The sequence below is a fragment of the Streptomyces sp. NPDC048461 genome (assembly GCF_055587105.1).
The window spans coordinates 1-54576 of record NZ_JBVJGW010000010.1; the positions used below are offsets into that span (position 1 = coordinate 1).

The following is a 54576-nucleotide window of genomic DNA, read 5'->3' on the forward strand; positions in this document are numbered from 1 at the left end:
AGGGTCGCCCGTGTACCGGATGTACACGGGCGATCCCGACAACGCGGCGAGCGTGCGTGCCGGACACCGCACGGCAGGAACGACTTCGCCGACACCCCCTAGCGCACCCAGCCCGTGAAGCTCTGTCCGATGCTGCGGGCCCGCTCCGGCGCGCGCGGCGCGCCGCCGCCGTCGACCGCGGCCGACACGGCCCTGACCAGCCACGCGTTGACCGACAGGCCCTCGCGGCCCGCCGCCTCCTCGGCGCGCGCCTTGAGGTGGGAGGGCAGACGCAGGTTGACGCGCGCAGTGCCGCCCTCGTCACCCTCGACGGGAGCCTGGGCCTTGAGCGGCTCGGCGGGTACCGCCGCGTCCGCGGGGCTGCCGCCCGAGGGCGGCAGCGTCACGACGAAGTCGGGGTCGAGCCCGCGCAGCCGTACGTCGACCGAGCCGGGGGCGAGCTCGCGGGTGATCTCGTTCATCGCGTCGGAAAGCACGTTGAGCATGGTCAGCCGGGCGGCCGACTCCAGCGGGGCGGTGAGCCGGTCGGCCAGGGCGCGGGCGTCCTCCCCGCCGGCCTCGGCGGCCACCGCGAGTTCACGGCGGAGGGTGTCGACATACGGGGTCAGGTCCATGGCGCCATCATGGCACCACAATGGCGCCGCACGCAAGCGTGAGTGAGCCACCTTGTGCTCACACCTCGCGGAAACCTCTTTGACCTGCATAAACACAAAGGGGCTAACAGGAATGGCGGTGCCGCCGCGCACGGACACACCCCGATCGACACCACTCCTGGCGCCATGTGGCACCACTTGGCGCCACCTGACGTCGCGTGGCACCACACGATTCCACCCCGGCGCCAGAGCCTTCCGAAGCGCTGACGCCGCGCCGGCCCTTCGATCGGCGCCCCCATAGGTCGGTCATCGACATATGTCGGTGACCGAGCTATCGTGATCGTCGTGAACAGTCAACCTCTGCGCGAGCCGACCCTGCTCATCCTCACCGCGATCGCCGATGCCCCGAGGCACGGATACGCGATCGCCCAGGAGGTCGAGAAGATCTCGGAAGGACGTACGAAGATGCGCACCGGCACCCTGTACGGGGCCTTGGAACGCCTGCTCGAACAGGAACTCATCGCCGTCCACGAGGAGGAGGTCGTCGACGGGCGCAGGCGTCGCAGCTACGCGCTGGCCCCCCGCGGCCGTGAGGTCCTGGCCGCCGACGCGGCCCGTCTCGCGCGCACCGCCCAAGAGGCGACCCGCCGTCTGGCACTCGGCGGCTCCGGCACGGCGGTGACGGCGTGAACGCCCTGCTGAAGCTCTATCCGGCCGTCTACCGGCGCGAGTTCGGCGACGAGATAGCCGACGCCTATCGCGAGGCCACCGACGGCGCGAGCAGGCCCGCCCGGATGCGCGAGGCCGCCGACATCGCCGGGCACGCCCTGCGCATGCGGCTCGGGCTCGGTTCCGCGGGGCGCACCGGACGGCTCCTCGCGGCCCTGGCGCCGTTCGCCGTCGTCGCGGTCGGCCTGAACGCGATGTACCTGACCAGGCTGACGGTCTCCGCCTTCCGCGTCGCCGACGGATTCGGCCAGACCGGCCTCGTGGTCCTGACGGGGGCCGGCAGCATCGCGGTTCTCCTGGGCGCGGTGCTGGCCCTGACCGGCCGCTGGGCGGTGGGGACCTGGACCGTGCTCGCGGGCATCACGGCGAGCCTCGCCCTGCAGGTCCTCCGGCCGGGTCTGGGGCTGGAGTTCGCGCTGTTCTTCACGGGGCCGGCCCTGCTCCTGGCCCTGGTGGCCGTGCTCTGTCCGCCCGACGTACGCCCGGACCCGCGCCCGCACGCGGCGGCGACCCTCCCCGCCGCCCTGGCGGGGGCGGCGGCCCTGACCCTGGCGCCCACGCTCTGGCCACTGCCGCACCCGCAGAACCTGCTGTACTTCGCCGCACCGACGGCCGCCGGTCTCCTGCTGGCCGGCCGGCAGGCGTTCACGCGGCTGCGAACGGCTCCCGCCGTTCTCCTGGCGAGCCTGCCCTTCGCCGCAATCGGCCTGTTCACCGGGGCGCTGGAGGTGGTGGCCCTGCCCCTCGCGTTCGGCCTGACGGCGGCGGCGACGGTGAGCATCCGGCGCCGGCGCCGCGGAGGAGCGCCCTTCCCCACGGCCTGAACCCCGTACGGGCAGCCCGTCAGCCCGTCGAAGGGCGGTGAGCCGTACGGCAGGTGGCGGTGGTCTCCCGCCGGCGGGTGGCGTGGAGGCTGCCGAGCAGGGCGAGGCCCTGGGCGCTGGGGCTCCCCGGTTCGGCCTGGTAGATCACCAGTTGCTGGCCGGGGGCCCCGCGCACGTCGAAGGACTGGAAGGTGAGCGAGAGGGGCCCGGCGTCGGGGTGGAGGATCTCCTTGGCGTCGAAGGTCTTCCCCCGGACGGTGTGCGAGGACCAGAACGCGCGGAACTCGTGGCTCCGTTCGGAGAGGGAGGAGACCACGTCGTGCAGGCGCGGGTAGTGCGGGTCGAGCCCGGTGGCGTGGCGCAGCGCGGCCACCACGGCCTCCGCCGCCCGGTCCCAGTGCGCGAAGAACCTGCGCGCGGCAGGATCGAGGAAGATCATCCGGGCGAGGTTGTCCGCCCGTTCGAACGGCGAGAACAGGGCGTCGGCCAGGGGGTTCGCCGCGAGGAGGTCGGTCGCCGGGTTCAGGACGAACGCCGGCGTGTCCGTCCAGCCGTCCAGGAGGTGCCGCAGGGGCGCGCGGGCGGACTCCCCCGGAGCCGGCCGGTCGCCGCCCGGCACCGTGCCCGCCAGCCGGTAGAGGTGCGCGCGCGCCTCCTCGTCCAGCCGCAGCGCGGCACTGAGCGCGTCGAGGACCTGGGCCGAGGGCCCGCGCTCACGTCCCTGTTCCAGGCGGGCGTAGTAGTCGCTGTTCATGCCGACGAGCACGGCGACCTCCTCCCGCCGCAGCCCGGCCACCCGTCGGACTCCGTGGGAGACGAGCCCCACGTCGGCGGGCAGCAGGCGAGCGCGGTGGGAACGCAGGAAGTCCCCGAGGTCGTTGTCGGTCATGCCGCAAGGCTAGGGCTCCCCGGGCGCCCGTGCCGGGGTGCGCCGTACCCGGGCACGGCCCGGACGAGGGGCTCGCTCCCGGCCGGCGTCCCGCGCCTGTAACGCGCGCGGGGCGCCGGACGTTGTTCCCCTTATGGACGAGACCCTGGACCTGCTCGACGTATTCCTCGACGGCGTGACGGAGCCGCGCCTGAAGCTGATCAGCGCGGACGAGGCACGGGCCCTGATGGTGCTCCTCGGGCTGCTCGACGACGCCGAACAGCCCGAGGAGGTCCGCCGGGCCGCCGGCGACCTGCGGTACCGGCTCGCCTCCCGCCTCGCCTGACGCCCCGTCCGGCGCCTCGTCCGGCGCCTCGTCCGCCGCCGGGGCCGGGGCAGGGGCCGGGGTTCACTTCGACTGGTAGACGCCGAACACGTCGAGCACCAGGTCCGCGTCCTGGTCGCTCTGGTTCCAGAAGGTGACGACGCCGTGCTCCCCGTCGCTCGCCTGCACCAGGTTCGGGACGGTCGTGCCGGTCGTCCAGTTCAGGGTGGAGGAGCCGGGGCGCGGCCCCGACGGCGCGGCGGGCGCGCCCTCCGCCGGCAGCGGGTAGGGGCTCGGCGCGACCGAGAGGTGTCCGGCGCCGGCGGTCTCGGTGACGGTGGTGTTCAGCACGTAGGCCTCGACGCCCGTCGCGGCCTCGGGCGTGAACCCCTGTGTGATGTACTCCCGCGCCACGAACCGGCCGCCGGCCCAGCCGTAGGCCTCCTCGCGGGTGTCGAGCGTCCTGAACGGGGTGAAGGGCAGGAAGGCGGCCTTGCTGTCCTTGCTGTAGTAGCCGACGACGTCGACGACCACGTGGGCCGGCATCCACGACCCGTTGAAGACCTTGATCGTGCCGTCGGCGGCCACCGGGACGATCACCGCGTTGGCCACCGTCTGACCGGGCACGAAGTTCAGGTTCGACGAGGTCGGGACCGGACCGGAGCCGGAGAAGGCGGTCAGGTGGCCCGGAGCCTCCGGTTCGGTCACCGTGACGTTCAGCGCCACGGCCGTGACGCCCTGGGGCACTCCCCGCAGTCCGCCGATCCGGGTCTCGAACGCCGTGCGCGCGGCGAGCTTGCCCCGGGCGGCGCCGAGCCCCTCACGGGTGTCCACGAAACGGGCGGGCGTCATCGAGGTGTAGCCGCCGGCCGAGGCACGGGTGAAGTAGCCGGTGACGTCGGCGATCAGGTCGACCGGCTGCGGGCCGCCGTTGTAGAGCTCCACGTACCCGTCCTCGCCGACCGGCACGATCACCAGGTTCGGAACGGACCGGTTGGCCGTGTAGTTCAGGTTCGACGTCCCGGGGCGGTCGTAGCCCGCTCCGGGCCAGGCGGTCACGTACCCGCTGTCGGCGGTCTCCGTGACCGTGACGTTGAGGGCGACCGCGGTGACGCCCGCCGGGACGGCGGCGTTGCCCGCCACCTTCACCCGCGCGGAGCCCTGACCGGGGACCTTGGCCGCGGGCGCACCGGTTCCGTTGCGGGTGTCGAGGAGGCGGGTCGGCGTGTGCGGGGTGAAGTCGGAGCCGGGGGTGAGGAAGGCACCCCCGTTGGCGGCCTGGACGGCGTTGACCGAGTCGGTCACGGTCACCTTCACCTGGTACTCGCCGGACTTGTCGTAGGTGTGCGAGTGGTGCAGCTCGGCGTTGCCCTGGGCGGTGACCGTGTCGGTCTTGCCGTCGCCCCAGTCGATGACGACGCCGAGCGCGAAGTCGGCGCTCGTGATCAGGGTGGTGAGCTCGATCCCGTGCGCGGTGTAGCTGGTGCCGCTGACGTCCACCGCGAGAGCCGCGTTGGCCCCCGGGTCCGGCGCGGCCTGCGCGCTCTGCGGCGCGGCGGTCCTGGCGTTCGCCTCGGTGCTCGTCTTGGCGTTCGCCTCGGTGTTCGTCTTGGTGTTCGCCGTGCCGCTTTCCCCGGCGGCGGGCAGGGCGGTACGGATCGTGCGGTCGGCCGGGCTGTGGAAGCCCTCGGAGGTGGATGCCCGGGCTATGGCGTCGGCGACGCCGGCCGCGACGGGCACGGGATCCGCCGCCTGCGCGGTGCCCGGGACGATGCCGAGACCGGCCGCCACGAGGGCAGCGGTCATTACGAGTCGGTGGTTGCGCACCGGCCCCCCAATGGTGGTGATGGGTGAAGAAGGGCCACCGTACGAAGGGTTCCGGCCAAGGGTCACGGGGTTCCTGGCGCATTCACTCCATAGGGGCCAAGGCTTTACCGTCTGTACGGTTTGTGATCGAGAAACGCGCGTCGGATAACGGCGGGTACCGGCCCTCGACCATTCGAACGCTTCCGCATATCCGGAACGCCGCAGCCATGGAGCCTCCTCCGCCCCATACCCCGCACACCCCGCCCACCTGCGGCTTTAAGCCGCCACTTAGAGGGTTGCCGGTCCGGGATCGCGCCTGCCAGTGTGTGCTGCGGCAAAGGAGCGGTGTTCCTGACACTGCGAGGCGGCTCACTTTCCGAGCCGTTCGACATGAGCGGAGTGTGGCGAAAATGAAGTTCTTACGTACCGGCGGCATGCGGCGATGGCTGGCGGTGGCCGCCGTCGGCTCCGCCGCGGTGATGAGCACGATCACCCCTGCGAACGCCGGTGGCACCGGCGGAGCCGAAGAGGCCGGGACGCAGACCGCGGCCTCACCGTGCGGGTACTTCGCGGGCAGGGAGATCGCGTTCTACAACCACTGCGGCCCCACCACCATCAAGATCAAGCTCGACATCGTCCGCGGCAGGGACAAGGTCATCTGCGTGGGGCCCAAGGAAACCCGGCTCGGCCTCAAGAGCCAGATCCGGGACGCGAGCTACGTCGGCGGCGCCGGCTGTTCCATCTCGTAGCCGGCTGAGGGGTCCGGCTGCTCGATGACGAGGTGGCCGCTCAGCGGCCAAGAAGGCTCAAGGATCCGGCGATTGGCCGGATCCTTGAGCCTTTTCCAGTCGACTTTGTTCCGCTGTGATGAGCAATGCGACGAAAAGCGTGCGGTGCGCCCGGCCGGGGAAGGCTGGGCGGTGCGCGGACCTGCTCCAGCGCTCGGGCAGGGGGCCGTGCCGGTGTTACGCATTCACTTCACATCGGAAGATCTCACGCGGATCCGTGTGGCGGCGACGATCGGAGCCGCTGCGGAGACCTACTACAGCCTGGAACTCCTGCGGGAGAACCGGGACCTTCCCCACTTCCGCCCCTGGCGGTCGGCGGTCAGGAACCGGATGGGGGCGGACACGGGACCGCTGACGTCCTTGCTCCCGGTGCGCGGCCCGGGGGTCGACCTGCTGGCCCTGATGGGTGACGTGCCCTGTCTGGACCACGCCGTGGACAACCTGCTGCACGCTCCGGTCTCCCGGTTGCGACGCGAGCTCACGGGCCTCGACTTCCGTCCCGGGCACCTGCCGTGGGCCAGACGGCTGTCCGAGGGGGACCGCGAGGCGCGCCGCGAGCTCGCGGACGCCGTGCGCGCCTGCCACCGGCTGACCGTGGAGCCCTACTGGCACCAGGGGCGGTCCGAGCTCGTCGCCCTGACGTCCCGCTACGCGAACCTGGTGCTGGAGGGAGGGACCGACCTGCTGTTGCGCTCCCTCTGCCCTCCCCTGGTCCGCTGGCGTCCGCCCGTCCTGGAAGCTCCGTACCCGCGCCGGGTGGAGGTGCACCTGCGGGGCCGCGGGCTGGTCATCACGCCCACGGTCTTCTCACCGCCCTGCGTGAGCCTGCTGTGGGACCCGCTCGACACCGCCCAGCCGCCCCGGTTGACCGTTCCGGCCCTTCGCGGGCCGCTGACCGGCAGCGGACCGGCCGAGCCGGGCAGAACCCCCGGCCGGAACCTGGAGTCGCTGCTCGGCCGCACGCGGGCGGCGGCACTGCGCGTGACCGCGGACGGCAGTACCACTACGGAGCTGGCCCGCCGCCTCGGCGTCTCGGGCGCAGCCGCGAGCCAGCACGCGACGGTGCTCCGGAACGCGGAGCTGATCACCACCACCCGCCGGGGCGGATCGGTGCGCCACCTCATCACCCCGCTGGGTCTCGCCCTGTTGAGGACCGGGACCATGACCGCTCCGGAGCCGTGAGCCGGACCCCGACGTGCGCGGCCGGCCCGTCCACGCCGCGCTGCGCTCAGTGCGGTGCCGGGTTCGGGTCCAGGGCGTTGCCGATGCCGCATCCGCCTTCTCCGGGCATCCGCTGGACCCGGGGCGGTACCCACACCTCGGTGGCGCCGGGGCCCACGCGGGCCAGCAGGCAGTCCTGCGCGTCGAATCCGTTGCCGCGCACCGACAGCACGACTCCGACCCGGCCGCCCTCCGCCTTGACCTCGGTACGGACGGCCGGTTGCAGGTTCAGGGCGGCCAGCGCACGGCGCACCTCGGCCTCGTCCGCCCGGCCGCCCTCCGGCACCCGGGGAAGCGTCGCGCGGAGCTCTTCGTACGGCAGCAGCCGGGGCGGTTCGGGGGGCGGGGCGAAGGTGAGCGGAGGCCCGTCCGGGCAGTCCACGTCGCGGGGATCCTCACCCCACTCCGACGCGGGCGACACCCGTACCGCGAAACAGCGCCGCACGGCGACCTCCCGAGGGGCGATCCACCCCTCGTACGCCGAGCCGGACGTCCGGACGACCACGTCGATGCCGTCCCCGTCATGGGTCGAAGTGCCCTTCACGCGCAGCACCTCCACCCCGTCGATGCCGGAGGCGGAACGCCCGACGTCCTCCGCCGTGCGCGGATTCTGGCCGTAGAGCCGCTCGCCCGCCTTTCGGGCCACCTCGCGTGCGGTGTCCGTCGCCTCGCTCTCGGGAGACTGCATGACCCCGCAGCCGACGGCGAACAGCAACAGCGGTGCGAGGAGGGAGAGTCGGCGCATGGCTCCACCCTTCCGTCGCCCCGCACGGCGGCCAACCGCTCCCGTACCCGGACCGGCATGGGCGATCGTACTCACCTGCGGGCGCACCCCGCGTTGTTCGAGAAACGCCGACCGGCGGAACCCGGGACCGGTGAGGGAGCTCCCGGGGCCCGGTGCCCGCCCCGGTTCGAACGGCGGGGCGATCCTCCCACCTCCGCCTTCGTCCGCGAAAGTCCGGTGACGCCGCTCAGGGCCGACAGGCGCCCGTGCCGGCGCCGCCGTGGCAGCATGAACCGGTGACCGACCCTCAGCCGTACACCGGTACCGAGTTCCTGGAGCCGAGCAGCCTCCGGCTCGTGGAGACCGCGACACCCTGGGTGTCCCCGGAGGACCTGCTCGCCATGAACCGCATCTGGGACGCGGAGGTCGCGAGGAGTCCGCACCTCTTCGACGGGCCGCTCGTCGCCTGCGTCGGGCTGGAGTGGCGGCAGCGGGAACTGGTCCTGTCGTGGGCGAGGGCAACCTACCGCCACCGTGCCCTGCGTCGCCTCCGCGACTTCAGCGGGTGGAGGCCGTCGTCCGTGTTCGTGACGGTTCTCCAGCCGACGGACACGGGCGAACTCGTGGTGGGGCGCGGTTCGGCAACCACCGCCGCGCCCGGCCGCTGGCAGCTGCCGGGCGGCTCCGCCGAGCCTCCGGCGGCCGACGAGCCGCTCGATCTGCCGGCACTGCAGCGGCATGCCGCACGGGAGGCGCTCGAGGAGATCGGTGTCCACATCGCGCCGGAGCGCCTCTCCTCGTGGGCCGTCACACGGGGTAGGAACGGGAACATCGGCTTCCATTTCCTGGCCCCTCCCCGTTCGGCCGCCTGGTTGCGGGAGCGGTTCGCGGCGTTGCTGTCGGCCGAGAAGGCGTCGGGCCACGAGCCCGAGCTGGACCGGATCGCCCTCCTCGGGTCCCGGACCGGGCTCGCCGAGTTCGCCGGGCCGCACGCGGACTATCTGCGGGCGGTCACCCTCCGGTACGCGGAGCAGTGAGGACATCCCGCTCCGGCACGGCGTCCCAGCCCGTTGCGGACCGGCCGTGACACCTCGCGCGTCCGGTCGTTGAACGGGGTGGTCAGCGAAGTGGACCACCGGGCCCCGGGATGCACGTCCCGGGGCCTCGTCCTGTTCGCGGGGCGTGCACGATCCGGCTGCGGCCGACCGGAAGCGGTCTGAGTAGGAAACGCAGGCGCGGCTGAGTAGGGCGGCCGAGGTGCCGCAGGCGGGAGGCCGGTTCACTGGCCCCATGAACGAGACGAACCGCGCCCGGACGCCGGACTCTCCCGCACGGCGCACGAAGCCGTGCCAATGGTGCGGCCGCCCCGTACCGCAGCCCTTGCCCGTGCTGCGCAAGCTGCACTGCAACACCGGCCACTGGATCCGCGACGTACGCGCCAACTTCTGGCGCAGGCTGTGGGACAACCTCTGACCCGACAGCGGCGGAAGCGAGTTCGACGACACCCCCTACGGGTGCCGCGCGGGCTCGGTGCCCGGGTGTCGGGCGGGCTCGCGCGTGCGGGGCGTGTCGGGCGGGTCGCCGGGGGCGCTTCGCCTACGGTGTGACCCAAGATCGTTGCCTCGCGTTCGAGCGAGTGAGGACCCCTCCGAGATGAACCGTACGAGCGATCCGCGCCCGCCGGAGCAGCAGCTACCGGCCCCCGTGCGGGCCGAGAGCCGCTGGCCGATGGCCGCGGCCGTCATCGTCTCCGCCGTACTGACGCTGCTCCTGCCCGACGACTTGCGCCTCGGTCCCCGGTGGGCGCTCCCCCTCGCCGAAGGGCTGCTCCTGGTGGCGCTGGTGTCGGCCGATCCCGTACGGATCAGCCGTCGGTCGGGGGCCCTGCGCGGCGTGTCGGTCGCCCTCGTCGGCGTGCTGGTGGCGGGCGCCGTCTGGTCGACCGTCCGGCTGATCGACGACCTCATCCACGGCGGTACCGAGACCAACTCCGCCACCGCCCTCCTGCTGGCCGGGGGCAGCGTCTGGGCCTCCACCGTCCTCGCGTTCTCCCTGCTGTACTTCGAGCTCGACAACGGCGGGCCGGCCGTCCGGGCCCACCACATGCCGCCCACCCCCGCGCTCGCCTTTCCCCAGCAGCTCACCCCCGAGCTCAACGCGCCCAACTGGCGCCCCCGCTACATCGACTACCTCTACCTCGGCTTCACCAACTCCACCGCGCTGAGCCCCACCGACGTCATGCCGCTCGCTCCCTGGGCCAAGATCGTCATGACGTTGCAGTCCGTCATCTCCCTGGTGATCCTGGGCCTCGTCATCGCGCGCGCCGTCAACGTCCTCGCCTGACCGATCCGGGGATGCGGAACGCGGAACGCGGACGCACGGGGCGGGACGTCACGTGCCAGACTGCTCCGCATGACCGCTGCCGTCTCCTCCCCCGAGCTCCGGATCACCGTCCGTCCGATGGCGGAGCCGGACATCGACTCCGTGTCCGCGGTACGCGTCAGCGGATGGCGGCACGCGTACGCCGGGCTGATGCCGCAGGAGTACCTGGACGGCCTCAGCGTTCCCGAGATCGCCGCGTGGCAGCGCGCCCGCTTCGCCGACCCGGCCTCGACCGCCACCGATCTGGTGGCCGAGGACGGTGCCGGCCACGTCGTGGGCTGGGCCTGCTTCGGACCGGTCCGGGCCGATGGACTGCCGCCGGGAGAAGGCGAGTTGTTTGCGCTGTACGCCCGCCCCGACCTGATAGGCACCGGCATCGGCCGGGCTCTGATGGCCGAGGTGCTCCTGCGCACCGCCGCCTGGCCGGCGCTGCGCCTGTGGGTCGTGGAGGGCAACGCGCCCGCCCGGCGCTTCTACGAGCGTGCCGGGTTCGCCCCCGACGGGGCAGTCGCCACCGACAACGTGGGCGGCTCACCCGTCCGCGAAGTCCGCTATCACCGGCCCCGCAGGTAGGAAGGACAAGCCGTGAACCACCCCTCCCTCCCCACCACCGAAGCCGCCGTCGCCGCCGTGCGCGCCATCGCGGCCGAGTACGGCCTGGCGGTGTCGGTCACCGAGGACATCGGAGCGGACATGACCTCGCGCCGCGCGGCCGCCGACCTGTTCTCGGTCTTCGACCCCGACGGGTCGCTGCCGCACGAGGCGTACGTGGAGCTGGCCGGCGTCCCGTCGGTGAGCATCCGGATCTTCCCCGAGGACGACGCGCACATCACCGTCGACGGGATCGAGTTCCTCGACGTCCCCCGGGACTCCGTGCCCGCGTTCCTCCGCTCGGTGTACGGCGGACTGGCCTGGGTGAAGGGGCGGTTCTTCCCCCCGGGGCAGTGGCTCGTCGTGCCCCTGCCCGGCGACGAGACGTACCGGGAGCCGGCGGGCATCGCCCTCACCCCCTGGCTCGCCCGCATCGTACGCACCTGACACCACTCGGCCGCCCGCAGTCGCGGCGCCGCTACGGCGGGGACATCCGCTTCACTCTGACTGGAGGTCATCCGAGTGTTCCCCGTACGGATGCTTGCCGGTGCGTCGTCGGCTCTGGCGGTCCTCGCCCTCTCCGGTTGCACCTCCCACTGGGGCTGCACCGACAGCACGGCGGAGCGCGGTCAGGCCGGTGTCGGCGTGCAGGTCCTCGACACGTCCGGGCGGCCCCTCGGCGTCACCGCCGAGACCGTTGACTGGCGCCTGGAGCCTCACCCGCAAGTGCCCTCCCAAGGAAACCAGGTCCACTTCCACTACCGCTTCGACGGCGCCGAGGGGGGAGCCGGGCCCGCGGTGGACGCCTGCGCGGTCGACGAGGAGCGCGTCGCGTTGATGTGCAAGACGATCCATGCGTCCGATGCGTGGCCCGAGCCGGACGGTGGCCGCACGGGCGACGACTGGCTCACCGTCGAAGACCCCGGACGGGTCGCCGGAGTGCTCTTCATCCCCAATGACCAGTCCCACGACAGACGATCGTGCGCGCAGGACGGCAAGGACGGTGGCGGGCTGCACCCTCCGGCACATGCCGGCGTGGGGGACCGGCTGTGAGCGGGCATGCGGCCGGCCAGACGGTGGCGGGGGCTTCGGCGGCCCGGCAACCGGCAGGCTTCGCCGGTCGGTCGGTCCGCAGTCGTCCGTGAGGTGTCAGGGCCGGCCGGAGTCCGCGGCCGTTCCCGTACGGCTCGGTTCGGGTGCCACCTCCCGCAGTTCCGCGAGGAGTTCGCTCTGGCCGACCAGCAGCTCGGTCAGGATGCGGCGGGCCGCGCGCAGCAGTTCGGCGACGTCACCGCCCGCCAGGGCGTAGCTGACGGTCGACCCGTCGCGGATGGAGACGACGATGCCGGAGCGGCGCAGGACGCCCAGCTGCTGGGAGAGGTTGGACGGTTCTATGTCGATCTCGGCGAGGAGGTCGCGCACGGGCATGGGTCCGCTCTGCAGGAGCTCCAGTACGCGGATGCGGACGGGGTGCCCGAGCATCCGGAAGAACTCGGCCTTCGCCTGGTACAGGGGGACCTGCATTCCCACGCATGCTCCTGCTGTTGAGGGGTCGAAGGGGGGAGACGGCGGGACGGCCGGGTGGCGGCACGGCTGCCGTTCTCCACCCTTCCGTCCGGCGGGCCCACGCGCGCCGCGTATGCGCGGTTTCGGATATGCCGAGTTGAAGACTTCTTCAACTCATGGGCATGCGTGGGCCCGGGAACACGGCGGTCAGACCTCCAGGTTGGCTTCGATGCGCTTGAGCTGGTGCCGCGCCATGGCCAGGTTGGAGTTGGACTTGTCGAGGACCACGTACAGGAACAGGCCGTTGCTGCCGCGCCCCTTCAGCAGCCGGATCAGGTGGTACTGGGTGCCGAGGGTGATGAGCAGGTCCTCGATGTCGTCCTGCAGGCCCAGCATCTCCATGGTCCGGACCTTGGCCCGGATCACGTCGGTGTTGCCGGCCGCGGCGACCGACAGATCGAGATCCTTCCCCCCGCCGAGCGTGCCCAGCGCCATTCCACTGCTGTAGTCCACCAGGGCGACCCCCAGCGCGCCCTCGATCGAGGTCATCGTCTCCTTCAGGGAAACTTCCACATTCGCCATCGACGCCCACTCCCTCACTTCTCCGTCGACGCCCGGCACCCGCGTCGCCCGCCCGCTCCGGCACCGGACCGTTTGCGCTCACCACGCTAGTGATCGCGTCCCCGACGCCGGGAGGAAAACCGGGCCTTTGGCGTGATTTCCACCCGGCCCGGGACGCCTCCGGGGGTTCCGTCGCTGACCCGGCCCTTTGCGGCGTTCCAAACCTGTGCGGGGGTGCCGTCCACGGGCGGCCGAAAAGGAGCGCTGCCACCCGGGACGAACCCGACCGGCGTACCGGTGCCGAACGTCGGGCGTCGGGCGTCGGGCGTCGGGCGTCGGGCGTCGGGCGTCGGGCGTCGGGCGTCAACGGCGTCCGGCGCTGCGCGCGCACCGGACCACGGGACCGGTCAGGGGCGGTTCAGGCCCCACGTCTGCAGGGCGTAGGCGCGGCCCTTCTCCTCGCCCGTGATCAGCGGGACGTCGAGCAGACCGAAGCCCGCCTTGGTGGCCACGGAGACGCTGGCCGCGTTCTCCGCCTCCAGCTCCAGGATCACCTGCTCCGCGTCCAGCTCCTCGAAGGCGTACGCGGCCATCACCCGGACCGCCCGCACCGCCAGCGCCCGGCCGCGGTGCGCCGGGCCGACCGCGTATCCGAGCTCGGTGCCCTCGGGGGCGCGGCGCAGCATGACCTCGCCGAGCGGCGCGCCGCCGTCGACGGTGATGGCGAGCAGGACGGCCGTGCCCTCCGCGCGCAGCTGCCGGGCCCGCTCCAGCCGCGCTCGGGCGGCCGCTGCGTCGAAGGGCGAGACGATCGGCGTCCAGTGCGCGATGTCGGGGTGGTCGAACAGCTCCGGCATCGCGGCCAGGTCGGCTTCCGTCCAGTCGCGGAGGACGAGCCCCTCCCCCGCGAGTTCGATCCGCTCGGGGAAGGACGGCGTGGTGCTGCTCATGGTGGGGCCTCCCTGGCCTGGTCAGGACCAGGCAGGATATCCGGGGGCCCAGGCGCCGGGTCGGGCAGGTCGTACGGGCAACGGTCCGTCACTCCCCCTGCTTGACGCACAGGACGGTCTCCCCGAGGGGGTGGGTGCGCCACAGGGCGGGATCGGTCAGGTGGCGCGTCACCTCGGCGGACGGGCCGAGGATCAGGTTGCCGGCCAGCAGCGTTCCGCCGGGCCTCAGCAGCCGGTGGAGGTCGCGGACGATGTCCGCGGTCGGGGTGAAGCCATCGAAGAACGCCAGGTCGTAGCCGCCGGTGTCGAGTCCGGGCAGGATGCTCTCCGCCGCGCCGTGCAGTACGGCCACCGTCCGCCGTATCCGCGCCGGTCGATCTCGGCGCGGGCGAGTCGGACGTGGTCGGGGTCCGCCTCGATCGTGTCCACCCGGGCGTGCGGTACGGCCTGCGCCATCGACAGGGCCGTGTAGCCGAGCGCCGTGCCCACCTCCACGATCCGCCGCGCCCCGACGGCCGCCGCCACCGTCGCCGGGAGCGATCCCTCCCCGTACGCGTACGCCCCGCAGCCGTGCGGGCGCCGGTGCCGGCGGGTGGCTTCCTGCAGGTCGGCGAACGCATCGGGCACGTCGATCGGGTTGCGCACCGCGGCGACGGTGGCGACGGCCACGCCGCGGAGTCGGTTCCAACGGCTCGTCATGTCGGGCTCCGCTCTCCGTGGCTTCCGGCCCTCGCCGGGTCTCCCGTACGGTGACACTTGAAGCAGACTTCAAGTCAAGGCGGTGAGCCCCGACCGTGACGCCGGAACAGGGACCGGGACCGGGACCCGGACCCGGACCCGGACCCGGATCGGAACTCGACATCGCGGAGGTCGCCCGGACCACGGGTGTCGCGCCGTCGGCCCTGCGGTACTACGAGCGCCTCGGGCTCCTCGCGTCGTCGGGCCGCAACGGGCTGCGACGGACGTACCGGCCGGAGGCGGTGGACCGCGTTGCGCTGATCGTCAACGCGCAGGCGACCGGCTTCACGCTCGCCGAGCTGAAGGCGGTACTCGACGCGCCGCCCGCCGAGGTGCACGCGCGCCTGGCGGCCAAGGTGGCCGAGATCGACGAGCGGATCGAGGCGATGCGGCAGGCCCGGGCGCGCCTCGGGCACGCGCTGACCTGCCGCCACCCGTCGCTGCTGGACTGCCCCACCTTCCGTTCCGGCCTGCGCGACCTCCTCCCGGAGTCCTGACCGGCACCGCGCGGAACCGCCCCCGCCCCTCGCCCCTCGGGGCAGCCCGGTCTCCGCTGCCGCCGGCGCAACCGGTTTCCGCGACGGGCGGCTCCCACCGGCCACTTCCGGCCAACCTCCGCACGAGGCGGGTGCCGATCGCGGCACCGTACGCCCCGACGCCCGCCTTCCCGCGTCTGGGCCCCGGCCGGCACCCAGGTCGTCCAGATCCGGCTGCTCCACCTCCCCTCCTGCGCTGTACTCACTTCCTCCGCTCCATACGACTGAGAGCAAGTGCGTTGAGATACAAGCGCGTTGAACTCTCCGTCGCCCGAGTGCCGTTTCCTGACGCCCCCAGCCGGAGGACCTTCTCGTGCATCCCACACCCGCCCCTTCACACCCCCGCACCGGCACGCCCGTCACCGTCGCCCTCCCCGCCACCCACGACAACGGATCGTCCCGGCCGGCTGCGGGGCGGGGCGAATGAGCCAGGACACCGAGCACCCGGAGCAGTCCGACACGCAGGCCGTGTCGGACTCCGAGCGGTTGCTCTTCGGCGGGGAACTGGCCTACGACATCGGCTGGGAGCGCCACGAGGGCGCCTGGCTCAGGCTGGGCCTGTGGGACATGGCGAAGGGCATGCCGCGGATGGTCGGTACCGGGGTGCGGCTCGCGCACCGCGCCGACGCCCGCTCGCTTCGCGTGGTCCTCGGCGCCGAGCTCGGCCGTGGCATCGCCCAGGCCGTCGGGCTGGTCGCGGTGAACGGCGTGCTGGGCCACATCCTGTCCGGCGGCACGACCAACGAGCGGCTGGCCCGCGCGGTTCCCGCGCTCATCGTGGTCGCGGTGACGGCGTTGACGGGGTCGCTGCTGCGGTCCGCGTCGACGGCGGCGACCGGTGCCCTGGAGCCGAAGGTCCAGCGGGTGGCGACCGAGCGGTACCTGGGGCTGGTGCACCGGGTGGAGCTGGCTGCGATCGAGGACGACGAGTTCCACCGCCTGCTGGACGCCGCCCGGTACGGAGCCGATTCCGCGCGCCGGATGATCCGGTACTGCACCAACACCCTGAACTCGGCGATCTCGCTGGTCGCCGCGGCCGGCGTGCTCACCGTTCTGCACCCCGGGCTCTTGCCGCTCCTCGTCCTGATGACCCTGCCGAGCGCGTGGAGTTCCCTGACGATCTCCAAGCAGCGCTACATCTCGTTCCACACCTTCGTGCAGCACGCACGCGCCGGTCATCTGCTCGGCCAGCTCCTGACGCAGCAGGAGGCGGCCGCCGAGGTCCGCGTGCACGAGGTCGGCCCGTTCCTTCTCGGTCACTTCCGGAGCATGGCCGAGACGAGCGAGCGCGAGCAGACCCGTCTGGCCCGCAACGCCGCCCGGATCGGCCTGAGGGCCGACGGCGCCGGGGGGATCGCGACGCTCCTCACGTACGGGGCGCTCGGGCTGCTGTTGTGGAGCGGGAGGATGGACTTCGCCGTCGCAGGGACCGCGGTCCTCGCGATCCGGACCGGAGTCTCCAGCCTCGACAGCCTCGTGCTGCAGATCACCGACCTGCACCAGGAATCGCTGTTCGTCGCCGACTACGAGCGCCTGTGCACCGAGGCAGGGGTACGCGCCATCCCGGCCGGCGGCGCACCGCTGCCGGAGCGCCTGCGGGAGGTCCGCTTCGAGAAGGTCACGTTCACCTACCCGGGCAGCGCCGGCGAACCGGTGGAACCGACCCTGCGCGAGGTGTCCCTGGCCTTCCCCATGGGCAAGGTCGTCGCCCTCGTCGGCGAGAACGGCTCCGGCAAGTCCACCCTGATCAAGCTCCTGTCCGGCCTGTACCTCCCGGACGAGGGCGGCGGCACGATCTGGTGGGACGACGTCGACGCGGCCACCGCGGACCGGGGTCAGATCTTCGCGCGCGTCGCCCTGATGAGCCAGTCGTTCTACCACTGGCCGTTCACGTTCCGCGTCAACGTCGGCATCGGCCGGCCCACGCGTCCGATCGACGACGGGGCGGTGCGGACCGCGGCCGCCTACTCAGGCGCCGACGGCGTCCTCGCCGAACTGCCCCGCGGGCTCGGCACCCTGCTGGCGCGCGGCTACCGCGGAGGGCACCAGATCTCCGGCGGACAGTGGCAGAAGATCGGAATCAGCCGGGCGAAGTACAAGGACGCCGAGATCCTGGTGGTCGACGAGCCGACCAGCGCCCTCGACGCGGTCGCGGAGCAGAAGGTCTTCGACCAGATCCGGGCCCTCGCCGCGACCGGCCAGACGATCGTGCTGATCACGCACCGGCTGCACTCCGTACGGCACGCCGACGTCATCCACGTGCTGAAGGACGGGCGGGTCGCCGAGTCCGGCACCTTCGCCGAGCTGATGGACGAGGACGGCGGCACCGGCGACTTCCGCGCCGCGTACACGGTGCAGGCCTCCGCGTTCGCCGAGAGCCTCCCCGGGCAGCGCGACCGAGCGGCGGACCCGCGGGCGCAGGACCGTACCTGAGCCGGACGCTCCGGGTCCTCCCCGGCGGCGCCGGGCCCGGCTGACCGCCCGTTCAGCGCGGCGGGCCCGCCCGGCCCGCGGGCGCCGGGGACCCCGGGGCGGGGCTCACTGGCCCACCCTTCCGTCCACGCACTCGCGCAGCAGGTCGGCGTGTCCGCAGTGACGGGCGTACTCCTCGATCCTGTGCACCATCAGGTCCCGGACGGCGATGCCGTCCTTGCGCAGCCGCTCGCCCGGATCCGGGTGCTCGGCGAGCGCGGCGTCGGTCGCGGCCTGCTCCCGGGCCAGTGCGGCGAACGCCGCGTCGACTTCGGCCTGTTCGCCGACGGCTCCGTCGAAGTCCGCGTCGCGCCTGCCGTAGAGCTTCGGCACGGGGTCGGCGTCGTCGATCCAGTTCCGCCAGTCGCGTTCCACCTCGACGAGGTGCCGTACCAGCCCGAGGAGTGACATCGTCGACGGCGGGACCGAGCGGCGGGCGAGCTGTTCGGCGTCCAGGCCCTCGCACTTCATCCGCAGGGTCATGCGGTAGTCGGCCAGGTAGCCCCGCAGGGTCGCGAGTTCGCCCTCGGGGCCGGGCCCCTCGTTGTTGCGGGGGTCGTCGTCCGGGTTCGCCCACATGTCGGGGTAGACGGTCGCCTGGCTCCATCGTGCTGGTTGATCGTTCATGCGTGCCATGTTCGTCCGTGCGGACCGGACGCGCCACGGGATATGACCGGGTCCGGCCGGAGCGCCGCGCCGGGCTTCAGGGACGGGAGACGAACCGGTCCTCCTGCGCCCAGGCGCGCCGGGCCGTGCGGGTGGTCCGCCGCAGGGGCGACAGCGCGTACCCGGCCATCGCGTATCCGGCGCCGGACGACAGGAGGGCGAGGGCCGCCAGGGCCGGCAGCGAGAACGACACGATCGAGTCGCGGGTCCGCTGCCGCTGGTGGGTCAGGCAGGCGTCCAGTACGTCGTCCACCCGTCCCGCGTCGGTGCCGGAAACCGGTTGCAGGCAGGCGCTGTTCCGTACGACGACCGAGGTACCGGCCTCCAGGTCGAGGACCGGTTCGCGTCCCTCGTTCAGCGCTTGCACCGCGAACACGGAGACGACGGCGAGCAGGACCGTCCCGGCCATCATGAACACGCCGCCGTACAGGCAGGTGAGGCGCAGCCGGGTCACCGCTCGCCGGTCCGGCGAAGGCCGCTCGTCCAGGAGTGTCGCGGCTGCCGTCGCCGCACCGGGGCGGGCGGTCGCCGAGGGGCCGCCGAGGGCGACACCGCGGGTGGTGGCCTTGCGGACTCGGATGGGCATCGGTAGGTCCCTCTGACGATGTGACGACCCTCCACTGTCGCCTGACCACCCGTAAGCGGCACGTCAGCTCGGGACACCTCGGGGAGTTTTTGGGGGTGATCAGGGCATTTGTCCGCGTGTCCGCGGGCGGACAGCGGGGGCACCGCGCGTCGCTGCCTACCGTGGCCCGATGAACGCACCTACAGCGCCACTGACCGCCGGGTACGGGATCCGCTGCGCACGGCCGACGGAATCCGGCGCCGTCGCCGCACTGCTCGCCCGTGCCTTCGCCGACGACCCGGTGATGGGTTGGATGTTCCCCGACCCGTCCGACCGGGAGCGCAGGACCGCCCGCTTCTTCAGCCTGCTCCAGCGGCAGCAGCGTCCCCGGGCCGGCGGCGTCCGGGTGGCCGCCACCGCGGAGGGACAGCTGCTGGCGGCCGCACTGTGGTCGGGGCCCGGCCGGTGGAAGCCCTCGGCGGTACGGGAGCTGGCGGCCCTGCCGCGCTACGCGCGCGTCTTCGGGACGGACGGGCTGCGGCGGGCCGCCGACGTGGAGAACTCCCTCCAGGAGGCTCATCCGCGGGCGCCGCACTGGTACCTGCCGTCCCTGGGCACCGACCCCGCGTTCCAGGGCGTCGGAGCGGGTTCGGCGCTCGTGCGCCAGCAGACCGCCCAGTGCGACCGCCTCGGCCGGCCCGCGTACCTGGAGTCCAGCAAGCCGTCGAACGTCCCCTTCTACGAGCGGCTCGGCTTCCGGGTCACCGGCGAGCTGCGGCTGCCCGACGGCGGTCCGACCCTCTGGGCGATGTGGCGCGACCCCGCCGGCGATGTCGCTCCCGAGCCGGAATCCCGCTCCGGCGCGGACTCCGGCGACGGCTCCGGCGACGGCTCCGGCCCCGGTGGATCCGCCCGTCAGGACAGCTGACCCTGTGTCCCGCGGTCCGCGTCGTCCGCGTGCGCCTCGGTGACCGCCAGCGCCGCGGCCATGACGGACAGCTGCGGGTTGACCTCGGGGCAGCTCGGGAGCACGGAACCGTCGGCGACCAGGACGCCCCGTACGCCACGCAGGCGCCCCCGGGCGTCGGCCGGCGCGGTCTGCGGGTCGGCCCCTGCCGCGACGGTGCCGGTGGGGTGGAAGGCGGAGAGGTGCAGGTGGCGAGCAGTCACCCCGCCGAGCAGCGCGTCGAGCTCGCCGACGGACCGGGCCCGTGGTGCCGAAGGGATCCCCGTGAGCACCTCGACGGCTCCCGCCGCGAAGAGGAGCCGGCCCATGGCCCGTACCGCCGCCATGAGCCGGCCCGCGTCGCGGCGGTCCAGGTCGTAGCGCAGCAGGGTGCGGCCGCGCCCCAGGACGCGGCCCGAGGGCCGGTCGGCGATCATGGCGCCGAGGGTGGCCAGGTGGCCCGCGCCCTCCAGTTCCGCGCGCAGCTCCCGTCCGACCCCGGGGAGTACGAAGCTGCCCATGCCCGGGGGTGTGGCGGTCGCTTCGATGAGGATGCCCTGGTCGTGCCACTGCTCCACTCCGGCGCTCTGCAGTACGCCCTCCCAGGCGGTGACCTCCTCGGTGAACCGGCCGGCCACGCTGGTGGCGGGATGGACGCTCAGGTTCCGGCCGGTGCGGGGGTGTCGCCCCAGCCCCGAGCGGCGCAGCAGCTGCGGCGACTGCAGGGCGCCCGCGGCGACGACGACGCACGGACTGAGGATCTCGAACTCGGTGCCGTCCTCGCGCCGGACGAGGACGCCGGCGGCGCGGGGCGTCCCGCCGCCGGGCGGGTCCGGCTCGGTGAGGATCCGCAGGACGCGGGCCCCGGTGACGATGCGGGCTCCGGCCGCGCACGCGTCGGGCAGCACCGACAGCTGGACGCTCTGCTTCGCCCCCGTGGGACAGCCGACCACGCACTGGCAGGAGCCCTTGCAGCCCGGCGCGTTGCGGCGCAGCGGGGACGCGGTCCAGCCGAGCCGCTCGGCGCCCGCGAGGGCGAGGCGGCCGTTGCGGCCCAGTACGTCCATCGGCTGGGTGGCCACCCGCAGCGTGCGCTCGACGTCGTCGAGGTACGGGCCGAAGCCGTCGGCGAGGTGGAATCCGAACGCCGAGCTCCAGCGGTCGAGGACGTGGCCGGGAGTGCGGTAGCAGGTACCGGAGTTGACGACGGTGGTGCCGCCCACGGCCCGCCCGACCGGAACGACCAGGGGCGGGCTGCCGACGGCCACCGTCGCGCCGCCGTCGCGGTACAGCTCCCCGAAGCGGTCCAGCGGGGTCCGGCGGCCGAACGACGCCGTCGAGTTGTGGCGGCCCTCTTCGAGGACGACCACGCTCAGTCCGGCGCGGGCGAGGGTCCGCGCGGCCATGGCGCCACCGGCGCCGGAGCCGACCACCACCGCGTCAGCCGTGGCCCGCGCGGGCCAGTGCGGGGCGGGGGTGCAGTCCAGCGGCGGATCGTCCGGCGGCGCGAAGGGCAGGCTCCGCGCTCCGTGGTGGAGCATGCGTTCGGTCCCGGCCGCGAGCAGCACGGGCACTTTGAGCACGTCCAGCAGGGGCAGCAGAGCGGGCCGCGAGGCCAGCGCGGCCATCACCGACTCGCGCGCGTCGGCGTCGAGGCCGGCGAGTCGGCGGCCCGTGCGCGCCAGGGCGTAGCCGTCGACCGCGGCGGCGGCCGTACGGAGACCCGCTCGGGCCGGGGCGGGCATGGCGGCCAGGACGGCCTCGAGCCGGCCGGGTACGCGGGCGGTCCAGGCCGCCGAGCGGTCGTCGGCGAGGAGGGCGGCGACGAGTCCGGCGTAGGGGCCGTGTGCGGTGGGGGTGGCATCGGTCGGTCGGGACATCGCGCGCCTTTCGGTGACGGCCGGGAGAGGGCGGAGTGGGCCGGTGGCGGAGGAGGCCGGTGGCGGACCGGAGTCCCCGGCGCCAAGGCCGGGGCGCGGGCACGGCCCGCCGCGGACGCAGCGGTCCGGCGGTTCGGGCGTCAGTGCTCGCCGACCTCCGCGTGGGCCGTCCCCAGCAGGCGCCACGTGGCTTCCGGGCGCCAGTGCCCCCACCAGCGCTCTAGGCGCACCACCGCGTCCGCCCGCTCGCTGTTGCGGCAGACGGCCGGTGTGCCGTCCGGGTCGGTGTAGTCCAGGGTGAGGGTGCGTTCGGCGGGCTGGGTGACCTCGACGTGGATGCGGCGCAGGCCGGCGCGGCCCGACACGGTCCATACCGGGAGTCCCAGGCGGGCCCGGAAGCGGCCCGCGCCCGCCCAGCCGACGGCGGAGCGCTCGGCGCGCCGGGGCCAGGTGCGGCCCGAGCGGCGCAGCCGCAGGAACACCAGCGGGGGCAGCCGCCGCAGTCCCGGGCGCGTGGAGACCGCGGCGACGACCTCCAGGACGTCTCCCCGGCCGAGGTCCGCGTGGAGCCAGCCCCAGCGCTCCGCGTTGCCGTGTCCGTAGATCCGGGCGGAGGCTCCCCTGGCGTCGCGCAGGACCAGCTTCCGGTCGCCGTGGGTGACCTGCCCGTCGTACGAGGCGCCGGCCGCGGGCAGCATCTGGGCGGCGGGGAGCAGCGGGCGGCGCCAGGACCAGCGCGGGAAGGTGTAGAGGGGGGTGTCGTCCGGGCGTTCGGCGAGGTCCCAGGTGAGGGCGCCGGCCGATCCGGTGATCCTGCCGGGGCCCGCGACGACGCCGGCGGCGGCGTAGCCCCCGGCCGGGCGTTCCCACGGTTCCGGTCCGAAGCGGGCGTGCTCCACGGGGCCGTCCGGGGGGAAGACGGCTGCCCAGCCGTGGGCGAAGGCCGGGGATCCGTCGGCGGGGGCGGTCAGTTCGTGGTGCACCCACACGCCGGTGCCGGTCGCCGGGTCGGTGAGCGTGGTGTACCAGACCTCGGTCCGTCCCGGCTCGCCCTTCCAGCGGGGGGCCGCGTGCCGGGCGGCGTCGTCCTGTCGGGGGAAGCGGAAACTGCCCAGGAACGGCGCGAGTCGCGTCGCGAGGGGGAACCGCAGCACGCCTTCGCCGGCCGGCCGTCCGTCGGCGCGCAGCACGTACGGCAGGACCGTCATCGAGGTGAGGGGGTGTCGGAGTCCGACCGACTTCCATCCGTCGAGTTCCACACGGCGGCCGTCCAGGGTGAACGCGAGCCGGTAGCGGATCCGGCGGCGGGCCAGGGGCGAGATCTCCATCTCGCCTTCCGCGGCGGGGTCGTCGGCGCGTCCGGCGATCCGGACCCGGCCGGTCAGCCGGGCCGGTGTGGTGCGCCGGGGATCGAGTACGCGTGCGGCTTCGGCCCGCAGGTCGAGGCGGACGGCCCGGTCGTGCTCCTCGCCCGCGAGCCGGACGGATCCGAGCAGCGTTTCCGTGAAGACGGTGCCGCGGCCACTCACCGGGTCCCCCCGAGCGCGTCGAGCATGATCCGTTCGGTCGCGGCCAGGTAGGCGTCCGCCGCCGTGTGCGCCGCCCGCTCGTCGTGGGCGGCCACCGCCTCCACGACGGGCCGCAGCCGTTCGTGGGCGGCCACCGCGTCGGCGAACGGCGCCACCAGGGCGCCGCGCAACGGCAGGTAGGCGTTGAAGAGGGTGTTGGTGAGGAGTACGTAGACACGGTTGCCGGTGGCCCGCGCGAGGCCGCGGTGCACCTCGACGTCGGCGAGCTGGGCGTCCTCGCCGCCCGCGGCCCCCCGTAGCGCGGCCAGGAGCCCGTGCAGCTCGGCGACCTGGGCGTCGGTCGCCTTCGCCGCGGCCCGGGAGGCGATCAGGGCGCCGATGCTGCGGCGCACTTCGAAGACCTCTCGCACCCAGTCGGGGCTGTGCCGGATCAGGGACGGCAGCAGGTCGGCCCCGCCGAGGCGTGCGTAGTCGCGGACCCTGGTGCCGACTCCGTGCCTGGTCTCCAGGAACCCGGCCTGGACGAGCCGCCCGAAGGCGTGCTTGAGGGTGGTGCGGGTGACGCCGTAGCCGTCCGAGAGCTCACGCTCGGGCGGCAGGTAACTTCCGGCCCGGTGGCGGCCGTTGAGGATGTCCTCGCGGAGCCGGTCCTCCAGTACGTCGACGATCGTCTCTCGTGGCAGCGCTTCCACGCCCGGCCTCCCCAGCAGTGGTCCAGTGGCTCAGCCACTGAACCACTGCTCGGCGAGGAGCGTCAAGGGTGCGCGGTCACCCGAATCAGCCCCATCCACCGTTCCCCAGGCGTCAGTTGACAAGTCACCGGCCGTGCCCGACCCTTTCACTACTTACCTAGTGAAAGGGTGGTGTTGTCGTGCTGGAATACCGGATCGACCGGCGCAGCGGCATCGCCACGTACCTCCAGATCGTCCAGCAGACCAAGCAGGCCCTGCGCCTGGGCCTGCTGGAGCCCGGCGACAAACTGCCGACCGCGCGCGAGGTCGTGGAGGCCACGGCCATCAATCCGAACACCGTCCTCAAGGCCTACCGCGAACTGGAGCGCGAAGGGCTCGTCGAGGCGAAGCGCGGCATGGGCACCTTCATCCGGAGGTCCCTGGGCGGCTCGCCCGCCGACTCCCCGCTGCGCGACGAACTCGCCGACTGGGCACGGCGCGCCCGGAACGCGGGGATGGAACGGGACGACGCCGCCGCGCTCTTCACATCCGTACTGGAACAGCACTTCGAGGGGGACGGCGACGCATGACGGAAACCGTGATCGAGGCGGAAGGCCTCGGCCTGCGCTACGGGCGCCGGGGCGCCTGGGCCTTGCGCGATGTCTCCCTGCGGCTGCCCGCGGGGCGGGTGTGCGCGCTCGTCGGACCCAACGGAGCAGGAAAATCTAGCCTGTTGTCCCTCGCGGCGGGGCTGGTCCGCCCGACCGAGGGCGTCATCCGCGCCCCGTCGCGCGAAACGCTCGCGTACGTGGCCCAGGACAAGCCGCTCTACCCGCAGCTCACCGTCGGCGAGACCCTGCGCATGGGCCGCGAGCTCAACCCGGCCCGCTGGAACGCGGCGACCGCGGAGCGGATCGCCGCACGCGGGACGCTCGACCCGGACTCCCGGGTCCGTACGCTCTCCGGCGGCCAGCGCACGCGGCTCGCCCTGGCGCTGGCCCTCGGCAAACGCCCCGGACTGCTCCTGCTGGACGAGCCGATGGCCGACCTCGACCCGCTCGCCCGACACCAGCTGATGGGCGTGCTGATGGCCGACGCCGCCGAGAACGGCACCTCCGTGGTGATGTCCTCGCACATCCTCACCGAGCTGGAGGGCGCCTGCGACCACCTGCTCCTCGTCGACGGCGGCCGGGTCCGCCTCTCCGGCCCCGTCGACGAGGTCGTCTCCGCGCACCGGCTGCTCACCGGTCCCGCCGCCGCCTCCGCCGATCTCGCGCCGCACACCGTCGTCGAGGCCCGGACCACGGGCCGCCGACTCGTCGCGCTCGTGCGACCGCGGGGACCCGTCGACACCCGGACCTGGCAGACCGCCGAACCGTCCCTGGAGGAACTCCTGCTCGCCCACCTGCGCTCCCCCGACGCCCCGGCGTTCGCCGCCGACGACTCCCGCACGGCCGAGGGGGTACGGGCATGAGCGCGCTCGCCCCGAAGGGCCCGTACTGGCTCGCGGTGCGGCAGCACCGGCTCGTGCTCCGGACGGTGGCCGTCGCCCTGACCGCCGGCCTCGTCGCCGTGGTCGCCCTGCGCCTGTGGGCCAACGACCCCGACTCCCCCGACCCGTACCTCTCGATCCCGAACCACGGCTACCGCCTGCTGCGTCTGTGCATGCAGTACGCGGGTACCGGCCTGCTGTTCCTGGCCCCGCTGGTCGGGGCGTTCGTGGCCGGGCCGATGCTGGCGCGCGAGATGGAGAGCGGCACCTGGCGGCTCGCCCTGACCCAGTCGACCACGCCGAGGGCCTGGCTCGGCTCCAAGGTCCTGGTGGCCGTGGTGGTCGCGGTGGTCGGCTCGGCCGTCCTGGTCGGGATCTACCGCCTCGGCTGGGCGCGGGTGTCCGGCACGTACCAGCTGCACTGGGCCGACCGGGGAGCGTACGAGGCCTCCGGCCCGGTGCTCGTCGCCTCCTGCCTGCTCGGCGTGGCCGTCGGCGCGCTCGTGGGCCAGCTGATCCGGCGCACCCTCGCCGCGATGGCCGTCACCGGGCTCGCCACGGGCCTCGCGCTCCTGGGCCTCGGCGCCGTGCGGTGGTCACTCCTGCCCGTGGAGACCGCCACCGCACCGATCGGCGGCAACATCGCCGTGCTGCCGCCGTCCGCCTTCATGACGGACACGGGACTGCTCACGGCCGCGGGCGAGCGCCTGCCCGAGTACACCTGCTTCGAGCGGACCCACGACCTGGGTGACTGCCCGGCGGACCTCGGCGTCACCGCGTGGTACGCCGACTTCCACCCGGCCTCCCACTACTGGCCGACGCAGTTCCTGGAGTCCGGCATCCTGCTGGCCCTGGCGGCCGGCGCCCTCTACGCGGCCTTCCGCCTCCTGCGCACCCGGCACGGCTGACGCCGCACACCCCGTCCCCGGACTGCCGCGCGAAGGCCGGGCCGGCCGTCCGGCCGTCCGGCCGGACGCCGAAGCCCACCGCCGTGACCTGGCAGCTTAAGGCCTCACGGGTCCCCGCGGGGGCAACGCCGGGATACTCGGCGGCGGGATCCGCACGCGTCCTACAGTGCCGACGAACGCCCCCTCCGGTGGGGGCGCGGCACTGGGACGTGTGATGGACAGGGATCTGGTCCGCGAGTCGGCCTCGGCAGGACGGGTGGTGCTGTGGGAGGAGTCGGCGCGCGACGGCGCACAGGCCAAGACGCTCATGGGGGCCGGCCTGCGGGTGCGGTTGGCACGGGAACAAGGGCGGATCTTCGGTGCGGACGGGCCGCGCCACGTGGTGTTCGCCGCCGGCTTCCCGGCCGTGTGCGCGGAGGAGTTCGACGCCGTGAGGCGGGTGGCCGTGGAGGCCGAGGGCGCGGTGAGCGTGGCGGCCGTGTGCCGCGGTACCCGGGACGACGTACGGCAGGCCGTCGCCTCGGTCCGGGGGACCGCGCACGCCCGGGTGATGGTGGTGGTGCCCGCTTCGGAGGCCATGGCCGGGGTAATGACCCACACCGGGGCCGCCGACGCGCTCGCCGCGGGTACGGCCCTGGTCAAGGAGGCCCGGGACCTGGACGACGGGGTCGCCGTGGACGTCTGCCTCGCGGACGCCTCGCGCGCCGACCACGGCTTGACGGGGCGGTACGCGGCGGAGATGACCGCCGCCGGAGCGGGGGTGGTCGTCCTGGCCGACACGGTCGGGGACCAACTGCCGCAGGAAGCGCGGCGGATGTTCCTGGAGGTCGGCTCGGCCGCCGGCCCGGACACGGTGCTCGCCTCCCACCTCCACAACGACCTCGGGCTGGGCCTCGCCAACTCGCTGGAGGCGCTGCGGGCGGGGGTGCGGGTCCTGTCCAGCTCCTGGCTGGGCATCGCCGAGCGCAGCGGCATGGTCGCCACCGAGCAGTTGCTGTTCCTCCTGGCCTACCGGCCGGACCGGACCCGGCAGTTGCTGGGCGAGGGCCCGCACGGGCCGTCAGGTGCGGCTGACGGTCCCTGGTGGACCACGCCCGACCTCAGGCGGCTGCCGGAGATCGCCCGGATGGTCTCGGCCGGTACGGGGGTGCCGCTGAGCGTGAACACGCCGGTCGTCGGGACGGGCGTGGGCACCATCTCCACCGGTACCCCCTTCGTGCACCCCGCGTTGTTCCAGCCGTTCGACCCCGAACGGATCCTGGGCATCGAGCCGCAGGTGGTCCTGACCCAGCTGGCCAGCGCACGCGTGGTCACCGCCGTCGCCGCGCGGCTCGGGTACGCGCTCGACGCGGCGCAGGCCCGTGCGGCGATGGGCTGGGTGAAGGGCGTCGCCTTCCGGACCGGCCGCGCCGTGGTCGACGAGGCCGCCTTCGGCGCCTACCTCGACGGGCTGCTGCAGCCGGCGGCGGGTGCGCGGTGAACGCCGGTACCGGCCTCGTCGGCGCGGACGCCGCCCGGCTGGCCCTGGAGCGCGGGGCGGCGGTGGTCCTGCCGAATCCGGCGCCGCTGACGTACGTGGTCGCCGGGACGGATCCGGGCGGGGTCAACACCGCGAAGGGCAGACCCGCGGACCAGCCCGTCGCCCTGTGGGCCCACGACCGGGGCACCTTCGCCGAGCTGGCGCGCGGGGCGGACCTGGACACGGCAGGCGTGCGGCTGGCCGGAAGGCTGCTGGAGGAGGAGCGGGTCACCCTCCTCGTCCCGCTCCGCCCGGGCGGAGCCCGCCCGGACTGGCTCGCTCCCGCGAGCAAGGACGGCTGGGCGCTGCTGTTCGGCGCCCGCTGGCCCCCGCTCCTGCCGGTACTGGAACCGTTCCCCGTTCTGTACGTGTCCAGCGCCAACCGCACCGGCCACCCGCCGGCCGGCTCCGCCGGAGCCGCGAGGGAGATGTTCCCGCGGACCCCCGTCCTCGACGGGGGAACGGGGCCGGGCCGGAGGGCCACCACCACCCTGCGCCTGGCTCCGGACGGCGGGCTCTCCCTCCACCGCCACGGCGGCCAGGACCACCCCTATCCGACGGAGCAGGCCTACCTCGGCGCACTCCGCGCCCGCTTGGGGGCTGACCAGGCATGACCGGGCCACCCGAGCGGCGCGGGGAGCCGCGGTAGCCGGATCAGGGAACGCTCGACAGGCGGGATGTCCATTTCCGTCCTAGTTTGTCATCGTCACCGATTCCCAGACGTGAGGAGCACGACATGGCTGACAAGGGCGGCATGGACAAGATCAAGGGCAAGGCGAAGGAAGCGGCCGGCAAGGCCACCGGCAGTGACCGGATGAAGGCCGAGGGGAAGATGGACCAGGCGAAGGGCAAGGCGAAGGAAGCCGTCGCCGACGCCAAGGACCACCTGCGGGACAAGCGCGACGACCGCTGAACCCGGTTCCGGCAAGGGCCCGCCTCCACGAGGCGGGCCCTTCCGGCGCGTCAGGACCGCCGCACCCTCCGCAGGTCAGGCGGGTGACGGGCGGCGCGCCCGGTCAGCGCCACGCCCCGGACGGTGCGTGCGCACAGGTCCGCGAAGGACCGCATCAGAACGGGGTCCCGCCGCGTGGCACGGCGTGCGTCGTGCGTCGTGCGTCGTGCGTCGTGCGTCGTGCGTCGTGCGTCGTGCGTCGCACCAGGCTCCCCGAACACTTGTCCCGGGATGCACCCTCGGTATGCTCCCCGCCGCCGCGGGCGGGGCGGAACGGCCCCGCGGGGCCGGGCCCGGCCCGGGTCTTCGCAACCCGATCCACTGAGCGATCGAACGCCCGCTCCCCTCCGCGACGAGCCAGGACCGTGATGAAGAGGGGCTGGCCGGAGCGATGATTTCCGCCGGGACCGCCAGTCTCTCCTTCTGACCGTACGCACGCCGAGGAGACACCATGACCGAGCTCGTGACCCACACCCTGGACACCACCGGTGCCACCGTCCGCTACGACGTCCGCGGCGGACGTCCGGACGGCGGCGGCTCCGCCCTCTTCCTGATCGGCTCGCCCATGGACGCGAGCGGGTTCCTCACGCTGGCCTCGCACTTCACCGACCGGACCGTCGTCACCTACGACCCCCGCGGGACCGGCCGCAGCGTCCGTACGGACGGCGCGGCCGAGTCGATGCCCGAGGAGCACGCCGACGACCTGCGGCGGGTCATCGAAGCGCTCGGTTCGGGCCCCGTGGACGTGTTCGCCAGCAGCGGCGGCGCCGTCAACGCGCTCGACCTGGTGGCGCGGCATCCGGAACTCGTCCGTACCCTCGTCGCGCACGAGCCGCCGACGGCGCAGGTCCTGCCGGACCGCGAGGCGGCGCTGGAGGTCTGCGCGGACATCCACGCCACGTACCGGCGCGACGGCATGGGCCCCGCGATGGCGAAGTTCATCGCCGTGGCCGGCCGGCAGGGCCCCTTCCCCGCCGACTGGGCGGACGAGCCCGCTCCCGACCCCGCCGCCTTCGGGCTGCCCACCGAGGACGACGGCTCGCGCGACGACCCGCTGCTCGGTCAGAACATGCGCGGCTGCACGGGGTACCGGCCCGACTTCGCCGCCCTGCGCGCGGCCCCGACCCGCATCGTCGTCGCGGCGGGCAAGGAGTCGGAGGGCCAGTTCCCTGCCCGCGCCGCGTCGGCGATCGCCGACGGGCTGGGCACCGGACTGACCCTCTTCCCGAGCCACCACGGAGGCTTCCTCGGCGGCGAGTTCGGCCAGCAGGGGGATCCGGAGGCCTTCGCTCAGACGCTCCGCGACGTACTGCTGCCCGCCGGCCACTGAGCGTCCCGCGCACGGCGCCGCGAAGGGCGGAGAGCCCTGCTCTCCACTCCCCCGCCCCGACTGCGGCGCCGTGCCGACGAGCATCGTCCCCGGTCCGGAGCCGGAGACGACGCCCCCGGAACACCCGTCACCACTCGCGCCCGGCGATCAGCTCCTCCACGTCCGCGTCCTCGAACCCGTAGGCCGACGCCACGAAGCCGAAGTCCTCCGCGATCTCCTCGCGGGCGACGGTCTCGATCTCGCTCCCCGCCGCCTCGAACTCGGCCTCCAGGTCGTTGAACGCCTCCGTCGCCACCTCGGTGAGCAGGTACAGCGCTGCCAGGTCCGCGGGCCGTTCCGCCTCGATCCGCTCGCACAGGCCCAGCAGGACGGCGCGTCCCTTGTCGAGGACCCGATCCGGGTAGTACGCGTCCGCGTACAGCGCGCGCAGGAACACGTACTCGTTGACCTGCTGGTTCGTGATCGACACCGGTTTTCCCATCCTTCGGCGAGTTGACGCGCTGATCCTGCACCATGCGACTGACAACCCCGGCCCGAGGGGAGAACCATGGTCCGCATGACGACCGAGACCGCCAGGACCTACGCCTCGCACTACGCCGACGTCCACCTGCTGCTGCGCGACGGCGAGCGCCTGCTCATGGGCCGCCGGGGCCACCAGCCCGTCTTCCCACGGGTGTTCCAGCTGCCCGCCGGGCTCATGGAGAAGGGTGCCCCGGCGCGCCGGGAGACCTGCCGGGAGCTGCTGGAAGAGGTCGGCGTCACCGCCGACCCGGACGACCTGCGCTTCGTGCACGTCATGCACCACGTCTCCGTCTACGGAGCCCACGAGCGCATCGCGTTCTTCTTCGAGGCGGACACGTGGACGGGAGACATCGGCAATCCCGAGCCCGACAAGTGCGAGAGCTGGAGCTGGCACCGGGCCGACTCCCTGCCCGAGCCGATGCCGGACTACCTGCGCGTCGCCCTGCGTCACATCGCCGACGGCGTCCCGTACAGCGAATACCGGTGGCCGGCTCCCTGACGCGGGGCGCCGCGCCCTCAGGCGGTGGTGTCGGCGTGGTCCGCGCCGTCGGGGGCCGCGGCGCGCAGGTCGATGCCGTGCCGGGAGCGCACCATCTGCAGCATCGGGCAGCGCTCGTCGGCCGCCGCGAGCAGCGCGGCGCTCTGCTCGGCGGAGAGCGGGCCCGCGAGCAGGACGGTCGCCGTGAAGTCGTACGGCACGGACGGGGCGTCGGAGGGCACCTCGAAGAACCGGGCGTCGTTGTTGCGGGCCCGCACGTTGACCTCGACCCGGTCGAGAGGGGTGCCGTCCAGGGCCGCCAGGCACATCACCGTGTGCGTCAGGCAGGTGCTGATCACCGCGCAGAGCAGTTCCGGCGAGGAGGGTCCGAGTCCGAAGCCGCCGATGTCCGGGCCGCCGTCGCTGATGAACGACCAGTCCCCGACGCGTACCTTGCGCACGCCGGTCGCGTCGTCGGCGACGCAGACCGCCCCGATCTCCTCGTCCCAGTCGGTGTCCTGCGGACGGCGGGCGGCGGCGGCGCGCATGGCCGCGCCCTTGTCCTTGAGGTGTTCGGCGAGGCCGGGCGTCCGGGCCGGTGTGATCGTCATGGCGGGAAGAGTACGGCCACCCCCTGATCCGGCGGCCGGCCGGTGCGCGGCGGTGGCGGCTTCCGGGTCAGCGGGCGGCCGGAACGGGGCCGAGCATGCGCTTGCTGATCCATTCGAGGGGCCCCTGGAAGAGCCCGTCCGCGTACTTGTGGCCGTCGTGGCCGGCGTTCGGGATGACGTGGAGGTCGGTTTCGATCGGACCCTTGGTGATCTTGTCCTTGAAGGCCTTGACCGTGTCGGCCGGTTCCCGGTCGCCGAGCAGGAACGACAGGTGCACCTTGGGGCCGTTCTTCTTGCCGAGCTGTTCGGCGAGGTGGCTCGGGTCGTTGGCCCGCTTCTCCTCGTCGTGGCCCTTCCAGAAGGGAGCGTCGGGAGCCGTGTCGGGTCCGCCCGCGATGGCGGCGCTGAAGCGGTCGGGGTACTGGAGGACCATCTTCATCCCGACGTAGCCGCCCGCGGAGGAGCCGAAGAAGCCCCAGCCCCTGGGGTCCTTGTAGGTGCGGAAGTTCTCGCGCGCCAGGTCCGGTACGTCGTCCGACATCCAGGTCCCCATCTTGGGCTGGCCGGGGATGTCGCTGCCGTCCCAGTACTGGTCCAGCTTGGCGTTCAGGACCGGCATCATGACGATGAACGGCAGCGACTTGCCCTGGTCGACCTGTTCGGCGATGCGTTCCTGCAGCTTGAAGTCGGAGCCGAACCAGTAGTTCGTCGGGTACCCGGACGCCCCCGGCAGGGCGGTGAGGACGGGGAACGCGCTGTTCTCGTACTTCTTCTCGGTGTACTGCTTCGGCACCCAGGCCCACACCCGGCCCTCGAACCCCGACTTCGGCCCCTTCAGCGTCGTCCACATCACCTGCGTGCCGTCGCTCAGCTCGCGCTGCAGCTTCCACTTCCGGACGTTCGTCGGCATCTGCACCGCCGCACCGGAGGCCGTCGGCTCCGCGCTCTGGCTGTTCTTCCCCGAGCTCGCGGGCGGGCGCCGGTCGAACGCCGCCTCCTCCGAGCCGCCGGAACATCCGGCCAGGGACAGGGCCGAGGCCAGGGCGAGGGCCGGAACCAGGAGGACTCCCTGACGCTTCATGCAACAACTCCACACACTTAAAGGCCGTATACCTCCTGGAAGAGTCAGAAAAGGTCCAACCAGTTCCCTATCGGGAGGTAGAGAGCCGTCGGGCACCGCTCATCCCCCGGTCAGCGGGCCGCCCGCCGCCCGCCGCCCGCCGCCCCGCCCGTGGAGCGGCCGGGGCGGCGGGCGCCCACGGGTCAGTCACCTCCGCCGCCTCCGCCACCACAAGAGGATCCGCCCCCACCGCAGGACGATCCGCCGCCACACCCGTAGCCGCCGCCTCCGCCTCCGCCGCCGCGCCTGCGCGACCGGCCCCGCGACGACCCGCCGCCGCTTCCGCCGCCGAACATCGCCAAGACGAACACCACGGCGAGCCCGATTCCCATGATCACCAAGAACTCCACGTGTCCCACCCCCCTTGCTGTCGTGTGCCGGGGAGATGCCCCTCCCGACCCGCATCCCAAGCACGTCTTGAGGAACTCCAGAGCTTCGGCCCGATGCTCCCCGGCGCCCGCCGGAACCCGTGACATGCGTCACGGTGCGGCCCGGCGCCCCCGCGGGCCGCACCGGGCCCGTTCGCACTCGACATATGGCTCTTTGCACCTTTTTGACACTGACATGCCTCATTCCGCCGGGAACGGAATCGGCGCCTCCGGCTGCTCCGCTTCCAACACGACTGCCGAGGGACGGTTCTAGCACCCTGTCAGGTCCTGCCCGAGCCGCCGCCGAGAGGGCATGCACGACCTTCCGGCCGTTTCAAGCCCGGCCGGGCACCTCCGCGGCGGCCCGGCCCGCCGAGCTTGCCAGGCCCGTGCCCCGCTTCTAAGAATGGCGGCTCCTCCGGCGCCCTCGCGGTCCGGCGCCGGGAGCTTCGGGATCACCGAGTGAGGTCACGCATGAAGAAGCACCGTAAGAAGACGCACCACCGGAAGATGGTCATCGCCGTCGGGGCCCTCGCCGTCGTGGGCGTGCCCGGCGCCGCCATGGCCTGCCTCGACACCGAGGGCACCGGTCCGATACGCACCACGGCCGCCCGGCAGGACAGCCGCCCCTGGCAGAACGCCCCCTCCGCCGCGCCGGCCGCGCAGCAGCCCGTGGAAGCCCCCGCGCAGGACGGCGCCCCGGTGAGCCCCGAGGCCGCGCCGGCGGCGCCGGCCGAGCCCGCGGAGCAGCCGGCCGCCAAGCCGCCCGTGGAGCCGGTCGCCGAGAGCACCCCGCCCGCGCCGCGGCCCGCCGCGCCGGCGAAGCCCGCCAAGCCGGCGAAGCCCGTCAAGCCCGCCCAGCAGGCGACCGAGCCCGCGGCGGCGAAGGACTCCGCGGCGCCCTCCGGCGCCCAGGCCGAAGTCCTCGCGCTCGTCAACAAGGAGCGCACCGCCGTCGGGTGCCCGGTCCTCACCCTCAACGCGAAGCTCACGAAGGCCGCGCAGGACCACAGCGCGGACATGGCCGCGAACAGCAACATGTCCCACACCGGATCCGACGGTTCCGACCCGGGCCTGCGCATCACCCGCGCGGGATACCAGTGGCGGACGTACGGCGAGAACGTGGCCTACGGCTACAGCACGGCCGAAAAGGTCATGGAGGGCTGGATGAACAGCCCGGGCCACAAGCGGAACATCCTCGACTGCTCGTACAAGGAGATCGGCATCGGCCTCGCGCAGCCGGGCCACTACTGGACGCAGGACTTCGGCGCCGCGCGCTGACCCGGCGGACACCGAACACCGGACACCGAACACCAGGCACCGGACACCGGGACGATCCGCAGCACCGGCCGGCGTGCCGACCGCGGCCTGTCATCCCCTGCCCCGCCAGGGCCACTCTGGCGGGGCTTCCCGCTGCGCGCCGGCTCAGCGACCCGCGTACCAGCCCTTTTCGCCGCCGCCTTCCGACGGGTCGTACGACTGGTGCAGTCCGAGCAGCGCGGCCACCAGCCGGGGGTCCCAGCTGTCGTCGAGGACCCGGTACTCGTCCGCGACGCCCCGGAAGACGAGGTGCGCCCGGCGCGATGCGTCGCGCCAGATCACCCTGCGCGGCTTGCCGAAGGCGTCGTCGCCCTCGCCGAGCAGGGACAGCACCAGCCACACCAGGCTCACGGGCAGGCTCAAGGGCCACCACACCGCCCACCAGAACAGGCGCCCGCGGAAGCCGCGCACGCGGTGGCCCGCCGCCGACTCGACGGTCCAGCGCGCGCGGGCTCCGCGCAGGGCGCGTCCGCGCCGGTAGGTGATCCGGCCCAGCGGGGCGCCGTACGGGTCGTCGACGCGGTACACGGCGGGGCGTCCGCCCGCCCGCGAGCCGGCGTCCTCGGTCGACACCCGGGCGATCGCGGTCCGGCCCTCGCCGACGACGTCGAAGGTACGGGCACCGGGATGCGCGGAGGCACCGTGACCGTCGGGCACACGGCAGAGCGCGCCGACGGAGACAAGCCCCTCGGGCCCCGCGCCGTCGCCGTGGCGGACGACGAGCGGCGAGGACGCCCCGTACCGCACGTTGTACGTCATCCGCCCCTGGGCCACCCCGTGTCCTTCCCTCCGGCGTCCCCGCACGGCGACGCTTCCGGCCCCCATGATCGCATCCGGCGTACGGAGGCCCCGGGCGGTCGCACGCGCCGAGGTGGATGTGGGCGGCCCACAGCGAGGGGCTGGCGGGGTACCTCGCGCGCAGGGTGCGAACGGCCCCGTGGAGCGCGTGGGCGGCCAGCTCCGTCCGGGGCCCGTCCGCCGCGTCCGCGGTCAGGGACGCGTACGTCTCGCGGGCGATGTCCGTCGCGGCGGCGTCGTTGACGGGCCAGAGCGTGCCGATGTGGCCCGCGCTGCCGGTCGCCGCGGTGGTCGCGCTGACGGCGCGGGCCCGGGGGCGGGAGGCGGCGACCGCGCTGGCCGACCTCGTCTAGGCGGCCGTCGACCTCCGCGGGCACGTCCTCGCGGGGGAACTCGGACTGACGGGCGACCGGCCGGCGCTCACCCGCGACGTCGGCTTCGCCGTCACCACCCGCCTGCGCAAGGACGCGCAGGCCCATCCGGTTCCGGAGCCCGCTCGTACCCGTCCGCTTCCCGCTCCCGCGCAGGGAGGCGGCGGCAGTTGAGCACGGACCCGTCGGGGCTCGCCCGTCGGCCCCGCCGATGCCGCGGTGACCGAACCGACTGACCGACCGGCTGACCTGCCCGCCTGCAGTACATGGTGGGGGGGGTGGGTCGGGCACACGGTGCCTCGGAGGTTGCTGGTCGGCTTCGCGGCCCGCCCCAAGGGCAGCACCGGCCGCTGGTACCGCTGGTACCGCTGGTACCGCTGGTACCGCTGGTAGCCATACGGCAACACCGCAGCCGGGCCACCGGCCCGTCCGCGTACCCGAGCCCTACGCCTCGCCGCCGACGGCTACGGCTACGGCTACGGCCACGGGACGGACGCGGGGAAGCCCCCAGGGTTCCAGCGCTCCGGAGATCAGGTCCGCCGCGAACTGGACGGCTCCGGCGGTGTAGTGCCACCACCCGCCGCTGTGCGTGCCGACGGTGACCGTCCACGCCCCGGGTCCGCTGCCGCCGGTGGTCCACAGGAAGGTGTCGCCGTGCTGCGAGCTGCCCCAGGCCAGTAGGCCGCCGGGAGCGGGGTACACCGCCGCCACGGCGCCCAGGCCCTCCGTGTCGATCAGGTCCGCCACGTCCTCCGCCTCCTCGTCGGCGCCCTCCGCCCATGCTTCCTCCGCACCGGGCTGCGGTGTGTGGAAGGACAGGTAGTCGCCGAAGACCAGCGGCGGATACACCTCCGCGAGCAGTCTGAAGTCGGCCGGCAGTCCCGTCCCGAGACGCGCCTCCGCCACCGCCCAGTCGACGCGCGCGGGCTCGGCCCGGCGCAGTCCGGCCAGTCCGGGGACCGCCGCTTCGAGGGACGCGAGCGCCTCGTACGGGTCGGCCAGCCGTCGCGCCGGGGTCTGTGCGCGCATCGCGTCTCCGTTCACGACTGCGTCATCACGCCCGGACGCGGGCACCGATGCCTGCTCCGGCCGAGTCATCCGCCGGGCCTCGTGGCGGGCGCCGCCTTGGCGAACCAGTCGGCGGCCTCCTCCGCGCCGAGCACCCGCTCCAGCACCAGGTCCCCCGGCATGCCGGGAAAGAACCGTCCGGCGGGCCACTGCCGCCGGTACGGCGGAGGGTCGAGAGCGATCAGCCGGACGCCGTCCACGACGGGGATGTCGGCGGGGTTGCCCTCGTTGAAGATCCAGCTTCCGTCCGCGCCGACCAGGTTGAAGGCACCCGTGGTCGGGACCTGACCGGCGGTGTCCCGGCACACGGCGATCTCCCGCGCCGACGGCGCCTCGCCCGGCACGTGCTTGCCGCCGATGAGCACGCCGGCGAGCAGGGTGTGGAGCTGGAAGTTGTCGCCTATCCCGCTCATGCGCAGGGCGTACCCGGTGCCGGTCTCGCGGTGGAGCGCGACGAGCGGCTCGTCGTCCAGCACGCGCAGCGCGTACGTCAGGCACCTGAAGGGGTGGCCCGAGGCCTCGGCCACCCGCTCCACCTGTGCGAGCAACTCCGCCTGGCCCACCGCTGTCCGGCGTACGGCACGGGTGAGGAGCACGGCGACACCCGCCATCTCCCACTGATGCAGGGTGAACCAGCCGGTTGCGGCCGCGTGCCCGGTCCGCGCGACGATCGCGTCGGTGAGGTCGTCGTCCGGTCCGGGCAGGTTCCCTCCCCCGGTATCGGCCCACCGCTCACAGAAGTCACCGCCGGCCGCGAACCCTTCCCGCGCCCCGGCGAGGATCGCGGGTGCGCAGGCCCCCGCATCGGCGCCCCGTTCGACGCAGGCCCCCACCATCACGGCGAGCGCGGCCCGAGGCCCCGGCGGCACCTCCGGGAGCAACGCCGCCAGTCGCGGCCCCGCCTCGCGGCAGGCGCGGTCGCCGGCCTTGCCGACCGTCCGGTGGAGCTGCGCGAACGCCTCCTCCGCGCCGGGGGCGTGCTGCTCCCGCACGGCCTTCTCGAACGCGGCCACGGCGCCCGTGAACGTCTTCCTGCCCCATGTCATCCGCACATACTGCATCACCGCCCGATCCGGTGAAGCGGCAGGTCACGCTGGTCGTCGTACCCGTACGCGGGAGCGGTGCCGGGCACGGATAGGGTCGCCGTCATGCAGCGCACCCAAGTCGACGGCGTACCGGTCCTGTTCCTGCCCGAGGGGGACGGGCAGCTCGCCAGTGTCGCGCTGCGGTTCGGCTGTGGGGCGCGGGACGAGACGTTCCGCACGATGGGGGTCACCCATCTCGTCGAGGCGCTGGCGACGGACCGTCTGGAGGGGCTGGACGGGGACGACTTCGGTTCGTTCTTCGACCTCGACGAGACGAGGTTCCACGGCTACGGGACTCCCGAGGAGGTTGTCCGGTTCCTGGAGGCCGTGTGCAACGCCCTGTCGGACCTGTCCCTGGACCGCATGGAACACGTCGCGGGCCGCCTCGACATCGAAGGCGCCACACCCGTGGACGCGCAGATCGCCGAGGTGCTGGGAGCCCGGTACGGGGCCCACGGCCTCGGCCTCGCCTGCCACCAGGGCGCCGGATACCGGGCGCTGACCCCCCAGATGGTCCGGGACCACGCGGCCGCGTACTTCACCCGGGCCAATGCGGTCCTGGTGGTGGCCGGCCCCGTGCCGCCCGGACTCCGGTTGCCGCTGCCCGAGGGGGCGCGGCCCGCACGCAGTGCGCCCCGCCCGCTGACCGGCCACGCGTGGGCCCAGCGCGACATGGACGGGGTGGCCCTCGCGTACGAGGTGCCGGTCGGCTCGGCCGCGGCCCGGATCGGGCACCAGATCCTCTTCAGCCGGGTCGAAGGCCTGGCGAGGGACCGGCTGGGCATCGCCAGCGCGGTCGAGACGTTCGTCACCGGGCGGGACCGCGGCTCGGTCGAGCGCATGCTCCTCCTCGACGCCGAGGAGGGACGCGAGGAGGCCGTGGCCGCCGCGCTGTGGGGCGAGGCCGTGCGGCTCGCCCGCGGAGCACCGGCTCCCGAAGAGGTTGCGGCGGAAGTCGCCTGGTGCCACAGGAAGTTCATCCTGCAGTCGACCGCCACTGACGGCCTGCACGAGGCGTCGGACAGCGAGCTGTACGGCGTCCCCCACCTCGACGGTCCCACGATGATGCGGGCGCTGGAGACGGTCACCCCGGGCGACGTGCGCGAAGCCGTCGAGCGGGCCGTGGCCGGCGCGCTGCTCGTCGTCCCCAACGGCACGCTCCCCGCACTCACCGGGCTGGACGGACGGCGCCTGCCGCACACCGGGGTCTGCGCGCAGTGGGACGTACCCCCGCCACCCGGTGAGGTGCACGGCCTCCCGCTGCGGGCGCGGCTCCGGCTCGGCGCCAGGAGCGCGGACCGCATCGTGCGCACACCCCGCTCGCTCGTGTGGTGCCAGGACGACTGGTACCACGAGTACCGCTTCGACGAGGTCGTCGAACTGGAACGGTGGGGTGCCGCCCGGCGAGCCGTCGCCCGCTGCGGGTGCCTGCTCGAGCTCGTTCCCGGTCAGTTCCAGGGCATGGACCGACTGATACGCACCCTGGACGACGCCATCCCGCCCGCCCGTACGCGGGAACGCGCGGAGCCGCCGAGCCGGACGTAGCCGATGCGCTCCAGGGGGCCGACGGGTCGTGCGCGGCCCACACTCCCGTCCGCGCCCTGACCCCGCCCCCTCCCCCGCCCCTGCCCGGTGCGGCGCATCGCCGGTGCCTCCCGGCGCAGTCACCCGTCCGCATCGCCTCGGCTCCGCCGCTGCCGCGGAGTGGCGGCAGGAAGGCGGACCGACCCTGCGGTTCGGGGGTCGGCCGTGCTCGTCAGGATCGCGCTCGCGACAACCCCGAAGAGGCGGTCGGAGCGCGGTGCGAGCGAGGGTTGATCGCCGAGCCAGGCGAGCATCGCCACCAGCGCGAACAGATCGGCGCCGTCGATGTCGCTCCGCGCCGCGCCGGCGGCCTGGGCGCGGGCGAGGAGTCGCGCACCGGCTGCGCGCAGGGTGACGCAGGAGGCGTGGAGTGCGGATCCGGTGTCATCGATGGCGGCTGCCATCAGCTCGGTCACGCCCCGGTACTCGGTCGTCCACGTGACGCAGTCGTCCAGCCACGAGAGCAGCGCGTCCTCGGGCGAGCTCGACGTCTCGAGTCCGTCCGCCTTCGCCGTCAGCTCGTCGAAGCTCGTGCGCAGCAGCGCGTCGAGCAGCGCCTCGCGCGTCGGGAAGTGCCGCAGCAGCGTCGCGAGTCCGACGTCGGCCCTGCGCGCGATGTCGCGCAGGGACACGTCCACACCCTGCTCGGACAGGGCCGCTCCCGCTACGGCGAGCAGGTGGTCGCGGTTCTTCCTGGCGTCGGCCCGCATCTGGCCCCCTTGACTATCCGGATCAGTGGTCCATATATTCGAACCACTGATCCGTTTATATGGATCACCGGTTCGGATAAGCGTATCCCGCAGCGCGAACAGGAGAAGACGATGCCGACACGCACGATGAGGGCAGTCCGGCTCCACGCACACGGCGGCCCGGAGGTCCTACGCCTCGACGAGGTGCCGGTTCCGGAGCCCCGGTCGGGCGAAGTGCTCGTCCGCGTTCACGCGGCCGGCGTCAATCCCCCCGACCGGTACCTGCGCGACGGGCTCACCACCATGCCCGGAGAGACGGAGTCGACGGTCAGCCTGCCGGTGATTCCGGGAACGGACGTGTCGGGCGTCGTCGAGGCCGTCGCCGCCGACGTGACCGGTCTGCGGGTGGGCGACGAGGTGTTCGGCCTTCTGCGGTTCCCCGGCTTCAACGGCAGCGGGTACGCGGAGTACGTGGCCGCGCCCGCGGCGGACCTCGCGCACAAGCCGGCCGGCATCGACCACGTGCACGCCGCGGGGGCGCCGATGGCCGCACTCACCGCCTGGCAGTTCCTCATCGAGGCCGGACACACCCACCCCTCCCCCTTCCAGGAGGCTCGGCATCGGCCGACGGCACTGGACGCCGACACGACGGTGCTCGTCAACGGCGCGGCGGGCGGGGTGGGGCACATCGCGCTGCAGCTGGCGAAGTGGAAGGGCGCGCGCGTCATCGCCGTGGCATCGGGTGCCCACGAGTCGTTCCTGAACGGGCTCGGAGCCGACCGGTTCCTCGACTACACCAAGAGCCGCCCCGAAGAACTGGTGCGCGACGTCGACCTCGTCGTCGACACCGTCGGCGGCCCCGGCAGCAAGCGCTTCCTGCGGACGCTCAAGCGCGGCGGCGCCCTGTTTCCGGTCCTCCCCGGAGCCGTCGACCCCGAGGAGACCGCACGACTGGGCATCACGGTCTCCACTGCCCAGGTCCGCTCGAACGGCGCACAACTCGCCGAACTGGGGCGCCTCCTCGACGCGGGCACGGTCCGCGTCGCGATCGACAGCACGTACGCCCTCGCGGACGCCCGGGCAGCACACGAACGCGCCGCCCGCGGACACGTCCAGGGCAAGATCGTCCTCACGGTTGCCTAGGGGGTCAGCGGGGGCCGACGTCGGTGACGTGCCCCCTGCGGAGGACCAGAGCACGGTCGTCGGCGAAGAGGCCGTTTCCTCGCGGCAGCCACACGTGTTCCCTGCAGCACCGGCCCCGCCGGTGGCCGTGACAGACCGGGAGCTACTTTTGGTCCTCATACCGAGCGACGAGAAGCCGAGGCCATGACCGACCACTGCTGCGAGGCGATGACGGCCCGCGTCAACCACCGCTGCGACCAGCACGGTGACCCCTTCGCCTGTCCGGACGCCCTGGTCGGATTCAGTTCGAGGTTCCAGGAGTACGGGCTGATCGTCCACGACGGTGGCACGTCGAGCATCGGGATCGACTTCTGCCCCTGGTGCGGTCAGCGCTTCCCCGAGTCGCAGCGCGACCGATGGTTCGAGGAGCTGGAAGGCCTCGGGATCGATCCGTGGGGAGACGAGGTTCCCGCCGAGTTCCTGGACGGTCGCTGGCTCACGCACGTCAACTCCTCGCAGGAGTAGGCAGGTGTGGCGGGTGACGGGCGGCCCGAGTCAGCGGAGGTCCGGATCGCCTCGGACGCTGGAGGCCCTCCTGCCGACCGGGCCGCGTGGATTCCCCGCGACGGGAGACCGGCGAGTGCGCCCGTCAGGGGGCCGGCTCGTTGACGGGCCGCTCGGAGTCGGGGCGTTGTTCGAGGGTGATGTCCACGCCGCGGGCGCTGTGGTGGTACACCGGGGAGAATCCGGCGCGGACGAGGGCCTGTTCCTGGGACGCGGCGGTGTCTTCGGCGGCCTGGCGCGCTCCGAGGGAGAGATGGTTGCAGGTGATGCGCCAGAAGCGGGACGTGTGGGCCAGCCGCTGTTGCAGGAGGTCCGGGTCGGCGGGCAGGTTGTCCAGGGCGCCGAGTTCCGCGGCTGTTCGGGCCCTGCCCAGGTCGGCGCGGCCCGTGAACGCCTCCTTGAAGGCGGTGGCGATGAGTCCGCACCGGGCGCCGGCGAAGAGGACGGCGTCGCCGGGGGCGTCGTGGATCCGCAGGGTTCTGATCACGGCGTGGGTGTCCCACGGGCGGCTGTCCTCCCGGCGGATGGCCAGGTGGGACGCGGCGAGGGGGACGGCCGCCAGGAGTACCAGCAGCAGCCCACGGCGGGGAGGGACGACGGTGGCGGCCGTCGCCAGCAGCAGGGCCAGGGCCGGCAGGCAGAACAGCAGGTAGCGGTAGGCGAAGAGGGGGTGGTCGAGGGAGACGGCCATCAGGAGGAGCGGGGGAACGGCCAGCCAGGGCACCCCGACGGCGAGGGCCAGGGGCGCGGCCGTGCGCCGGCGGACCACGAGGAGGGCGAGGGCGGTGAGGGCCGTGAAGGTGAGCAGGAGCTTCAGCGCGGTCGGGAGGGTGTCCTGGCCGGGCGTGAGGAGCCAGGTGAAGTAGTTGAACGGTGTTCCAGCCGTGACGGGTGAGGCATCGCCCACGGCGGAGCTCTGGGCGGAGCCCAGTATCAGCAGCGGGACGACGCCGACGATGCCCGCGGCCTGGGCCGTCAGCAGGCGTACGACGGTACGGCGGCCCGGGCGCCGGAGGGCCACCGTGACCGCGTGCGCGGCCACGAGCAGCAGGCCCAGTACGTTGAACCAGCCCAACAGGGCCAGCAGCACGGCGTAGCCGGCCGGCCACCGCCTCCGGGTGCTCCCCGACAGGGTTTTGACCAGGGTGCCCGTGGCCAGCACCGCGACCGCCATGACGAAGGCGAACGAGCGGGCCTCCTGCGCGTACCGCGAGGCGGTCGGCAGGACGGCGAGCAGCAGCCCCGCGCCCAGCGCGAGTCGCGGGCCGCCCAGCATCCTCCCCAGCCATACGAGGCCGGCTACCGCCACGGCCACCGCCATCGCGGAGGGCACCCGCGCCGTGAACTCGTTGAGCCCCCCGTTCGCCTGCCCCACCAGGTACATCAGCAGGTAGTGCAGGCCGTGCACCGCGTCGACCTGCCCCAGCAGCTCCCTCAGCTGCGGCCAGGACCGCCGCGCGACGTCGATCGTGACGATCTCGTCGGTCCAAGCGGAGGGGCGCGTATTGCCCCACACGCCGAGGGCGAACGCGACGGGCGGCGCCAGCCACCCGGCAGCGCGCGTCCAGCGGGTCCAGCGGGCGCGGCTCGCGGACGCACCGGGTATCGCGAGCGGGGTGGGACGGGGCGAGGTGACTGTCACTCGGATGCTTTCGTCGCTGACACTCCCGCACCAGGCGGTGCCGGGGCGGACGGTGACCCGCACCGCGCGCGACACCGAGCTGGATGCACCTCCCACGCAGGGCACATTATGTGCATTACGGACTTATATCCAAAAGAGCCTCCGTACAGCGTGCGAGGACCGGGCGCGCGTGGGTCCGCCGTGGCCGCCGGGCCGCGGGAGCGGCCCCGTCCGCCCCTCCCCGGGCGGCGAGCCGACCCCCGGGACACTCGGCGGTCACGGATGATCTCCCGGATGGAGATGCTTCAGAAGACGGGCACCCGCTATCGCGTCGTGCGCGCGCTCCCCGCCCTCATGATTCTGGCGGCAGCCGCCACGGACCTCTTCACACCGCACGACAACCACTACAGCGCCTTCCTCTACGTGGTGCCGGGCCTGGCCGCCGTCGCCTGGGGTGCATGGGGGACCCTCGGCTTCGGGGCGGTGGCGATCGTTGCCCTGACGGTTCTGGAAGTGAACCGCGGAGCGCCGATCGGCGCGGCCGCCCTGGCGTTCACGGTGCTCGTCGGGGCGATTTCCCTGGTGGCCGCGTGGACCAGCGGCGTCCGCCAGCAGCGGGAGCGCGAACTGCAGCACGTCCAGGAGGTCGCCGACGTGGCGCAGCGCGCCCTGCAGCACCCCCTGCCCAGGCATCTGGGCTGCGTCGAACTGCACTTGCTGTACGAGACGTCCGTAGCCGGTGCCCATCTGGGTGGGGACTTCTACAAGGCACTGCAGGTGCGCGGCGGGGTTCGCGTGATGATCGGCGACGTTCAGGGCAAGGGGCTCGGGGCGGTGGAGTGCGCGGCCGTGCTGCTGGGCTCGTTCCGGGAGTCCGCCTATTCCGAACCCGACCTGCCGTCCATCGCGCGCAAGCTGGAGGCGAGCATGGGGAACTACGCCTCTCGGGTCGGCATCGAGGACGCGGACCGGTTCGCCACGGTGTTGCTGGCCGAGATTCCCGACGGCTTGCCGGTGATGCGGCTCCTGAGCTGCGGTCACCCGCCGCCGGTCCACCAGGACCGCACGGCGGCCGACTACCTCACCTTCCGCCAGCCGTCGCTGCCCATCCACCTGCCGGTGCACATCGACGAGGAGCACGTGGTGGAGGAAGTGCCCTTCCGCGTGGGCGATCGGGTGCTGATGTACACCGACGGCGTCAGTGAGACGCGGAACGCGAGCGGCGAGTTCTATCCTCTGGCCGCCCGTATGGCGCAGTGGGGGGACGTCGCGGACAGTGACCTCCTGCCCCGGCTGGCCGAGGACCTGCACCGGTACAACGTCCACGGCCCGGACGACGACACCGCCGCGGTTCTGGTGTCCCGCTCGGCCGTGACGCCGCCGGCCGCCGGCCCGCGCCGCGAAGCGGCGTCCGTACGCACCGGCCGTCCGTACGCACCGGCCCGCGCCCCGAAAGGGCGCAATCCGGGAGCGGGCTGACATCAGGGCCGCCCGCCGGGGTAGCCGGTGCCGTATGAACGCCACTCCCCTGCGCGCCGTCGCACTCGTCTGCACCCTGTCCCCGTCCCCGAAGCCCTCCAGCTCCCAGCTGCTCGCCGAGCAGACGATGGCCGCCCTCGCCGAGCACGGCGTCACCGGCAAGACGATCCGTATCGCGGACCACGACGTGAAGCCCGGCGTGGAGACGGACATGGGCGACGGCGACGCCTGGCCGGGCATCCGGGACACGATCCTGGGCGCCGACATCCTGGTCCTGTCCACGCCGATCTGGCTCGGCCACGCCTCCAGCCTCGCCCAGCGGGTCCTGGAACGCCTCGACGCGGAAATCTCCGAGACCGACGAGGACGGCCGCATGCTCACGTACGGGAAGGCCGCCGCGGTCTGCGTGGTCGGCAACGAGGACGGCGCCCACAAGGCGAGCGCCGACCTCTTCCAGGGCCTCAACGACGTCGGCTTCTCCCTCGCCCCCAACGCCGTCACCTACTGGGTCGGCGAAGCCATGCAGGGCACCGACTACCAGGACCTCGACACGACCCCGGAGAAGACGGCCGCCACCACCAGGACCCTCGCCGCGAACACCGCACACCTCGCCCGACAGCTCAAGGCCTCCCCCTACCCGGCGGGCTGAGAGGCACCGGCCCGCTCCTCCCACCACCGAGCAAGGAGTCATCATGAAGGCCCTGACCTGGCACGGAAAGCGCGACGTCCGCGTGGACACGGTGCCCGACCCCGTGATCAAGGACCCGACCGACGTGATCGTGAAGATCACCACGACCGGGCTGTGCGGCTCCGACCTGCACCTGTACGAGGTGTTCGGACCGTTCCTCGACACCGGAGACATCCTCGGGCACGAGCCCATGGGCATCGTGGAGGAGGTCGGCCCCGAGGTCACCCGGGTGAAGCCGGGCGACCGGGTCGTCATCCCCTTCAACGTCTCCTGCGGCACCTGCCACATGTGCCATCACGGCCTCCAGTCCCAGTGCGAGACGACCCAGGTGCACGAGTACGGCAGCGGGGCCTCCCTCTTCGGCTACACGAAGCTGTACGGCCAGGTGCCCGGCGGGCAGGCCGAATACCTCCGCGTCCCCTTCGGCAACACCCTCCCCATCCCCGTCCCCGCCGACGGACCCGACGACCGGTTCGTCTACCTCTCCGACGTCCTCCCCACCGCCTGGCAGGCCGTCGAGTACGCGGCGGTCCCGCCCGGCGGCACGGTGGCCGTCCTCGGCCTCGGCCCCATCGGGGACATGGCCACCCGTATCGCCGTCCATCGCGGCGCGGGCCTGGTCATCGGCATCGACCTCGTCCCGGAACGACTGCGCCGGGCCGCCGCCCGCGGCGTCCACACGCTCGACCTGAGCACCTACGGAGAGGCCCTCGCCGACGAGGTCCGGGCACTGACCGGCGGGCGCGGCCCCGACGCGGTCATCGACGCCGTCGGCATGGAGGCCCACGGCGCGCCCCTCGCGAAGGGGGCCCAGCACCTGACCGGCATGCTGCCCGACGCCCTGGCCGCCAGGATGATGCAGCGGTTCGGCGTGGACCGCCTCTCCGCGCTCCACCTCGCCATCGACCTCGTACGCCGTGGCGGCACCATCTCCCTGGCCGGCGTCTACGGCGGCACCGCCGACCCGCTCCCCCTGCTCACCATGTTCGACAAGCAGATCCAGCTCCGCATGGGCCAGGCCAACGTCTGGCGCTGGGTCGACGACCTCCTGCCCCTCCTCACCGACGCGGACCCCCTCGGCGTGGACGGGTTCGCCACCCACCGGATGCCCCTCGCCGACGCACCCCGGGCGTACGAGATGTTCCAGAAGAAGCAGGACGGAGCCGTCAAGGTCATCTTCACGCCCTGACGCGAAACGAGCTCACGCCCTCGCGGCGGTGGGCGTCCCGTCCCCTTCCACTTCCACCCGGTCTTCAGAGGAGTTCTCATGGCCGTCCGTCATCAGCTCGTCCACCGTCCGCCCGGTGCGGTCTGGGCCGTACTGGCCGACCCGCACCGCTACGGGGAGTGGGTGGTGGGCCCGTCCGAGTCGACGCCGCTGGACCACTCGTGGCCCGGAAAGGGTGCCCGGCTGCGCTACTCGGTCCGGCTGGGGCCGTGGTCCGCGGAGGGTAAGACGACCGTCCGCCACCAGGTGACCGGCAAGGAACTGGAGCTGGAGGCGGCGTTCGGGTCCCTCGGCACGGCAAGGATCTTCCTGCAGCTCAGGCCGTGGGGCGAGGAGACCCTCGTCGTCTGCGACGAACACCCCCTGCGCGGCCTGGGAGGGACCCTGCACAACCCCGTCACCGAGGCGGCCCTCCAGCTGAGGCACCGCGGCATGCTGGCCCGGCTGGCCCGGGTCGTCGAGGCGCAGCCCGAGCACGAGCCGGTACGTCGTGCCTGACGCGGTGGTCATCGGCTCGGGTCCCAACGGCCTGGTGGCCGCGAACCTGCTGCTCGACGCCGGATGGAGCGTCGAGGTCCTGGAAGCCCAGGACGAGCCCGGCGGCGCCGTACGGAGTGACCGCGGGGTCCATCCGGACTACGTCTCCGACGTCTTCAGTGCCTTCTACCCGCTCGCGGCGGCGTCCCCTGTTCTCTCGCGCCTCGACCTCGCCGCCGAGGGCCTGCGCTGGGCCCACGCCCCGAGCGTGCTGGCGCACCCCCTGCTCGACGGTGGGTGTGCGGTTCTCGAACGGCGGGTGGAGGACACCTGCGCCGGGCTGGCGACGTTCGCCGCGGCGGACGCCGAGGCCTGGCAGCGCATGTACCGGACGTGGAGCCGGATCGGCCCGGACCTCGTACAGGCCCTGTTCACGCCCTTCCCGCCGGTGCGGTCCGGACTCCGGCTGGCCGCCAAACTCCGGGCCGCCGGGGGACTGCGGCTGGCCCGGAGGCTGACCCTGCCGGTGCGGCGCCTGGGCGAGGAGGAGTTCGCCGGGGAGGGCGGCCGGCTGCTGCTGGCCGGCAACGCCCTCCACGCCGACCTCTCCCCCGAGGCCGCGGGCAGCGGCGGCTTCGGCTGGCTCATGTCGATGCTCGGCCAGAGCCACGGCTTCCCCGTGCCCGTCGGCGGCGCCGGCGCCCTCACCGCGGCGCTCGTCAGCCGCTTCACACGCCGCGGCGGAGTCCTGCGCTGCGGGCAGCGCGTCACGTCCGTCGTCGTACGCGGCGGCGCCGCCGTCGGGGTCAGGACGGCGGGCGGGGAAACCGTCGCGGCGCGCCGGGCCGTACTGGCCGACACCTCCGCGCCCGCGCTCTACCGGGACCTCGTCGGCGAGGAGCACCTGCCGTCGCGCCTCGTACGGGACCTGGAGCGCTTCCAGTGGGACTTCGCGACGTTCAAGGTGGACTGGGCCCTGACCGGCCCGGTGCCGTGGACGGCTCCCGGAGCGGCCGGGGCCGGCACCGTGCACGTCGCCGACGGCGTGGACGGTCTGACGCGCTTCGCCTCGCAGATCGCCACGGGCCACGTCCCGGACGAGCCGTTCGCCCTCCTCGGCCAGATGACCACCGCGGATCCCACCCGCTCACCGGCCGGTACGGAGTCGGCCTGGGCGTACACCCACCTCCCCCAGCACATCACCGGCGACGCGGGCCCGGACCGCATCACCGGCACGTGGGACGCCCGCGAGCAGGAGGCCATGGCCGACCGCGTCGAAGCCCAGGTCGAACGGTTCGCACCCGGCTTCCGCGCGTTGATCGCCGCCCGCCGCATCCTGGCGCCCCCCACCCTCCAGGCCATGAACGAGAACCTCCGCAACGGGGCGATCAACAACGGCACCACCGCGCTCCACCAGCAGCTGGTCTTCCGCCCCACGCCCGGCACCGGCCGCCCCGAGACCCCCGTCAAGAACCTCTACCTCGCCTCCGCGGCCGCCCATCCCGGCGGCGGGGTGCACGGCGCGCCCGGCGCGAACGCCGCCCGTGCCGCCCTGCGGCCCGCCGGCCCGCACACCCTGTTCCGCCGTGCCCCACGCGGCTGACAGCGCCCGTGGACGCAGTTCGGACGGGCGTCCGGGTGGTGTGACCGATTCGACCTTGCCGACCTCGTCGACCGGCCCGCTGCATCGGATTCGTCGCCTGCAGTGCTGCCTCCGTTCCGTGCGGAATACCATGGGTGCCGCCTCGGACACTGCGCTCTGCGGGCGGCACTTCACACCAGGGCTGTACCGAGGGAAAGGGTTTCCGCTGTGACGCGCTCGGAGGACGGGGAGCTTCCCGTGCCGTCGGCTGCCGTGGACGAGGTGTTCACCGCGGACAAGGAGATCGGCAAGGACCTTGCCCTGGTGGACTGGTCGGCGACACCGCTGGGCCCGCCGCAGGACTGGCCGCAGAGCCTGCGCACGGCCGTGAGCATTCTGCTGTCGTCGAAGTTCGCCATGTGGATGGCATGGGGCCCGCAGCTGACGTTCTTCTGCAACGAGGCCTACCGGCGCGACACCCTGGGGCAGAAGTACCCCTGGGCCCTGGGCCGGCCGTCCAACGAGGTGTGGTCCGAGATCTGGGGGGACATCGGTCCGCGCATCGACACCGTCCTCACCAGCGCCGAGGCGACCTGGGACGAAGGACTGCTGTTGTTCCTGGAACGCTCCGGCTACACCGAGGAGAGCTACCACACCTTCTCCTACAGCCCGTTGCGTGACGACGAGGGCGCCGTGGTCGGCATGCTGTGCGTGGTCAGCGAGGACACCGAGCGGGTGATCGGCGAGCGCCGGATGGCGACCCTGCGGGACCTGGGCTCCGACCCGAGCGTGGTGCGCACCGAACAGGAGATGCTCGACTTCGCCGGTGAGCAGCTCTGCCACAACCCGCACGACCTGCCGTTCACGCTGACCTACCTGTTCCAGGACGACGGCGACGCCCGCCTCGCGTCGGCCACCGGGTTCCCCGCCGGCCACCCGGCCGCCGCGGAGGTCCTTGCCGCCGGGAGCTCGACCGTCTGGCCGACGGCCCTGCCGGCACGCGGCGAGTCCCTGGTGGTGGCGTTGGGGGGCGAGGCGTTCGCCGACCTGCCGGCCGGGGCCTGGGAGGAAGCGCCCGCGCAGGCCCTGGTCGTGCCGTTGCTGCAGCAGGGCGGGGCGCCGTACGGATTCATGGTGGCGGGTCTGAACCGCTACCGCGCCCTGGACGAGGGGTACCGCGGCTTCGTGGAACTGGTCGCCGGGCACGTCGCCACCGGAGTCGCCAGTGCCCGCAGCTACCAGGCCCAGCAGCGGCGGGCCGAAGAGCTCGCGGAGCTGGACCGGGCCAAGACCACGTTCTTCTCCAACATCAGCCACGAGTTCCGCACCCCGCTGACCCTGATCATGGGGCCCGTCCAGGAACTGCAGAACCAGCTCGGGGACGCGGACCCCCGCGTGCGCGAGGAACTGGAGGCCATCCACCGCAACGGGCTTCGGCTGGGCAAGCTGGTCAACACCCTGCTGGACTTCTCGCGCATCGAGGCGGGCCGGATGGAGGCCAGCTTCGAACCGGTCGACCTGGGCAAGGTCACCGCTGAGCTGGCCAGCGTCTTCCGTTCCGCGGTCGACCGGGCCGGCCTGGACTTCCGCGTCGAGTGCCCGCCCCTGCCCGAGCCGGTGTACGTCGACCGCGGCATGTGGGAGAAGGTGGTTCTCAACCTCCTCAGCAACGCGCTGAAGTTCACCTTCGACGGCTCGATCCGCGTGAGCCTGCGTGCCCAGGGCGGCGAGGCCGTGCTGACGATCGCCGACACCGGGATCGGTGTGGCGGCCGGCGAGATGCCCCGGCTGTTCGAGCGGTTCCACCGCATCGAGAACGCCCGCTCCCGGTCGAACGAGGGCAGTGGCATCGGTCTGGCGCTGGTGAGGGAACTCGTCGGACTGCACGGCGGCGCCATCACCGCCGAGTCCACCGAGGGCGAGGGCACCTGTTTCACCATCCGCCTGCCCTTCGGCTCCGCCCATCTGACCTCCGGCACCGTCCGGCCGGAAGCCGCCGCGGACGCGCCCCTCGCCACCGCCGATCCCTTCGTACAGGAAGCTCTGCGCTGGCTGCCGGGCGAACGGTCCGACGCGGCGACCGTCGCGTTCCAAGGCGCCTCGGGCGTCCTGCGGACGGGCCTCGACGCGCCGCCGGCTCACCCGTCGGCCCCGGCGCGGGTGCTGATCGCCGACGACAACGCCGACATGCGCGAATACCTCACCCGGCTGCTGCACGGCGCCGGTTACCAGGTCCGCGCGGTCAACGACGGGCAGCAGGCTCTCGAGACCATCCGCGTGGACGCTCCCGACCTGGTGGTCAGCGATGTCATGATGCCCCGCCTGAACGGCCTGGCCCTGGTCGGCGCGCTGCGCGGCGATCCGCGCACCGCGTCCGTGCCGGTACTGCTGCTGTCCGCCCGGGCCGGCCAGGAAGCGTCCATCGAAGGGCTGCAGGCCGGCGCGGACGACTACCTCGTCAAGCCGTTCGCCGCGGCCGAGCTCCTCGCCCGTGTCCGCGCGAACGTCGAACTGGCACGCCTGCGCACCCACCACGCCCGCTGGCGCACCGCCCTGGTCGATTCCCTTCAGGAGGCGTTCTTCGTCTGTGACGAGGGCGGGGCGGTCGTGGAGATCAACACCGCTTTCACCACCATCCTCGGCTACGGGCCCGAAGAGCTGCCGTACCAGCCGGTCCATCCCTGGTGGCCCGACCCCGTGGCCGACCCCGAGGCCCACCGTCTGGTCGCCGACGCGTTCACGACCCTGGTCGGCCAGACCCAGGGCAACTACACCATCCCCGTCAACCACCGCGACGGACATCGCCTGTGGGTGAGCGCCACGTTCAATCACGTCGCGGATCCCGACACCGGACGCAGCGTGATCGTCGGGACCTTCCGCGACGTGACCTCGGAGCACTACGCCATCCAGCGCGAAAGTGCGCTGGCCGCTCTGAGTACCTCGCTGTCCCAGGCTCCCAGCCTGGCCGATGCCGTCGCCGGCGCCCTGGACGAGCTGAAGAGGCTGTGGCGCGCCGAGCACGTCGCGGCCGCGGTCTTCGGGCACGGGGACGAGCCCTCCCTGACCGCCACCGACAGCTCCCTCGTCTGGCGGGACCTGCCCGCCGAACGGCGCCGCGCACTGGCCGACCTGCGCCTGCAGCCGGCACTCAGCCCGGTCACCGACCAGGGCGGCGCCGCCGTTCTCCTGGAGCACCCCGCCGGCCCGCTCGTCCTGTGGATCGACCTCGGTGAGCAGCGTCCCTTCACCGGCGAGGACCAGCTCCTGCTGTCGCTCCTGGCAGGCCGCCTCACCCAGGGCCTCGCCCGTGTCCACCAGATCGACCAGCAACGCGAGACGGCCATCTCGCTGCAGCGGGCCATCCTCGGTCCCTCCCGGCTCCCCGCCGGCTTCGCCGTCCGCTACGAGCCCGCGACCCAGCCCCTGGAGGTGGGCGGCGACTGGTACGACACGATCGCGCTGCCGGACGGCCGGATCGGCATCGTCGTCGGTGACTGCGTCGGCCGCGGTCTGGAGGCGGCATCCGTCATGGGCCAGTTGCGCAGCGCCTGCCGTGCTCTGCTGCTCCAGGACATCAGCCCGGCCCAGGCGCTGATGGCTCTCGACCACTTCGCCGCCACCGTCCCCGGTGCCCTGTGCACGACCGTGTTCTGCGGCGTGCTGGAGCCGGAGTCCGGCCGGCTGACGTACGCCAGCGCGGGACATCCTCCGGGCATCCTCGCCCACCCCGACGGCACGACCCGGCTCCTGGAGGAAGGGCGCTCCATCCCCCTCGCGGTCCAGCCCGGCAGAGTACGTCCGGAGGCCGAGTGCGTCATGCCGGCGCGCGGCACGCTGCTGCTGTACACCGACGGCTTGGTGGAGCGGCGCCGCCGTCCCCTGACGGTGGGCATCGACGAGGCGACCGAAGCCGTCCACGCCGGTCGCAACGTCGCGGTGGACGATCTGGCCACCCAGGTCATGTCGCGTCTCGCCCCGTCCGACGGCTACGACGACGACGTCGCCCTGCTCCTCTACCGCCACCCGGCTCCGCTGGAAATGTCCTTCCCCGCGGAATCGGGTCAGCTCGCTCCGGTCCGCAAGGCCCTCCGGGGCTGGCTCGACCAGTGCGAGCTTCCGCCCGGCACCGTGCAGAACATCCTGGTCGCCGCAGGTGAGGCCTGTGCCAACGCCATCGAGCACGGGCACCGGGACACTCCCGGTGACACCGTGTACGTCCGCGCCGAGGCGTGCGTGGACAACCTGCGCCTGACGATCGCCGACAGCGGGCGGTGGAGGACTCCCCAGCCCGAGCTCAACGCCCACCGCGGCCGCGGCATGCGCTTGATGCACGCCCTGATGCAGCAGGTCTCCGTCACCCAGGGGCCGACCGGGACCACCGTCGACATGCACACGAGGATTGCCTGATGACTACGCCCCTGACCTTCACCTCGCACCGGCGTCCGGACGGTACGGCCGTGCTGGCCGCGGTCGGCGAGATCGACATGAGCAACGCCCGGGGGCTGGCCGCCGCGCTCGACGGCGCACCCGGCCCCCTCGTCCTGGACCTGAGCGCCGTCGAATACCTCGACAGCGCCGGCCTCAGCGTGCTGTTCGCTCATGCCGAGCGACTCGAACTCATCGCCGGACCGCTCCTGGACCCGGTCCTGACGATCTCCGGCCTGTCCGACCTCACCACTCACCACTAGAACGGCCGTTCCCGGTGCCACGGGGCCCGTGGCCGGGTCCACGGGGAACGGGGCCGGTGGCTACCATGGACCGTCGCTGAGAACCGTACGGGGAGGAACCAAGGGTGTTCGCGGTAGACGTCAGGCGGGACGGACATGTGCTGGTGTTCGCATTGCGCGGGGAGCTCGATTTCCACAGCGTGGTGCAACTGCACGAAGCCGGAGAGCAGGAGCTGACCACAGGTGGGGAGAGCAGCCCTCTCGTGGTCGACTGCACCCACCTCACGTACTGCGACTCCACCGGTATCAGCGCCTTGGTGCTGCTGAACCAGCAGCAGGCCGCGCAGGGCCACACCCTGCGCCTGTCGTCGGTACCGGACTTTCTGGGCCGCCTGTTCACGCTGACGGGACTGGACCAGATCATGTCCCTCCACGGCACGGTGGCCGACGCCGTCGCCGCTGCCGCACGTGATCGGGGCACCGGCCCCGCCGGCGACGACCGTCCGGTCCAGCCGAACGGGGGCCTCGGCAGGTGACGGGCCCACCCGGGCCGCAGACACCTCCCTCCGCCCGCGAGACCGGGGTGCCGGGCATGCGCACCGGTGCGGGCGGCGGCATCGAGGACGACCTGCGGGCGCTGTTCGGGCAGTCACCGGCCGTGTTCGCTTCCCTGACCGGGCCGGCGCACACGTTGGAGGCCGCGAATCCGGCGTTCTTCGCCGCGATCGGGAAGGCCGACCCTGCCCGTACCGGAGTACCGCTGGTGGAGCTCATGCCGGAGCTCGTCGGACAGGGCTTCATCGGTCTCCTGGACCAGGTCTATCGCACCGGCCGGACCCATGTCGGGCGGGACGCCCGGGTGGTACTGGGCCAGGGTGCGCAGGCGCGTGAGGCGTTCTTCGACTTCACCTACGAGCCGCGGCTGGACGCCGGCGGCCGGGTGACGGGTGTGCGGATGATCGGGGTGGACACCACCCAGGTCAAGCACGCCCAGCGGCTGACCGCCGAGCACCGGGTGCTGCTGGAGCAGATCGCCCGTCAAGCCCCCCTGTCCGAGGTCCT

At 73.1% G+C, this 54576-nt stretch carries 57 protein-coding genes (1 of these 57 only partly in view); 36 read left to right on the top strand and 21 right to left on the bottom strand.

The window, feature by feature from the left end; translation table 11 throughout:
- Positions 1–98: 98 nt before the first annotated feature.
- Positions 99–614 carry a hypothetical protein gene (locus ACZ6S8_RS18645; protein ID WP_469457005.1) on the bottom strand — a complete coding sequence of 172 codons (516 nt, stop codon included), beginning with the start codon at positions 612–614 and terminating at the stop codon, positions 99–101.
- Between the two features lie 324 nt (positions 615–938).
- Between ACZ6S8_RS18645 and ACZ6S8_RS18650 the strand changes: the two genes are divergently transcribed.
- The gene (locus ACZ6S8_RS18650; RefSeq protein ID WP_469457007.1) at positions 939–1283 is read left to right on the top strand and encodes a PadR family transcriptional regulator; all 345 of its coding nucleotides are present in this window, start codon (positions 939–941) and stop codon (positions 1281–1283) included.
- On the top strand, positions 1280–2146 hold the full coding sequence (locus ACZ6S8_RS18655; RefSeq protein WP_469457009.1) for a hypothetical protein: 867 nt from the start codon (positions 1280–1282) through the stop codon (positions 2144–2146). Before ACZ6S8_RS18650 ends, ACZ6S8_RS18655 begins: the two co-directional genes overlap by 4 nt.
- A 19-nt stretch (positions 2147–2165) precedes the next feature.
- Here ACZ6S8_RS18655 and ACZ6S8_RS18660 read toward each other — a convergent pair whose 3' ends face one another.
- The gene (locus ACZ6S8_RS18660; protein WP_469457011.1) at positions 2166–3035 is read right to left on the bottom strand and encodes a helix-turn-helix transcriptional regulator; all 870 of its coding nucleotides are present in this window, start codon (positions 3033–3035) and stop codon (positions 2166–2168) included.
- A gap of 133 nt (positions 3036–3168) precedes the next feature.
- Here ACZ6S8_RS18660 and ACZ6S8_RS18665 point away from each other — a divergent pair, with 133 nt between their 5' ends.
- A complete protein-coding gene (locus ACZ6S8_RS18665) occupies positions 3169–3360 on the top strand; it encodes a hypothetical protein (protein WP_469457013.1) in 192 nt (63 codons plus the stop codon).
- Positions 3361–3423: 63 nt separating this feature from the next.
- Here the strand turns inward: ACZ6S8_RS18665 and ACZ6S8_RS18670 are convergent, their stop codons facing one another.
- Positions 3424–5145, bottom strand: coding sequence for a PKD domain-containing protein (locus ACZ6S8_RS18670; protein WP_469457014.1), 1722 nt, complete (start codon positions 5143–5145; stop codon positions 3424–3426).
- A 410-nt stretch (positions 5146–5555) separates the two neighbouring features.
- On the opposite strand from ACZ6S8_RS18670, the gene ACZ6S8_RS18675 reads away from it, so the two are divergent.
- Together ACZ6S8_RS18675 and ACZ6S8_RS18680 are read left to right on the top strand one after the other, a co-directional pair.
- On the top strand, positions 5556–5894 hold the full coding sequence (locus tag ACZ6S8_RS18675) for a DUF6355 family natural product biosynthesis protein (RefSeq protein WP_469457016.1): 339 nt from the start codon (positions 5556–5558) through the stop codon (positions 5892–5894).
- Between the two features lie 258 nt (positions 5895–6152).
- The gene (locus ACZ6S8_RS18680) at positions 6153–7115 is read left to right on the top strand and encodes an ArsR/SmtB family transcription factor (protein ID WP_469457018.1); all 963 of its coding nucleotides are present in this window, start codon (positions 6153–6155) and stop codon (positions 7113–7115) included.
- Positions 7116–7161: 46 nt separating this feature from the next.
- Here the strand turns inward: ACZ6S8_RS18680 and ACZ6S8_RS18685 are convergent, their stop codons facing one another.
- Complete coding sequence (locus ACZ6S8_RS18685; RefSeq protein WP_469457020.1) at positions 7162–7899, bottom strand: translation initiation factor IF-2; 738 nt, start codon at positions 7897–7899, stop codon at positions 7162–7164.
- A 275-nt stretch (positions 7900–8174) separates the two neighbouring features.
- On the opposite strand from ACZ6S8_RS18685, the gene ACZ6S8_RS18690 reads away from it, so the two are divergent.
- The 6 genes from ACZ6S8_RS18690 (at position 8175) to ACZ6S8_RS18715 (ending at position 11904) form a co-directional block, all read left to right on the top strand.
- Positions 8175–8915: an NUDIX hydrolase gene (locus tag ACZ6S8_RS18690; protein WP_469457022.1), complete on the top strand. Its 741-nt coding sequence runs from the start codon at positions 8175–8177 to the stop codon at positions 8913–8915.
- A gap of 253 nt (positions 8916–9168) precedes the next feature.
- Positions 9169–9351: a hypothetical protein gene (locus ACZ6S8_RS18695; protein ID WP_469457024.1), complete on the top strand. Its 183-nt coding sequence runs from the start codon at positions 9169–9171 to the stop codon at positions 9349–9351.
- A 180-nt stretch (positions 9352–9531) separates the two neighbouring features.
- Positions 9532–10221, top strand: a complete 690-nt coding sequence (locus ACZ6S8_RS18700) for a hypothetical protein (protein ID WP_469457026.1) — start codon at positions 9532–9534, stop codon at positions 10219–10221.
- A 69-nt stretch (positions 10222–10290) separates the two neighbouring features.
- Positions 10291–10833 carry a GNAT family N-acetyltransferase gene (locus ACZ6S8_RS18705; protein WP_469457028.1) on the top strand — a complete coding sequence of 181 codons (543 nt, stop codon included), beginning with the start codon at positions 10291–10293 and terminating at the stop codon, positions 10831–10833.
- Positions 10834–10845: 12 nt separating this feature from the next.
- A complete protein-coding gene (locus ACZ6S8_RS18710; RefSeq protein ID WP_469457030.1) occupies positions 10846–11298 on the top strand; it encodes a hypothetical protein in 453 nt (150 codons plus the stop codon).
- A 75-nt stretch (positions 11299–11373) separates the two neighbouring features.
- Positions 11374–11904 (top strand): hypothetical protein, encoded by a 531-nt coding sequence (locus ACZ6S8_RS18715; RefSeq protein ID WP_469457031.1) that lies wholly within the window; start codon positions 11374–11376, stop codon positions 11902–11904.
- 96 nt (positions 11905–12000) lie between these two features.
- Here the strand turns inward: ACZ6S8_RS18715 and ACZ6S8_RS18720 are convergent, their stop codons facing one another.
- The 4 genes from ACZ6S8_RS18720 to ACZ6S8_RS18735 all read right to left on the bottom strand — a co-directional run bounded on the left by ACZ6S8_RS18720 (position 12001) and on the right by ACZ6S8_RS18735 (position 14567).
- Entirely contained in the window at positions 12001–12375 is a 375-nt protein-coding gene (locus tag ACZ6S8_RS18720) for an ArsR/SmtB family transcription factor (RefSeq protein WP_469457450.1), read from the bottom strand.
- Between the two features lie 189 nt (positions 12376–12564).
- Positions 12565–12939 (bottom strand): hypothetical protein, encoded by a 375-nt coding sequence (locus tag ACZ6S8_RS18725; protein WP_386531398.1) that lies wholly within the window; start codon positions 12937–12939, stop codon positions 12565–12567.
- A gap of 386 nt (positions 12940–13325) precedes the next feature.
- Entirely contained in the window at positions 13326–13868 is a 543-nt protein-coding gene (locus tag ACZ6S8_RS18730) for a GNAT family N-acetyltransferase (RefSeq protein WP_469457033.1), read from the bottom strand.
- A gap of 225 nt (positions 13869–14093) precedes the next feature.
- Positions 14094–14567 (bottom strand): O-methyltransferase, encoded by a 474-nt coding sequence (locus tag ACZ6S8_RS18735; protein ID WP_469457035.1) that lies wholly within the window; start codon positions 14565–14567, stop codon positions 14094–14096.
- A 95-nt stretch (positions 14568–14662) separates the two neighbouring features.
- Here ACZ6S8_RS18735 and ACZ6S8_RS18740 point away from each other — a divergent pair, with 95 nt between their 5' ends.
- Both ACZ6S8_RS18740 and ACZ6S8_RS18745 read left to right on the top strand, forming a co-directional pair.
- Positions 14663–15103 (top strand): MerR family transcriptional regulator, encoded by a 441-nt coding sequence (locus tag ACZ6S8_RS18740; protein WP_469457037.1) that lies wholly within the window; start codon positions 14663–14665, stop codon positions 15101–15103.
- A 462-nt stretch (positions 15104–15565) separates the two neighbouring features.
- Positions 15566–17575: an ATP-binding cassette domain-containing protein gene (locus tag ACZ6S8_RS18745; RefSeq protein ID WP_469457039.1), complete on the top strand. Its 2010-nt coding sequence runs from the start codon at positions 15566–15568 to the stop codon at positions 17573–17575.
- Positions 17576–17680: 105 nt separating this feature from the next.
- Here ACZ6S8_RS18745 and ACZ6S8_RS18750 read toward each other — a convergent pair whose 3' ends face one another.
- Together ACZ6S8_RS18750 and ACZ6S8_RS18755 are read right to left on the bottom strand one after the other, a co-directional pair.
- Positions 17681–18250: a DinB family protein gene (locus ACZ6S8_RS18750; protein ID WP_469457041.1), complete on the bottom strand. Its 570-nt coding sequence runs from the start codon at positions 18248–18250 to the stop codon at positions 17681–17683.
- A gap of 67 nt (positions 18251–18317) precedes the next feature.
- Positions 18318–18866, bottom strand: a complete 549-nt coding sequence (locus ACZ6S8_RS18755; protein ID WP_469457043.1) for a hypothetical protein — start codon at positions 18864–18866, stop codon at positions 18318–18320.
- A gap of 169 nt (positions 18867–19035) precedes the next feature.
- Here ACZ6S8_RS18755 and ACZ6S8_RS18760 point away from each other — a divergent pair, with 169 nt between their 5' ends.
- Positions 19036–19773 carry a GNAT family N-acetyltransferase gene (locus ACZ6S8_RS18760; protein WP_469457045.1) on the top strand — a complete coding sequence of 246 codons (738 nt, stop codon included), beginning with the start codon at positions 19036–19038 and terminating at the stop codon, positions 19771–19773.
- Here the strand turns inward: ACZ6S8_RS18760 and ACZ6S8_RS18765 are convergent.
- The 3 genes from ACZ6S8_RS18765 to ACZ6S8_RS18775 all read right to left on the bottom strand — a co-directional run bounded on the left by ACZ6S8_RS18765 (position 19761) and on the right by ACZ6S8_RS18775 (position 23892).
- Positions 19761–21671: a GMC family oxidoreductase gene (locus tag ACZ6S8_RS18765; RefSeq protein WP_469457046.1), complete on the bottom strand. Its 1911-nt coding sequence runs from the start codon at positions 21669–21671 to the stop codon at positions 19761–19763. The two genes, ACZ6S8_RS18760 and ACZ6S8_RS18765, sit on opposite strands and share 13 nt — an antisense overlap.
- Positions 21672–21811: 140 nt before the next feature.
- Positions 21812–23200: a hypothetical protein gene (locus ACZ6S8_RS18770; protein WP_469457048.1), complete on the bottom strand. Its 1389-nt coding sequence runs from the start codon at positions 23198–23200 to the stop codon at positions 21812–21814.
- Positions 23197–23892, bottom strand: coding sequence for a FadR/GntR family transcriptional regulator (locus ACZ6S8_RS18775; protein WP_469457050.1), 696 nt, complete (start codon positions 23890–23892; stop codon positions 23197–23199). The genes ACZ6S8_RS18770 and ACZ6S8_RS18775 overlap by 4 nt, the downstream gene beginning before the upstream one ends.
- 179 nt (positions 23893–24071) lie before the next feature.
- On the opposite strand from ACZ6S8_RS18775, the gene ACZ6S8_RS18780 reads away from it, so the two are divergent.
- From ACZ6S8_RS18780 to ACZ6S8_RS18810, 7 genes are all read left to right on the top strand, one after another.
- Positions 24072–24461, top strand: a complete 390-nt coding sequence (locus tag ACZ6S8_RS18780) for a GntR family transcriptional regulator (RefSeq protein ID WP_469457052.1) — start codon at positions 24072–24074, stop codon at positions 24459–24461.
- The gene (locus tag ACZ6S8_RS18785; protein ID WP_469457054.1) at positions 24458–25345 is read left to right on the top strand and encodes an ABC transporter ATP-binding protein; all 888 of its coding nucleotides are present in this window, start codon (positions 24458–24460) and stop codon (positions 25343–25345) included. The genes ACZ6S8_RS18780 and ACZ6S8_RS18785 overlap by 4 nt, the downstream gene beginning before the upstream one ends.
- The gene (locus ACZ6S8_RS18790) at positions 25342–26271 is read left to right on the top strand and encodes an ABC transporter permease (RefSeq protein ID WP_469457056.1); all 930 of its coding nucleotides are present in this window, start codon (positions 25342–25344) and stop codon (positions 26269–26271) included. Before ACZ6S8_RS18785 ends, ACZ6S8_RS18790 begins: the two co-directional genes overlap by 4 nt.
- Positions 26272–26485: 214 nt before the next feature.
- Positions 26486–27751: a 2-isopropylmalate synthase gene (locus ACZ6S8_RS18795; protein WP_469457058.1), complete on the top strand. Its 1266-nt coding sequence runs from the start codon at positions 26486–26488 to the stop codon at positions 27749–27751.
- Entirely contained in the window at positions 27748–28404 is a 657-nt protein-coding gene (locus tag ACZ6S8_RS18800; protein ID WP_469457060.1) for a hypothetical protein, read from the top strand. The genes ACZ6S8_RS18795 and ACZ6S8_RS18800 overlap by 4 nt, the downstream gene beginning before the upstream one ends.
- A gap of 122 nt (positions 28405–28526) precedes the next feature.
- Positions 28527–28703 (top strand): CsbD family protein, encoded by a 177-nt coding sequence (locus ACZ6S8_RS18805; RefSeq protein WP_469457062.1) that lies wholly within the window; start codon positions 28527–28529, stop codon positions 28701–28703.
- A 490-nt stretch (positions 28704–29193) separates the two neighbouring features.
- On the top strand, positions 29194–30072 hold the full coding sequence (locus ACZ6S8_RS18810) for an alpha/beta fold hydrolase (protein ID WP_469457064.1): 879 nt from the start codon (positions 29194–29196) through the stop codon (positions 30070–30072).
- A 127-nt stretch (positions 30073–30199) separates the two neighbouring features.
- On the opposite strand, the gene ACZ6S8_RS18815 is transcribed toward ACZ6S8_RS18810, so the two are convergent.
- Positions 30200–30541 (bottom strand): DUF5713 family protein, encoded by a 342-nt coding sequence (locus ACZ6S8_RS18815; RefSeq protein ID WP_469457066.1) that lies wholly within the window; start codon positions 30539–30541, stop codon positions 30200–30202.
- 87 nt (positions 30542–30628) lie between these two features.
- Here ACZ6S8_RS18815 and ACZ6S8_RS18820 point away from each other — a divergent pair, with 87 nt between their 5' ends.
- On the top strand, positions 30629–31093 hold the full coding sequence (locus ACZ6S8_RS18820) for an NUDIX domain-containing protein (protein WP_469457068.1): 465 nt from the start codon (positions 30629–30631) through the stop codon (positions 31091–31093).
- Positions 31094–31110: 17 nt separating this feature from the next.
- Here ACZ6S8_RS18820 and ACZ6S8_RS18825 read toward each other — a convergent pair whose 3' ends face one another.
- Both ACZ6S8_RS18825 and ACZ6S8_RS18830 read right to left on the bottom strand, forming a co-directional pair.
- Positions 31111–31683: an OsmC family protein gene (locus ACZ6S8_RS18825; RefSeq protein WP_469457069.1), complete on the bottom strand. Its 573-nt coding sequence runs from the start codon at positions 31681–31683 to the stop codon at positions 31111–31113.
- 67 nt (positions 31684–31750) lie between these two features.
- Positions 31751–32764, bottom strand: coding sequence for an alpha/beta hydrolase (locus ACZ6S8_RS18830; protein WP_469457071.1), 1014 nt, complete (start codon positions 32762–32764; stop codon positions 31751–31753).
- 881 nt (positions 32765–33645) lie between these two features.
- On the opposite strand from ACZ6S8_RS18830, the gene ACZ6S8_RS18835 reads away from it, so the two are divergent.
- Positions 33646–34452 carry a CAP domain-containing protein gene (locus ACZ6S8_RS18835; protein ID WP_469457073.1) on the top strand — a complete coding sequence of 269 codons (807 nt, stop codon included), beginning with the start codon at positions 33646–33648 and terminating at the stop codon, positions 34450–34452.
- 144 nt (positions 34453–34596) lie between these two features.
- On the opposite strand, the gene ACZ6S8_RS18840 is transcribed toward ACZ6S8_RS18835, so the two are convergent.
- On the bottom strand, positions 34597–35250 hold the full coding sequence (locus ACZ6S8_RS18840; RefSeq protein ID WP_469457075.1) for a hypothetical protein: 654 nt from the start codon (positions 35248–35250) through the stop codon (positions 34597–34599).
- 116 nt (positions 35251–35366) lie between these two features.
- Between ACZ6S8_RS18840 and ACZ6S8_RS18845 the strand changes: the two genes are divergently transcribed.
- Entirely contained in the window at positions 35367–35642 is a 276-nt protein-coding gene (locus tag ACZ6S8_RS18845; RefSeq protein ID WP_469457077.1) for a hypothetical protein, read from the top strand.
- Positions 35643–36104: 462 nt separating this feature from the next.
- Here the strand turns inward: ACZ6S8_RS18845 and ACZ6S8_RS18850 are convergent, their stop codons facing one another.
- Together ACZ6S8_RS18850 and ACZ6S8_RS18855 are read right to left on the bottom strand one after the other, a co-directional pair.
- A complete protein-coding gene (locus ACZ6S8_RS18850) occupies positions 36105–36689 on the bottom strand; it encodes an SMI1/KNR4 family protein (protein WP_469457079.1) in 585 nt (194 codons plus the stop codon).
- 65 nt (positions 36690–36754) lie between these two features.
- On the bottom strand, positions 36755–37774 hold the full coding sequence (locus ACZ6S8_RS18855; protein WP_469457081.1) for a hypothetical protein: 1020 nt from the start codon (positions 37772–37774) through the stop codon (positions 36755–36757).
- 102 nt (positions 37775–37876) lie between these two features.
- Between ACZ6S8_RS18855 and ACZ6S8_RS18860 the strand changes: the two genes are divergently transcribed.
- On the top strand, positions 37877–39358 hold the full coding sequence (locus ACZ6S8_RS18860) for a peptidase M16 family protein (protein ID WP_469457083.1): 1482 nt from the start codon (positions 37877–37879) through the stop codon (positions 39356–39358).
- Between the two features lie 119 nt (positions 39359–39477).
- Here the strand turns inward: ACZ6S8_RS18860 and ACZ6S8_RS18865 are convergent, their stop codons facing one another.
- Positions 39478–40107 carry a TetR/AcrR family transcriptional regulator gene (locus tag ACZ6S8_RS18865; RefSeq protein ID WP_469457085.1) on the bottom strand — a complete coding sequence of 210 codons (630 nt, stop codon included), beginning with the start codon at positions 40105–40107 and terminating at the stop codon, positions 39478–39480.
- 111 nt (positions 40108–40218) lie between these two features.
- On the opposite strand from ACZ6S8_RS18865, the gene ACZ6S8_RS18870 reads away from it, so the two are divergent.
- On the top strand, positions 40219–41229 hold the full coding sequence (locus ACZ6S8_RS18870; protein WP_469457087.1) for an NADP-dependent oxidoreductase: 1011 nt from the start codon (positions 40219–40221) through the stop codon (positions 41227–41229).
- Positions 41230–41412: 183 nt separating this feature from the next.
- On the top strand, positions 41413–41733 hold the full coding sequence (locus tag ACZ6S8_RS18875; protein WP_469457089.1) for a DUF6980 family protein: 321 nt from the start codon (positions 41413–41415) through the stop codon (positions 41731–41733).
- Positions 41734–41857: 124 nt separating this feature from the next.
- On the opposite strand, the gene ACZ6S8_RS18880 is transcribed toward ACZ6S8_RS18875, so the two are convergent.
- Complete coding sequence (locus ACZ6S8_RS18880) at positions 41858–43414, bottom strand: glycosyltransferase family 39 protein (protein ID WP_469457091.1); 1557 nt, start codon at positions 43412–43414, stop codon at positions 41858–41860.
- Positions 43415–43687: 273 nt separating this feature from the next.
- On the opposite strand from ACZ6S8_RS18880, the gene ACZ6S8_RS18885 reads away from it, so the two are divergent.
- From ACZ6S8_RS18885 to ACZ6S8_RS18925, 9 genes are all read left to right on the top strand, one after another.
- On the top strand, positions 43688–44872 hold the full coding sequence (locus ACZ6S8_RS18885) for a PP2C family protein-serine/threonine phosphatase (RefSeq protein ID WP_469457093.1): 1185 nt from the start codon (positions 43688–43690) through the stop codon (positions 44870–44872).
- Positions 44873–44906: 34 nt separating this feature from the next.
- Positions 44907–45521, top strand: a complete 615-nt coding sequence (locus ACZ6S8_RS18890; protein ID WP_469457095.1) for a flavodoxin family protein — start codon at positions 44907–44909, stop codon at positions 45519–45521.
- A 43-nt stretch (positions 45522–45564) separates the two neighbouring features.
- On the top strand, positions 45565–46749 hold the full coding sequence (locus tag ACZ6S8_RS18895) for a zinc-dependent alcohol dehydrogenase (protein ID WP_469457097.1): 1185 nt from the start codon (positions 45565–45567) through the stop codon (positions 46747–46749).
- Positions 46750–46827: 78 nt separating this feature from the next.
- Positions 46828–47286 (top strand): SRPBCC family protein, encoded by a 459-nt coding sequence (locus tag ACZ6S8_RS18900; protein ID WP_469457099.1) that lies wholly within the window; start codon positions 46828–46830, stop codon positions 47284–47286.
- Positions 47279–48868 carry a phytoene desaturase family protein gene (locus ACZ6S8_RS18905; RefSeq protein ID WP_469457101.1) on the top strand — a complete coding sequence of 530 codons (1590 nt, stop codon included), beginning with the start codon at positions 47279–47281 and terminating at the stop codon, positions 48866–48868. Before ACZ6S8_RS18900 ends, ACZ6S8_RS18905 begins: the two co-directional genes overlap by 8 nt.
- A gap of 207 nt (positions 48869–49075) precedes the next feature.
- Positions 49076–53254, top strand: a complete 4179-nt coding sequence (locus ACZ6S8_RS18910; protein WP_469457102.1) for a SpoIIE family protein phosphatase — start codon at positions 49076–49078, stop codon at positions 53252–53254.
- A complete protein-coding gene (locus ACZ6S8_RS18915) occupies positions 53254–53535 on the top strand; it encodes an STAS domain-containing protein (protein ID WP_469457103.1) in 282 nt (93 codons plus the stop codon). The genes ACZ6S8_RS18910 and ACZ6S8_RS18915 overlap by 1 nt, the downstream gene beginning before the upstream one ends.
- A gap of 104 nt (positions 53536–53639) precedes the next feature.
- Positions 53640–54050, top strand: a complete 411-nt coding sequence (locus tag ACZ6S8_RS18920) for an STAS domain-containing protein (protein WP_469457105.1) — start codon at positions 53640–53642, stop codon at positions 54048–54050.
- Positions 54051–54106: 56 nt separating this feature from the next.
- Positions 54107–54576 carry the beginning of a SpoIIE family protein phosphatase gene (locus ACZ6S8_RS18925; protein ID WP_469457108.1) on the top strand. It continues 1693 nt past the right edge of the window, so the window shows 470 of its 2163 coding nt (coding positions 1–470); its start codon is at positions 54107–54109; its stop codon lies beyond the right edge, outside the window.

What these genes read in the sequence shown, in the direction of transcription:
- ACZ6S8_RS18705 (WP_469457028.1), top strand. Translation starts at nt 10,291, where the DNA reads ATGACCGCTGCCGTCTCCTCCCCCGAGCTCCGGATCACCGTCCGTCCG.
- ACZ6S8_RS18805 (WP_469457062.1), top strand. Translation starts at nt 28,527, where the DNA reads ATGGCTGACAAGGGCGGCATGGACAAGATCAAGGGCAAGGCGAAGGAA.
- ACZ6S8_RS18790 (WP_469457056.1), top strand. Translation starts at nt 25,342, where the DNA reads ATGAGCGCGCTCGCCCCGAAGGGCCCGTACTGGCTCGCGGTGCGGCAG.
- ACZ6S8_RS18695 (WP_469457024.1), top strand. Translation starts at nt 9,169, where the DNA reads ATGAACGAGACGAACCGCGCCCGGACGCCGGACTCTCCCGCACGGCGC.
- ACZ6S8_RS18890 (WP_469457095.1), top strand. Translation starts at nt 44,907, where the DNA reads ATGAACGCCACTCCCCTGCGCGCCGTCGCACTCGTCTGCACCCTGTCC.
- ACZ6S8_RS18760 (WP_469457045.1), top strand. Translation starts at nt 19,036, where the DNA reads ATGAACGCACCTACAGCGCCACTGACCGCCGGGTACGGGATCCGCTGC.
- ACZ6S8_RS18885 (WP_469457093.1), top strand. Translation starts at nt 43,688, where the DNA reads ATGGAGATGCTTCAGAAGACGGGCACCCGCTATCGCGTCGTGCGCGCG.
- ACZ6S8_RS18745 (WP_469457039.1), top strand. Translation starts at nt 15,566, where the DNA reads ATGAGCCAGGACACCGAGCACCCGGAGCAGTCCGACACGCAGGCCGTG.
- ACZ6S8_RS18845 (WP_469457077.1), top strand. Translation starts at nt 35,367, where the DNA reads ATGTGGGCGGCCCACAGCGAGGGGCTGGCGGGGTACCTCGCGCGCAGG.
- ACZ6S8_RS18855 (WP_469457081.1), bottom strand. Translation starts at nt 37,774, where the DNA reads ATGACATGGGGCAGGAAGACGTTCACGGGCGCCGTGGCCGCGTTCGAG.
- ACZ6S8_RS18785 (WP_469457054.1), top strand. Translation starts at nt 24,458, where the DNA reads ATGACGGAAACCGTGATCGAGGCGGAAGGCCTCGGCCTGCGCTACGGG.
- ACZ6S8_RS18665 (WP_469457013.1), top strand. Translation starts at nt 3,169, where the DNA reads ATGGACGAGACCCTGGACCTGCTCGACGTATTCCTCGACGGCGTGACG.
- ACZ6S8_RS18825 (WP_469457069.1), bottom strand. Translation starts at nt 31,683, where the DNA reads ATGACGATCACACCGGCCCGGACGCCCGGCCTCGCCGAACACCTCAAG.
- ACZ6S8_RS18900 (WP_469457099.1), top strand. Translation starts at nt 46,828, where the DNA reads ATGGCCGTCCGTCATCAGCTCGTCCACCGTCCGCCCGGTGCGGTCTGG.
- ACZ6S8_RS18830 (WP_469457071.1), bottom strand. Translation starts at nt 32,764, where the DNA reads ATGAAGCGTCAGGGAGTCCTCCTGGTTCCGGCCCTCGCCCTGGCCTCG.
- ACZ6S8_RS18765 (WP_469457046.1), bottom strand. Translation starts at nt 21,671, where the DNA reads ATGTCCCGACCGACCGATGCCACCCCCACCGCACACGGCCCCTACGCC.
- ACZ6S8_RS18675 (WP_469457016.1), top strand. Translation starts at nt 5,556, where the DNA reads ATGAAGTTCTTACGTACCGGCGGCATGCGGCGATGGCTGGCGGTGGCC.
- ACZ6S8_RS18755 (WP_469457043.1), bottom strand. Translation starts at nt 18,866, where the DNA reads ATGCCCATCCGAGTCCGCAAGGCCACCACCCGCGGTGTCGCCCTCGGC.
- ACZ6S8_RS18820 (WP_469457068.1), top strand. Translation starts at nt 30,629, where the DNA reads ATGACGACCGAGACCGCCAGGACCTACGCCTCGCACTACGCCGACGTC.
- ACZ6S8_RS18835 (WP_469457073.1), top strand. Translation starts at nt 33,646, where the DNA reads ATGAAGAAGCACCGTAAGAAGACGCACCACCGGAAGATGGTCATCGCC.
- ACZ6S8_RS18720 (WP_469457450.1), bottom strand. Translation starts at nt 12,375, where the DNA reads ATGCAGGTCCCCCTGTACCAGGCGAAGGCCGAGTTCTTCCGGATGCTC.
- ACZ6S8_RS18850 (WP_469457079.1), bottom strand. Translation starts at nt 36,689, where the DNA reads ATGCGCGCACAGACCCCGGCGCGACGGCTGGCCGACCCGTACGAGGCG.
- ACZ6S8_RS18645 (WP_469457005.1), bottom strand. Translation starts at nt 614, where the DNA reads ATGGACCTGACCCCGTATGTCGACACCCTCCGCCGTGAACTCGCGGTG.
- ACZ6S8_RS18750 (WP_469457041.1), bottom strand. Translation starts at nt 18,250, where the DNA reads ATGGCACGCATGAACGATCAACCAGCACGATGGAGCCAGGCGACCGTC.
- ACZ6S8_RS18730 (WP_469457033.1), bottom strand. Translation starts at nt 13,868, where the DNA reads ATGAGCAGCACCACGCCGTCCTTCCCCGAGCGGATCGAACTCGCGGGG.
- ACZ6S8_RS18725 (WP_386531398.1), bottom strand. Translation starts at nt 12,939, where the DNA reads ATGGCGAATGTGGAAGTTTCCCTGAAGGAGACGATGACCTCGATCGAG.
- ACZ6S8_RS18875 (WP_469457089.1), top strand. Translation starts at nt 41,413, where the DNA reads ATGACCGACCACTGCTGCGAGGCGATGACGGCCCGCGTCAACCACCGC.
- ACZ6S8_RS18870 (WP_469457087.1), top strand. Translation starts at nt 40,219, where the DNA reads ATGCCGACACGCACGATGAGGGCAGTCCGGCTCCACGCACACGGCGGC.
- ACZ6S8_RS18700 (WP_469457026.1), top strand. Translation starts at nt 9,532, where the DNA reads ATGAACCGTACGAGCGATCCGCGCCCGCCGGAGCAGCAGCTACCGGCC.
- ACZ6S8_RS18735 (WP_469457035.1), bottom strand. Translation starts at nt 14,567, where the DNA reads ATGACGAGCCGTTGGAACCGACTCCGCGGCGTGGCCGTCGCCACCGTC.
- ACZ6S8_RS18865 (WP_469457085.1), bottom strand. Translation starts at nt 40,107, where the DNA reads ATGCGGGCCGACGCCAGGAAGAACCGCGACCACCTGCTCGCCGTAGCG.
- ACZ6S8_RS18840 (WP_469457075.1), bottom strand. Translation starts at nt 35,250, where the DNA reads ATGACGTACAACGTGCGGTACGGGGCGTCCTCGCCGCTCGTCGTCCGC.
- ACZ6S8_RS18660 (WP_469457011.1), bottom strand. Translation starts at nt 3,035, where the DNA reads ATGACCGACAACGACCTCGGGGACTTCCTGCGTTCCCACCGCGCTCGC.
- ACZ6S8_RS18915 (WP_469457103.1), top strand. Translation starts at nt 53,254, where the DNA reads ATGACTACGCCCCTGACCTTCACCTCGCACCGGCGTCCGGACGGTACG.
- ACZ6S8_RS18810 (WP_469457064.1), top strand. Translation starts at nt 29,194, where the DNA reads ATGACCGAGCTCGTGACCCACACCCTGGACACCACCGGTGCCACCGTC.
- ACZ6S8_RS18795 (WP_469457058.1), top strand. Translation starts at nt 26,486, where the DNA reads ATGGACAGGGATCTGGTCCGCGAGTCGGCCTCGGCAGGACGGGTGGTG.
- ACZ6S8_RS18895 (WP_469457097.1), top strand. Translation starts at nt 45,565, where the DNA reads ATGAAGGCCCTGACCTGGCACGGAAAGCGCGACGTCCGCGTGGACACG.
- ACZ6S8_RS18860 (WP_469457083.1), top strand. Translation starts at nt 37,877, where the DNA reads ATGCAGCGCACCCAAGTCGACGGCGTACCGGTCCTGTTCCTGCCCGAG.
- ACZ6S8_RS18670 (WP_469457014.1), bottom strand. Translation starts at nt 5,145, where the DNA reads ATGACCGCTGCCCTCGTGGCGGCCGGTCTCGGCATCGTCCCGGGCACC.
- ACZ6S8_RS18685 (WP_469457020.1), bottom strand. Translation starts at nt 7,899, where the DNA reads ATGCGCCGACTCTCCCTCCTCGCACCGCTGTTGCTGTTCGCCGTCGGC.